The sequence below is a fragment of the Candidatus Spyradosoma sp. SGI.093 genome, from assembly GCF_050314555.1.
In the GTDB taxonomy this organism is placed as follows: domain Bacteria; phylum Verrucomicrobiota; class Verrucomicrobiia; order Opitutales; family UBA953; genus Spyradosoma.
Genome location: NZ_JBNPNH010000009.1, coordinates 1 through 57671, shown reverse-complemented (window position 1 = coordinate 57671; position 57671 = coordinate 1). Strand labels below are relative to the sequence as shown.

Below are 57671 nucleotides of genomic sequence, written 5' to 3'. Positions count from 1 at the left end.
TCGCCGCCGTGCGCGCCTCGATGGCGGAGCAGGGCATCGACGCGGAACACCGCACGGCGGAGGCGTTCTGCGTGCGCCCCGGGCTTGAAGTCTCCGGCGCGCACGGCGTGAAGATCGTCACGCCGGAATACCGCGCGGCGTTCTCTCCGGACCCGACGCCTTCGGGCAGGATCCGCATCGTCGGGAGCGGCGGTCTTTCCGTCGAAAACCGTTCCGACAAGAACCTGTTCGTCGCGGGGCTTTCCGTTTCCGACGCGCAGCCGGGCCTTACGTCCGTCGGCGCTCCGTTCCGCGGCGACGTGCAGGCGGACGCCGCCGCACCGGAAATCTCGATCGTCGCGCGCAAGCCCGCGAGCGGACGCGCGACCGCGATTTCGCTCGGCGGCGAAATCGTCAACACTTACGGGAGCGTGCTCGTCCGCAACGAAAGCGGCGGCGCCGTCGAGACTTCGGCGACGATTCTCGCCGATTCCGTGACGATCGACGCGGGGCGCGGCAATTTCTACCTGAACGTGCCGTCCTACTACGACGGTTCGGGAAGATTCTCGGCGTACGCGTTCGGCAACTTCGCCTACGACCAGGCGACGGGCGGCTTTTCGCAGGGCGGCGCGGAGCTGCACGCGAACAACGTCACGCTGATCGCCGACGTGATCGACGTCAACGGCGACATCGTCGCGGGAACGGAGCGCTACACGCTCGTCGTGCCGGAAACGCTCGCGCTCCACGGCGCGGCGTCCGTCGAAGAGGCGCGCGCGTCCTACGCGGCGGGAGGCGAGGAGCGCTACCGCATCACGAACGCGACGGGCAACGTCGAGGCGTGGTACAACGCGAGGCTCGACGCCGTGGAGGTCGAGGAGATCGACGCGCGCGGCGGCACGGTCGAGCTCGTCGGCAAAGTCGTTTCCACGGGAACGGGCAAGCTGACGCCGCGTTCCTTCATCGGCGGCGCCGTTTCCGCGACGAAGCTCGTCGCGGAGGACAAGCGCGCGACGATTTCCGTCTTCGACGGTCACGCGCGGATTTCCGTGGACAACAAAAGCGCCTACGGCCTTTACCTGAACGAGCTCGGAACCGGCTCCGACGTCGAGGGCAAGCTCATCATCCGCGACAGGGTCGTCGGCTACGATTCCGTGGGCAACCCCGCGCTTCTCCCCGGCGACGTCACGGTGTTCTCGCGCCTGAACGGCGTCGTGACGAAGACGGTGAACGGCGTCGCGCAGACGGACGACGTCTCGACGTTCACGCCGAACACGGGCGCGGACTTCGGCGGCTTCGGCGGCGTGCTCGCCTTCGACACGATGCTCGGCGGGCAGTACTACATGAGCTCGGGCGCCTGGCAGACGGCGTTCATGTACAAGAACGTCAATCCGAACGTTCCCGTGAACGTCGCGTTCGTCGGCGCGGCGACCGGAAGCGTCTCGGTGACTTCGCGCGGCGCGGGCATCCGCGTCGCGGGAGTGCTCGGCGGCGACGGGAACGTCGACGTCTCGCTTTCTTCGACTTCGGGCTCGATCGAATCGCTCGGCGAATCGGCTCTCCTGCGCGGAAAGAACATCGGCGTGAGCGCCTCCGCCGGCGACGTGAACGTCTTCGTGAACCAGACGCCGGGCGGCAGGCTCGACGCGCGCGGGAACGCCGTTTCGATCGCCGCGCCCGCGAGCGGCGTCGCCTACGGCAGCGTCGTCGCGTACGGCGACCTTTCGATCGACGCGCGCGGCGACGTCGCGCGGAGTTCCGACGGCGGCGCGCTCGCCATGCGGAGGGACGGCGCGGCGATTTCGCTCGTCTCGCGCGAGGGCGGCGTCTCCGCGCTCGTGGACGGCGGCTACGGCACGTATAAGCTCTCCGTCCGGGCGTACGGCGACATTGCGGTTTCCGGCATGTCGGCGCCGGGCGCGTGGGAGCCCGATCCTTACGTCTCGTTCCTCGTCGATTCCGTGAAGAGCGAGACGGGAGACGTTTCGTTCGGCAGCGTTTACGGCGTGTACGACGGGAACGACGAAAGCGTTTCCGCCTGGGAAGCCGACGAAGAGGCGCTTTCCGCGTGGCGCGCGCTCGGGCTCACCCGGCTCGACGAAACGCAGCTCGCCGAGGCCGAGTCGGACTACGAGACCGCGCGCACGGGCGAGTATTTCCTCTACTGGACCGCGCACGAGAACGGAAGGAAGGTCGAGGGCGACGCGATCGCGTTCTCGCCGGAAATGCGCATTGCGCTGCGGGAACGCGGCTACGATGACGCGGCGATCGACGCGCTCGAAAAGACCGATCTCGACACGCAGTTCGGCGCGCTCTACGGCGGCGGCGAGTTCGACAAGGATTTCGTCTATTCCGCGAGCGACGCCGAGCGCGCCGAGCTCCGCAGGGGCGCGGGCTGCACCGAGGCGCAGCTCAAGACCGTGCTCGTCGGCGTCTCGAAGACGGACGAGACCGTCAACACGCGCTTCGACTGGGAGGCGCCGAACGTCGTCGGCAAAAACGTTTCGATTTCCGCCAATAAAATCGGAAAAGTCGCGAAAGAACGCGTGGAAATCGATCTGCGCGACCCGGAAATCCTCACCGACGAACAGCGGAAGATTCTCGCGTCCGCCTCGCGCGAGGACATGGAATACCGCTTCGACGACGCGGGAAATCTCCTGAGCGTCTCCGTGCGCATCGCGGAAGACCTGAACGTCGAGGCGAGCGGCGTGCTCGACGCGTCGGCGTCCTACGACCTGCGGATCGGCTCCGAAAGCGACATCACGGTCGGGAACGTCGGCTCGTACGCGTACGGAGGCGTCGTTCAGCTGAAGACTTCGGGCAGCATTCTCGCGGCGAACGCGGATTCGAAGATCGTCGGGGGAATCGGCTCGGTTTCGCTCGAAGCCGCCTACGGTCAAATCGGGAGCGCGGAAACGCCGCTGACGGTCGAGTTCGAAGAATACCGCTTCACGGACGCGCTCTTCGGCGCGCGCACGGCGGGCGACGTCTTCGTGAACATCGCGGGCTCGCGCGAGGTCGTCGGAATCGATTACGTGCTCGGCGGGAACGTCCGCATCGCGGCGGAGGGCAAGACGCTCGCGAACTACCGCACGGACGGCACGACGAACGTGCGCGCGACCGCGCTCGAGATCCGCGCCGGGCAGCTCGGCGCCGCCGACGCAGACTTCAACATCCACATGCGCGCGGGAACGGAAGGCGAGGCGAACGGCGTGAAGATCTTCACCGAAGGCGACGTCTTCATCGACAACCGCTCGGCGAAGCTCGTCGTGGACACGATTTCGAGCGCGCACGGGAACGTGACGATCTCCGCCGGCGACGTCGTCGGCGGGAACGGCAGCGATCCGAGCATTTCCGCGGAGACGATCACGATCCGCGCGACGGGCGACGTCGGCGAGCTCCGCGCGGACAGTGACGTTCCCGGCATGGAGATCGACGTGCGCGGCGTGCTCAACGCGACCGGGCGCAACGTGTACGTCGGCGCCGTCGGCGACGGGCCGCTCACGCTCGGCACGGTCGCCGCGCTCGGAACCGCGTGCCTGTATTCGGAGAACGGCGACGTCGTGCTCGCCGGCGCGGACGCGAGCGTTTCCGCGGGCGGGCTGCTCATCGTCGATTCTGACAAGGGCGGCATCGGGCGCGCGGACAACTATTTCCGCTTCGCCGCGGGCGAGACGGATTTCTACGCGGGCGGCGGGGACATCTTCCTCGCGACGCAGGACAACTACGTCTCCTCGGCGACGGCGCTGAAGGGCTCGATCGCGATCCGTTCGGACGGCATGCTCGTCGCGGAAAATCTCTACGCGAAGAACGATCTGCGCCTGGACGCGCGGGGCCTCGTCGAGCTCGAAAACGCGATCGCGGAGACGGGCGACGTGCGCGTCGTTTCTTCCGGCGACTACGCCCGGCTGGCGAACGTGCGCGCGGGGCGCGACCTCGCGGTCGTCGGCTACGGCGCGATCGATCTGGACGGCTTCGGCTTCGGGCGCAACGTCGCGCTGGTGTACATGGGCACGGACAGCAACGTGGTCTGGGTCGTCAACGGCGAGACGATCGACCTGAGCACGCTGGATCTCAGCGACGACATTTACGAGGAATGGGAGCGGCGCACGCGCCGTCGCGCGATCGACTCCGTTCCCGCGCCCGCGGCGGATCTCCTCGGCGCCCCGCGCGTGAACCGCGATTCCGCCGCCGCCTCCGCCCCGCTTCCCGCTTCCCCGATCGCGCTCGACTGAGCGCGGGCGCGGCGCGCGCGGGAACGCGTTTCCCCTCAATTCCGCGCCAAAAAAATGTTGGATAATCGGGCGGGAGGAACAATAATCGCGGCATGGAATCCCCCCTCGAACGAAATCCGAAACTGTTCCCGAGCCTGGAAGCCGCCGTCGCGCGCCGCGAAGCGCTGGCGCGGGAAGGCAAAAAACTCGTGCTGACGAACGGCTGCTTCGATCTGCTTCACTGCGGGCACGTCTTTTATCTGCGGGACGCCGCCGCGCTCGGCGACGAACTTTGGATCGGGCTCAACGGCGCCGATTCTGTCCGCGCGCTCAAAGGCCCGACGCGCCCCGTGCAGGGCGATCTCGAGCGCGCGTTCGTGCTCGGCGCGCTCGGCTTCGTCTCCGGAATCTTCTTTTTCCACACGCCGCGGCTGGACGCGGAAATCCGCGCGCTGCGCCCGGACGTGTACGCGAAGGCGGGCGACTACACGCTGGAGACGCTCAATCCCGACGAACGCGCCGCGCTCGAATCCTGCGGCGCGCGCATCGAATTTCTGCCGTTCCTGCCCGGCTTCTCGACGACCTCGCTGATCGGGAAGATTTCCGCCGCCGCCGCCGCGGGAACGCTCTGACGCAAGGCTCAAAGGTCCGGATCGATGAAATTCCTTCCGAGAAAAATTCTCTTCGCGGCGACGGCGCTTTTCGCCGTCTTCCGCCTTCCCGCGCCCGCCGCCGAAAACGACGACGCCGCGCTGCGGGAACGCGTTTACGTCGTCGCGAACGCCGCCGACGCGGAATCGCTCGACGTCGCCCGCCACTACGTCGCCGCGCGCGGCGTTCCCGAGAAGAATCTGATCGCGCTGACGCTCCCGCGCGAGGAGACGATTTCCTGGCGCGTCTTCGCCGACGAGGTGCATTTCCCGCTGCTGCACGAACTGTGCGCGCGCGGGCTCGTGGACGGCACGCCGACGGAAAAGCGCGACGCCGCGGGGCGCGTCCTGCTCGCGCTTCCGGCGAATTTCGATCCGACGAAGGCGCGCGCTGGCGAGTGCATCGCCTATCTCGTGCTCTGCCGCGGCGTGCCGCTGCGCATCGCGAACGATCCGGAAAAGCTGGCGCCGCTCGCGGAAGGCGCGACGCGCGCGCCGCTGGACAAAAACGAGGCGTCCGTCGATTCCGAGCTCGCGCTCGTCGCTGTCCCCGACGCGCCGATCAACGGCGCCGTGCCCAATCCGTTTTTCCGCGACGCGAAGAACCGCGTGCTGAGCAGGCTTCTTCTGAAGGTCGCGCGGCTCGACGGCCCGACCGCCGAAGACGCGAAGGCGCTGACGGAGAGCGCGCTGCGCGCCGAAGCGAAGGGGCTGATGGGGCGCGCCTGCGTCGATCGCGGCGGCCCGCACAAGGAAGGCGACGCCTGGCTCGAGGCGACGGAAAAGACGCTGCGCGGACTCGGCTTCGAAACGAGCGCCGAAACGACGCGCGCGCTGATGCCCGCGACGTCGCGCTACGACGCGCCCGCGTTTTATTTCGGCTGGTATTCGGCGCGCGTCGGCGGATGTTTTCTCGATCCGAAATTCCGCTTTCCCGCGGGCGCGTGCGCGATGCACATCCACAGTTTTTCAGCGGAGACGCTGCGTTCCCGCAGCGCGTGGACGGCGGGGCTCGTCGCGCGCGGCGCGGCGGCGACCGTCGGCAACGTCTTCGAGCCCTATCTCGGGCTCTCGCACCACCCGCATTACTTCGCGGAAGCGCTCGCCTCGGGCATGACGGCGGGCGACGCCGCGGCGTTCTCGATTCCCGCGTTCAGCTGGCAGGGCGTTTTCGTCGGCGACCCGCTTTATCGCCCGTTCAAAAAGAGCCTCGACGCGCAGCTGAACGACGCGCGGGAAGGGCGTCCGACGCGCCTTCACCAATACGCGTATCTGCGCGCCGCTCAGCTCGCGCGCGCCGAAGGACTCGACGGCGACGCCAAAAAGCTGCTCGACGAGGCGCGGCTCTACGCGCCCGGTCTCGCGCTCGAATACGCGATCGCACGTTCCCGCGACGGGAAGAATCCGCGCGCGGCGTGGACGTATTTCCCGCGGAATTTCGCGGCGGAAAATCCGGGCCTTGCGCTTGAGGTCGCGCGTTTTCTCGCCGAACACGGGAACGCCGACCGCGCGGCGGAATTTTACCGCGCTACGCTGGACGGGCGCCTCGTGCCCGAATTCGCGCGCGCGGACGCGCTGGCGGAGGCGGTCGCCTGCGCCGAAAGGCACCGCGTCGCCTCCGCTCCTGTGGCGGAGTGGAAGCGCGAACTGCAGCGGCTGCGCGCCAAAAAGAAATGACCGCGAAACGGAGGAGAATCATGGATTCCGAAAATCAGAAAAAAACTTCCGCGGGCGCGTTCCCGCCTTTCCGCGTCGGGCTCGGCTACGACGTGCATCGTCTCGCGCCCGGGCTGCGCTGCGTGCTCGGCGGCGTCGAAATTCCGGCGGACGTCGGCTGCGTCGCGCATTCCGACGGCGACGTCGTCGCGCACGCGCTCGCGGACGCCGTGCTGGGCGCGCTCGCGCTCCCGGACATCGGGCATTTCTTCCCGCCGGACGATCCCGCGTGCGCCGGCATGGATTCGCTGAAGATCGTCGAACGCGCGGCGGCGGAGGCGCGCGCTCGCGGCTACATCGTCGGGAACGCGGACGTCGCCGTGATCGCCGAACACCCGAAGATCGGGAAGCACGTTCCCGCGATGCGCGAAAAGCTCGGCGCGGCGCTCGGCGTTCCCGCGGACCGCGTCGGCGTGAAGGCGACGACGAACGAAAAGCTCGGCGCGATCGGCGCGGGCGAGGGAATCGCCGTGCACGCCGTCTGTCTGCTGATCGCGCGCTGAAGTCGGTGTGCCGTTCCCGCGATCGACCCGCTCATTACTCGTTCACCTGCAAGCAAGCATTCAATCATGGAACTCAAAGATTCGATTCTCGAACTGATGCGGCGCAAGGACTACGTGCCGCTGCGCCTCGACGAGCTCTACAAGGCTCTCGGCGGCGGCGGAAAAATCTTTTCACGCCTCAAGAAGGTCGTGCCGCGCATGGTGCGCGACGGCGAAATCGCGCAGGTGAAGCGCGACCGCTACTGCCTGCCCGCGGACGCGAATCTCGTCAGCGGGAAAATCGTCTTCCGCTCCGGCGGCTCGGCGAAAGTGCTTCCCGACGCGCCCGCCGACGGCTCCGAGCCGCATCCGCCCGTGCACGTCCGCGCGGAGGACACGGGCGTCGCGCTCCCGGGCGACCGCGTCGTCGTGCGCATCGAAAAGAAGCGGCGCAAGGGCGGTTTCCGCGAAGCCTACGCGGCGGACGACGACTACGAGTTCGGCGCCGTCGTGAAGATTCTCGAACGCGCCTTCGCGACGACCACGGGAACGCTGCGGCGCACGCGCTACGCGTGGAGCGTCGTTCCCGACGATCCGAAGATGAGCATGGAGATTCTCGTGCAGGATCCGGCGCGCTCGCCGCTGTTCCCGCGCCCGAAGGACGGCGAGAAAGTCGTCGTGCGCCTCGACGAATGGACGCGCCGCAGCGAGAATCCGACCGGCGAAATCGAAAAGGTGCTCGGCGTCTCGCACACGCCGCTCGCGGAATACCGCGCGATTCTCTACCGCTACGGGCTTTCGCCGAAATTCCCCGACGCCGTCTGTCGCGAGACCGCGGCGCTGCCGCAGAGCGTTCCCGCGCGCGACATGAAGGGGCGCCTCGACGTGCGGAAGATCTTCACGATCACGATCGATCCCGACGACGCCAAGGATTTCGACGACGCGCTCTCGATCGAATTTCTTCCGGGCGGCGCGACGCGCGTCGGCGTGCACATCGCGGACGTCTCGCACTACGTGCGCCCGGGAACGGCGCTCGACGCCGAGGCGCGCGCGCGCGGCAATTCCACCTATCTCGTCGGCACCGTGATTCCGATGCTCCCGCACGCGCTTTCGAGCGGGCTGTGCTCGCTCATCGAAAACGAAAACCGCCTGACGAAGTCCGTCTTCTTCACGTTCTCGGACAAACAGGAAATCCTCCGCACGGAGTTCGCCGGCACCGTCATCGCTTCGCGCAAGCGGCTGACCTACGGGCAGGCGTTCGCGCTGATGAACGAGGACGACAACGCCGCGCTGCGCCGCATTCCGCCCGTTCCCGAGCATCAGTCGGGCTATCCCGGCCGCGCGCTCGCGGATCTGAACGACGGCGAGCTCGACGAGCTGCGCCGCGGCGTGCGCGCGCTCTGGCGCATCGCCGCCGTCCTGCGGGAACGCCGCATGAAGGCGGGCGCGCTCGATCTCGACATGCCCGAAGTGAAGATCTACGTGGACGCCGACGGCTTCGCCGACCGCATCGCGCGCGTCGAGCACGACGCCTCTCACCAGCTCGTCGAGGAATTCATGCTGCTCGCGAACGAGAGCGTCGCGCGCGAATTTTCGCGGGATCATCTGCCGTACGTCTCGCGCGTGCACGACGCGCCCGAGCCCGAAAAGCTCGCCGACCTGCGCGAAGAGCTGCTCGATTCCGGCATCAAGACGGGCGACCTGACGAAGCGCGCGGAAGTCGTCCGCCTGCTCAAGATTCTCGACGGGCGCGAGGACGCCTACCCGCTGCGCATCCGCTTCCTGCGCGCGCTGAAGCAGGCGTGCTACCGCCCGAAGGCGGACGGGCACTACGGTCTGGCGAAGACGTACTACGCGCACTTCACTTCGCCGATCCGGCGCTACGCCGACCTGACGGTCCACCGCGTTTTCGATTTCTACCTGCAGAAAAACCGCCTTCCCGGCGCGCCCGCGAAGAAGCTGCCCTCAATTTCGCTTTCAGAGCTCAAGGGCGTCTCCGAACACATCTCCGAGACCGAGCGCTCGTCCATGGAGGCGGAGCGCGAATCGACGAAAATCAAGCTGCTCGAATTCTTCGAGCGCGAGGCGCTGCGCCCGAAGAAGAACGTCTTCGACGCCGTGATCACGGACGTGCGTTCCCGCGGGCTCTTCGTCGAGCTGAAGATTTCTCAGGCGTTCGGGCTGATTCCGCTTTCGTCGATGACGGACGACTTCTACCAGATCACGGGCGACGGGAGCGCCGTCGTCGGGCGGCGCACGCGCCGGACGCTGCGGCTCGGGCAGACCGTTCCCGTGGAGATCGCGAGGGTGGACCGTTTCCGCCGCACGATGGATTTCCGCTTCGTTCCCGAGGCGCTCGGCAAAGACGAGGAAAAGGGGAAGCCCGCCGGCGGGAAGACGCCGCGTTTCCGAGTCGAGCGCGCCGCCCTCCGCGGAAAGAAGAAGCGATGAGGAACGTTTAGGAGTTGAGGAGTTTAGAAGTTTAGGAGTTGAAAAGTTTAAGAGCCGAAAAGCTTAACCGTTAAACTTTTAAGCTCTTCAGCTGTTAAGCTCTTTACTCTTCAACTCCTCGACCTTTTAAACTCCTCCACTTTCCAAAGGCAGTTCGAGCTGGCTCGGGTCGCGGCGCGCGGGCGCGGGAGCGGCGCGGGAAATCGTCACGCCGAGCAGACGCACGGGCTTGCGCGGCGGCAGGTGCTCGCGGAGCAGGGCGAGCGCCGTTCCCTCGACGTCCGCCCTGCCGTCGAAGACGCGTTCCCGCGTCCGCGAGCGCGTGATCTGCGAAAAATCGGAAAATTTGATCTTCAGCGTCAGCGTGCTTCCGAGAAAGGCGGCGTTTTCGAGGCGGAGGAGCAGCTCCGCGACGATCGGCCCGAGCGCTTCCGCGCAGGCGTCGAAGCCGACGAAATCCTGCGGGAACGTGTCCTCGACGCCGACGGATTTCCGTTCGCGGTCCGGACGCACGGGACGTTCGTCGCGCCCGCGCACGATTTCGTAAAGCCATTCGCCGACCTTCCCGAAATGCGTTTCGAGCTCCTCGCGGGAACGCGCCTTCAGCGTCGCGCCGTCCGTGACGCCGAGCTCGCGCATGCGCCGCGCGGTCGCGGGGCCGACGCCGTAAAACGCCTCGATCGGCAGCCGTTCCAGGAACGCTTCCGCGTCCTTGGGCAGAATGCGCGAGAGCCCGTCGGGCTTGCGCAGGTCGGACGCGATCTTCGCGAGAAACTTGTTGTAGGAGACGCCCGCGGACGCCGTCAGCCCGAGCTCGTTTCTTATCGCCGCCCTGATTTCCTTCGCGATCCGCGTGGCGGTCTTGCCCTCGGGATTGTCCGTGACGTCGAGAAACGCCTCGTCGATCGAGAGCGGCTCGACGAGCTCCGTGTAGCGCCCGAAGATTTCGCGGATGCGCGCGGAGATCTTTTTGTACACGCCCATGCGCGGCGGCACGAGCACGAGGCGCGGACAGAGCCGTTTCGCCTTCGCGACGGAAAGCGCGGAACGGACGCCGTAGCGGCGCGCTTCGTAGCTCGCGGTCGTGACGACGCTGCGCGGCGCGTCGCGCGCGACGGCGACGGGAAGACCGCGCAGCTCGGGGGCGTCGCGCTGTTCCACCGACGCGAAGAACGCGTCCATGTCGATGTGGATGATTTTGCGCATCGCGTTTTTCGGCGCGCGTTCCCGCGGGAGCGCGCTCAGACCCAACGGAGCTTCGTCCGAAGAATCTCGAATTCCGAGAGCGTCGGCGGCTGGAGAATTTCCACGCGCGCGTCGGACATGCGGATCGTCAGCGGGAACGCGCCTTTGCCGGAAAGCGGGGCGTTCCCGTCGATGGAAATGCCCGTCGGGACGCCGGCGGAAACGTCGTCCACGCGGATCGTCATGCCGCGCGGGAGCACGACCGCGCGGTTGGAGAGCGTGTGCGGGCACAGCGGCGTGAGCGCGAAGACGTCCGCGTCGGTGTGGATCAGCGGACCGCCGGCGCCGAGGCTGTAGGCGGTCGAGCCCGTCGCGGTGGAAAAGATCAGCCCGTCCGCGCGGAAGGTGTTGATCGTGCCGTGCTCCACGGAATCGACGCGCAGCGCCGTCATCTGGAAGTTTTCGCTCGCCTTGATGACGACGTCGTTGAGCGCGAGGCGGCGCGTTCCCGCGGGATCGTTCGCGAGCGCGCATTCGAGCAGCGAGCGCGAGACTCTGCGGCAGCGCCCCGCGAGCGCGTCCTCGAGATCGCGCTCGATGTCCTTCGCCGAATAATTCGCGAGATAGCCGAGCTTGCCCAGATTGATGCCGAAGATCGGCACGCGGTTCAGCACGGCGCTCTCGACGACGCCGAGAATCGTGCCGTCGCCGCCGATCACGCAGCACAGCTGCGTTCCCGCGAGCACGTCCCGGTCGATCGGATGGTTCTTGGAGATCTGCGTCGCGATTCCGTGCTTTTCGGCGACGGCGACGACGGCGTCCAGGCACGCTTCGGCGCCGGGCTTCGCGCAGTTCCAGATGATCGCGATTCGGGAAATTTTCATGTCCGCGAGGATAGAACCTGCCGCCCGAATCTTAAAGCTTAAAGAAAGGCGTCCGGGAAAACGGGAGACGGTTCCCGCGAAATCTGGATTGCGTCGCGCGCCGAAGCCTAAAAAATCGTCCGGAAAAACGATGAAGATTTTCGGCGAGAAAAATGCCAGGTGGAAGATCGTCGCGCGGCCGGTGCTGTGCGGCGTCGCGGCAGGGCTGGCGGCGGTCGCGTTCCAGAACTCGATTCACTGGCTTTACGAAAACGGCGTCGCGCGCTTCGCGCGGCTGAGCGCGCCGGAATTTCTGCTGTATTCGCTGCTCGCGCTCGCGGGAACGGCGACGACGGCGGCGCTGCTCGTCACGCGCTTCTGTCCGGACGCCGCCGGGAGCGGCAGCCCGCAGCTCAAGCTCGCGTTCTGGAAGGATTTCGGCGTCGTGCGCTGGCGCACGACGTGGACGAAGTTTCTCGGGAGCGCGCTGACGGTCGGCGGCGGCTGTTCGCTCGGGAACGAGGGGCCGATGGTGCAGATCGGCGGCGGCGCGGCGTCGAATCTCGCGGGCGCGCTCGGCGTTCCCGCGCACATGCGGCGCGAGGCGGCGGCGGCGGGCGCGGCGGCGGGGCTGGCGGCGATCTTCAACGCGCCGATGGCGGCGGTCGCGTTCGTGCTCGAGGAGGTCGTCGAAAATCTGAACAGCCGCCTGATCGGCGCGATTCTGATCGCCGCTGTCACGGGCGCGCTGACGGCGCATTTCTTCATGGGCGACGCGTCGGTCTTCACGATTCCGGCGACGGTGCGCGCGAATTGGGCGGTGTACGTCTTCACGCCGCCGATCGCGGCGCTCGCCTCTCTCGCGGGCGCGGCGTTTCAGAAGCTCGCGCTGGGCGTGCGCGCGCGCGGGCGGACGGCGTTCCCGCGCGTTCCCGCGGCGGCGAAGATCGTCGTCGGCGCGCTCTGCGTCTGGGCGATCGGGAGCGCGGTCTTTCTCGCGACGGGGCGGCTGGGCGTCTTTTCGCTCGGCTACGGCGACCTGAGCGCGGCGCTGAACGCGGAGCTCGCGTGGGGCGTCGCGGCGCTGCTTCTGGGCGCGAAGCTGCTGGCGACGGCGCTCTGCTACGGGCTGGGCGGCTGCGGCGGCATCTTCGCTCCGGCGCTGTTCTTCGGCGGCACCTGCGGCGCGGCGCTCGCGGGCGCGCTCGCGCTCTGCGTTCCCGCGGTCGGCGCGGAGGAGGTTTCCGCGCTCGCTGTCGTGGGCATGTGCGCGTGCTTCGGCTCGGTCGTGCGCGCGCCGGTGACGGGCGTGCTGCTCGTCTTCGAGATGACGCACCATTTTTCGCTCGTTCCCGCGCTGATGCTCGGCGGAATCGTCAGCGTCGCCGTCTCGAAATTTTTCTCGAAAAACGGTTTTTACGACGAAGTGCTCGCGCAGGACGGCAAGGAGATTTCGCGCGTCATTCCGCCGCGCGACCTGCGCGCGTGGCAGGATTCCCCGGTGTCGCGCATCGCCAATTTCGCGCCGCGCACGCTGCGCGAGGACGCTTCCGCCGCCGACGCCGCCGCGCTGCTCGCAGAGTACGGCTTCGCGCGCTTCCCGGTCGCGGACGGCGCGGGGCGCGCGCGCGGGCTCGTCCTGCGCGAGACGCTGGAGGCGGCTCTCGCCCGCGGCGGCGACTTCTCCGTCGGCGCGCTTCCGCTGCGGGGCGTTCCCGCGTGTTCCCGCGAGACGCGGATCCGTGAAGTCGAGCGTCTGCTGATCGAGGCGGCGGACGGGCTCGTCGTCGTCGAGGACGGGGCGGGGCGCCTCGTCGGCGTCGTCACGCTGCACGACGTCCTCCGCGCGGAAATGCACTTCAACGAGATGTGACGCCGCGCGTTTCCTCGTCGGGCGGAGAAAAAGAAGTTTGCGCGGGCGGGGCAGGGCGGGTTTCATTGTCGGCATCATGAAAAAGTCACTCGACGCAATGTCCGGCATGGCGCACCGCCTCGCCTGGGAAAACATCGATCCCGCCTACATCGAAAAAATCGTGAGTCTCGCGCGCGACGAGGACGTCGCCGGCGAGGGGCTCGTCTCCGCGATGCGTCCCGCCCGCGCGGGCGATCCGACGACGGAGATTTCCGCGCCGCGCGGCAAGACCGCCGCCGCGGATCTGGTCGCGCGCAAGCCCTGCACGCTTTCGGGGCTGAGCATGATTCCCGCGATCCTGAAGATTTACGGCGGGAACGCGTCCGCCGAATTTTTCGCGAAGGACGGCGACGCCGTTCCCGCGGGCACGGTCGTCGCGACGATCCGCGGGGACGCCGCGGAAATGCTGACGGCGGAGCGCGTCATGCTGAATTTTCTGCAGCGCATGAGCGGCATCGCGACGCAGACCGCGCGTCACGTCGCCGCGCTCGGAGACGTGAAGACGCGTCTGCTCGACACGCGCAAGACGACGCCCGGCCACCGCGTGCTCGACAAGTACGCGGTCGCGTGCGGCGGCGGCTGGAACCATCGCCTCGGGCTCTTCGACCAGCTCATGCTCAAGGACAACCATCTCGCGGCGGACGAGGCGACGGCGGGCTCGGCGCTCGCGGAGCTCGTGCGGCGCGCGCGGGAACGCCGTCCGGACATTCCCAGCGAGGTCGAGGTCGATCGGCTCGAACAGATTCCGCCCGTACTCGAGGCGGGCGCGGACGTCATTCTGCTGGACAATTTTTCCGTGGAGAACCTGAAGCGCGCGGTCGCGCTGATCGGCGACGCGGCGTGGACGGAAATCAGCGGCGGCGTTTCGCTGGAAAGCCTGCCGACGCTCGGCGCGGTCGGCGCGGACTTCGTTTCGTGCGGCGCGCTCACTCACAACGTTCCCTGGATCGACGTCGGTCTGGACTGGGAATGAGACGCGAAAAGCTCAGGCGGTCCGGGGCGGATTTCGGGAACGCGCTTCGGTTCACGAAAAACGCCCTTGGCGCCGCTTGATTCTTCAGATTCTTTAACCTTTTGATTCTCCCCGTAATCCCCTTTCAATCCCCTTAAAAACCATGAAGAAAATCTCCAAACTTGTCATTGCACTGCTCGCCGGAACGCTCGCGCTGTCTTCCGGCGTTCCCGCCGCGTTCGCGCAGCAGAAGAAGGCGCCGAAGGCCGTGAAGTTCGAGTTCGCGGAAAATCCGGCGAACAAAAACGACGGCATCTTCCTGCTCGACGGGAAGCCGTTCCAGATCCGCGGCGGCGAGATGCACCCGCAGCGCATTCCGCGCGAATACTGGGATCACCGCATCAAGATGTGCAAGGCGATGGGGCTGAACACGATCGCGTTCTACACCATGTGGAACGACTTCGAGCAGCCCGACGGCTCCTTCGACTTCAAGACGGGCAACCGCGACATCGCCGCGTTTCTCCGCCTCTGCCAGGAAAACGGCATGTGGGTGCTTTTCCGCCCCGGTCCGTACATCTGCGGCGAGTGGGACTTCGGCGGGCTGCCCTCGTATCTGCTCAAGGAAAAGGGCGCGAAGATCCGCACCGTCTCCGACAAGAACTTCATGAAGGCGCAGACGCGCTACCTGAAGGAGATGGCGAAGATCGCCAGGCCGTTCCTCGCGAAGAACGGCGGCCCGATTCTGATGACGCAGATCGAGAACGAATACGGGAGCTGGCCGCGCAAGGAGGTCTCGTATCTGAAATGGCTCAAGGAATTTTGGGAAAAGGAGGGCTTCGGGCCGTTCTACATGTCCGACGGCGCGTCGCACTACCACCTCGGCGGGCTGATTTATCCGGACAAGGACGTCGCCGTCGGGCTCGACCCGGGAACGAGCGACAACCACTGGAAAACCGCCAACGAAAAGAATCCCGGCGTTCCCGTGTTTTCCTCCGAGACGTATCCGGGCTGGCTGCGCCGCTGGGGCGAGGGCAACTGGAACCCGACCAACCTTTCCGGCAACATCCGCTGGTACATGGAGACGGGGCGCTCGTTCAGCGTCTTCCCCGTGCACGGCGGCACGAACTTCGGCTTCACCGCAGGAGCGAACAACGACCCGCGCAAGGAGTTCGGCGGCGACTACCACACCGACCTGACGAGCTACGACTACGGCTCGCCCATCGACGAGCAGGGGCGCCCGACGAAGGAATATCACCAGTACCGCGAAATCATCGCGAACGCGCTCAAGGGCAAGGAAAAGCTCCCCGCGCTCCCGAAGCCGATTCCCGTCACGGAGGTCAAGGAGTTCACGCCCAAGTTCTTCGCCAATCTGCGCGACAACCTTCAGCCGCTCAAGAACGGCGGCAAGTTCAACGACGCGCCGTACTTCGAGGCGTTCGGCCAGAACCAGGGGCTCGCGTTCTACCGCACGACCGTTCCCGCGGGCGCGGCGGGAACGCTCAGCTACGACGGCATTCACGACTACGCGCACGTCTATCTCGACGGCAAGCTCATCGCGACCGTCGACCGCCGCCTGAAGAAGACGGACATCGCCGTTCCCGCGCGCGCGAAGCCCGCGCAGCTCGAAATCATGGTCGAGGGCATGGGACACATCAACTACGGCGGCACGATGGAGAGCGACCGCAAGGGCATCGTCGGCGAAGTGAAGCTCGACGGCGCCCCGCTCAAGAAATGGACCGTCGTGCCCAAGACGCTTTCGGAGGAATCCGTCGTGAACGCGCAGAAGGCGAAGGCGCAGGAGAAGGACATGCCCGGCGCGCACTTCCGCGGCACGTTCACGCTGAACAAGCCCGCCGACACGTTCCTGGACATGGCGCAGTGGGGCAAGGGCGTGCTCTACGTCAACGGGCACAATCTCGGCCGCTACTGGAGCCGCACGCCCGACGGCAAGCCCGTCGGCCCGCAGCTGCGTCTCTACTGCCCGGCGCCGTTCCTCAAGAAGGGCGCGAACGTCGTGGACGTCGTCGAGTTCGAGCGCACGTCTCCCGCTCCGATCCGCGGCTGCGAGACGCGCAACTTCGACATGAACGACGTCAAGACCAAGAACCTGAACAATCAGTGGTGAGGCGCGCGCGGCGCTTCGGAAACGTTTCGGGACACGGCGACGGCCGCGTCCCGTTTTTTTCGCGTCCGCGGGAACGCCGCGCCGGCGGAGAGCGTCATTTTCTCTTTGTCGCGGCACGCGAATTGCAGTACCATTCTTCCCTTAAAAATTTTTTCCCGAATCATGAGCTACATCATTCCCAGCGTCGTCGAACGCGACGCCCGCGGCGAGAGGTCGTGGGACATTTACAGCCGTCTGCTCAAGGACCGCATCATCTTTCTCGGTTCGCCCATTTACGACGAAGTGGCGAACGCCGTCATCGCGCAGATGCTTTTTCTGCAGATGGAGGACCCGAAGAAGGACATCCACGTGTACATCAATTCGCCGGGCGGGAGCGTCACCGCGGGCATGGCGATTTACGACACGATGCAGTTTCTGAAGTGCGACGTCGTCACGTACTGCGTCGGCATGGCGGCGTCGATGGGCACGGTGCTGCTCGCCGGGGGCACGAAGGGCAAGCGCTACGCGCTCCCGAACTCGAGCGTGATGATTCACCAGCCCAGCGGCGGCGCGGGCGGACAGGCGGCGGACATTTCCATCGCCGCGAAAGAGATTCTGCGCTGGCGCGAGACGCTCAACCACGTGCTCGCCAAGCACACGGGCAAGTCTGTCGAGCAGATCGCCAAGGACTCCGACCGCGACCACTACATGACCGCGCAGGAAGCTCTCGACTACGGCATCGTCGATACAGTAATCACTCCGAAGCAATGATTTTGAGAAACCACGAATTGCACGAATTTTCACGAATGAACGAAATGCATCCGAAAAATTCGCGTGAATTCGTGTTCATTTGCGGTTAAAAATCTTCTTTCCCAATGGCCAAAGACGAACCCAAATGCGCGTTCTGTGGGCGTTCCCGCAGCGAAGTCGGAATCCTCATCATCGGTCCCGACGGCGCCAACATCTGCGACGAGTGCGCCAAGCTCTGCGTCGAAATGACCGAAGGGCAGGGCGCGCGCAGGAACGCCGCCGCCGAGCCCATGACGCCCGCCAAGGTCGCCGCGACCGCCGCGAAGATGCGCACCGAACAGAAGCCCGAGCCCCGGCCGCTCAAGCCCATCGCGCTCAAAAAACCGGCGGAGATCCGCGCCGTGCTCGACGACTACGTCATCGGTCAGTCGCAGGCGAAGAAGGTTCTTTCCGTCGCCGTCTACAACCACTACAAGCGTCTGAACGACAAGCTCTTCGGGAACGCCGCCGAAGCCGAGTCCGTTCCCGCGGGAACGCCCGTCGGCGACGAGCTCCGCGGCGTCGAAGTCGAAAAGAGCAACATTCTCGTCATCGGTCCTACGGGCTGCGGCAAGACGCTGCTCGCCAAGACGCTCGCGCGCGTGCTCGACGTGCCTTTCGCCATCGCGGACGCGACGACGCTCACCCAGGCGGGCTACGTCGGCGACGACGTGGAGAACATTCTCGTGCGCCTGCTCCAAGCGGCGGACGGCGACGTGAAGCGCGCCGAGACCGGCATCGTCTATGTTGACGAAATCGACAAAATCGGCCGCAAGGGCGATTCCGCCTCGCTCACGCGCGACGTCTCCGGCGAAGGCGTGCAGCAGGCGCTGCTCAAGATCATCGAAGGCACGCTCAGCAACGTGCCGCCGAACGGCGGGCGCAAGCACCCCGACCAGAAATACGTGCAGATCGACACGTCGAACATCCTCTTCATCTGCGGCGGCGCCTTCGTCGGGCTCGACCGCATCATCGGCTCGCGCATCGGCAACAAGTTCCTCGGTTTCGACGTCTCGGAAAAGACCGGCGCGACGCTTTCCGCCGAGCAGATCATGGCGGAGCTTCAGCCGGAAGACCTCTTCGAGTTCGGCATGATTCCCGAGTTCATCGGCCGTCTGCCCGTCGTTTCCGCGCTCTCGCAGCTCACGCAGAAGGACCTGGAGCACATTCTCACGCGCCCGAAGAACGCGCTCGTGAAGCAGTTCCGCAAGCTCTTCGCGATGGAGGGCGTCGAGCTCGTCTTCGAGGACGAGGCCGTCGCCGCCGTCGCGAAGAAGGCGATCGCGCTCGGCACGGGCGCGCGCGGGCTGCGCTCGATTCTGGAAAAGTTCATGCTCGACACGATGTACGAGCTCCCGAACCGCGGGAACGTCCGCCGCGTCGTCGTCACCGCCGACGTCGTGAACGGCCTCGCCTCCCCGACGATCGAGTGAACCGGCGCCCGCGCGCGGGCAAAAAATCTCTCGCCAAGGGCGAGGCGGCTTCTTAGGCTTCGACGCAGGAATTTCTTTCGTGAAGACCTCGAAAAAACAGTCCTGCGCGCGGCCGCCCGTTCCCGTTTCGGCGAAGGAGACGGACGCGCGCGGCGTCGTGCTCGAAGCCCGGATCGCCGGCGCATGGGCGCTCGCCGACGGGCTTTCCGACACGCGCACGCTCGAAAGCGCCCTGGCGGGGCTCGCTCCGGGAACGCGCGCGGGAACGCTCCGCTTCGACTGTTCCGCGCTCGAACGCTTCGATTCGAGCCTGGTCTGCTACGTCATCCGCTGCGCGGCGCTGTGCGCCGAACGCGGGATTGTCTTCGCCCGCGAGACCTTGCCCGCGGATGTCGCGAAGCTGATCGACCTCACGCTCGCGAACCGGCGTCCGCCGGAAGCCGAGCGCGGGGAGGATCCGGCGTTCACGGCGCGCGTCGGACGCTGGGGCGAAAAAGTCTTCCGCGACGCCGACCGCGCGCTGAGCTTTCTCGGCGAGACCGCGATCGCCGTCGCGCGCCTCTTCGGCGGCAAGGCGCGTTTCCGCTGGCGCGACGTGGTTTATTTCATAGAGGAATGCGGCGTGAACGCGCTACCGATCATCACGCTGATCTCCTTCATCACGGGCATGATTCTCGCCTACATCGGCTCGATGCAGCTGCAGCAGTTCGGCGCGGTGATCTACGTCGCGAGCCTGATCGCGCTCGCGATGACGCGCGAAATGGGCGTGATCATGACGAGCGTCATCATGTGCGGGCGCACGGGCTCGGCGTTCGCGGCGCAGATCGGGAGCATGCAGGCGAGCGAGGAGATTTCCGCGCTGCGCGTCCTCGGCGTCAATCCGGTGGAATATCTCGTGCTCCCGCGGCTGATCGCGCTGACGCTGATGCTGCCGCTGCTCACGCTTTATTCGGACTGCGTCGGCATGCTCGGCGGGCTTTTCGTGATGGGCTCGATGGACATCACGCCGGAGCAGTACTGGCGGCAGATCGTCGTCACGCTGAACATGAATCACGTGCTTTCCGGCGTGCTCAAGAGCTTCTTCTTCGGCTTCATGGTCGCCTGGGCGGGCTGCCACCGCGGAATGGCGGCGGGCAAGAGCTCTCTCGACGTGGGCGGCGCGGCGACTTCCGCCGCGGTGCTGGGCATGGTGCTCATCGTCATCGGCGACGGCGTCTTCGCCGTGATCTTCAACGCGATCGGATTCTGAGCGATGAACGTTCCCGCGCCCATATCCGTCCGGAATCTGAAGATGGCCTACGGCTCCCACGTCGTGATGGAGCGGCTGAACTTCGACGTCCGCGCGGGCGAAATCTTCATCATCATGGGCGGGAGCGGCTGCGGGAAATCGACGCTGCTGCGCCATCTCATCGGCCTGAAAAGCCCGGCGGAAGGCGAAATCCGGCTTTTCGGCGAAAACGTCGGCGCGGCCGCCCCGCGGGAACGCGACGCGCTGCTGCGCCGCGTCGGCGTGATGTACCAGGGCGGGGCGCTGTGGTCGTCCATGACGCTGTTGGAAAACGTCGCGCTCCCGATCGAGGAGTACACGACGCTGAATCCGCGGGAACGCGACGAGCTCGCGCGCTACAAGCTCGCGCTCGTCGGGCTTTCCGGCTTCGAAAATTACTATCCGTCAGAGATTTCCGGCGGCATGGCGAAGCGCGCCTCCATCGCGCGCGCGATCGCGCTCGATCCCGAGATTCTCTTTTTCGACGAACCCGGCGCGGGCCTAGATCCGCTCAGCTCCAAGCTGCTCGACGATCTGACGCTGAACATCCGCGATTCGCTCGGCACGACGATCGTCATCGTCACGCACGAGCTGGACAGCATCTTCGCGATCGGCGACCGCTGCCTTTTTCTGGACACGGCGACGAAGACCGTCGGCGCCGTCGGCGATCCGCGGAAGCTCCGCGACGATCCGCCTTCGCCCGCGATACGCGAATTTCTCACGCGCGCGGGAACGCTTCCGGCGCCATCACCCTTTCGAATCCCCGACAACAATGAGTAAACCCGTCAATCATTCGCTCATCGGCGTCTTCGTGCTCGGCGCGCTCGCGCTGCTCGTCGCCGCCGTCGTCGCCTTCAGCTCCTTCACGTTCACGAAGCGTTCGTATCCGTTCATCATATACGTCACGGACTCGCTCAACGGGCTCACGCTCAATTCGGACGTGAAGTTCAAGGGCGTCAAGATCGGCAAGGTGCAGCAGATTCTCGTGCATTTTCAGGAAAAGAGCCGCGGCGTGCGCGCCATTCCGGTGGTCATCGAGATCGACGAGACCTTCGTCCGCGACGGGCGCGCGATTTCCGACGAAGAGGTGCGGCGGCGGCTGCAGGTCGGCGTGGAGCAGGGGCTCCGCGCGCGCATCCAGCAGGCGAATCTCCTCACGGGCATGCTCTACGTCGAGTTGGACTATTTCCCGGGAACGCCCGCCGTCGTGCGCGGGAACGCCGAATACGACTATCCGGAAATCCCGACGATCACCTCCAACATGGCGCAGATGATCGGCTCCGTCGCGCGGATTCTGGAAAACCTTTCGCAGATCGACTTCAAGAGCTTTTCCGGCGCCGTGCAGGAGACCTTCGGCAAGCTGAACGCGAGCATCGAGGCGATCGAGTTCGAGAAGATCAACGCGAACGTCGTCCAGGCGAGCGAGTCCGCGAAGAAGCTCCTCGCCGACCCGCGGCTGCAGTCCGTCCTGGGCAACGCGGAACGGCTGTCGCGCAGCGCGGCGGCGTTCTCCGAAAAGATCGAATCCGGCTTCGACCCGGTCGCGGGCGAATTCCGCTCCGCCGTGAACGAGCTGCGCGCGACGCTCGAGGAGATCGACGCGACCGCGGCGACGCTGCGGGCGTCGCTGACCGGATCGCGCGGCTCGCTGCGCGAGGATTTCGCGGACACGCTCGAACAGCTCGCCGAAGCCGCGCGTTCCGTGCGCGCGTTCGCCGATTATCTGCAGAGCAATCCGACGGCGCTCGTCTTCGGCGCCGCGCCCGAAGAACAGGAAAAGTGAAGAAACCGCACCGCTTTAACCAGATCACGAACATGAAAAACTACGGAAAATTTTTCGCGCTTCCCGCGTTCGCGGCGGTGCTCCTCGCCGCGTCCGGCTGCTGCTTCAACCGGGCGCCGGCGACGCTCTACACGCTCGACGCCGACGTTCCCGCGGATTTCGGTCCGCTTCCTTCGGGGACGTTTTCCGAAATCGCCTTCGCCCGCGTCTCCGTTCCCGACTACGCGGACGTGCCGCAGATCGTCACGCGCACCGGCGAAAACACCGTCGCGCGCGCCGAAACTCGGCTTTGGGCGGAACCGCTCGCGCGCGCCGTCCGCCGCGCCGTTCCCGTGCAGGTCTCGAAGCTCCTCCGCGGCAAGAAGACGCGCGTCGTCGAAAGCGTTTCCGTTTACGTCGATCGGCTCGACGGCGCGCTCGACGGCGAGGTCCGCATCGACGCGCAGATCGTCGTCCGGGCGAAAGGCGCGGACGGAAAGTCCGCGAGTCTCGCCTACGATTTTTCGAAAAGCGTTCCGCTGCCCGCGGCGACGTCCGCCGACGCGCGCTACGCGAATTACGTGAAGGGCGTTTCCGCCGCCGTGTTCGCGCTTTCCGAAGCCGTCGCCGGGCATCTCGAAGAAAAGTGAACGGCCGGCGCGAAGCGAAACATTTTCAGGACTTGAAATCATGATTCAGCCGACACCCACCGACGACCCGAACATGCTCTACAGCACGGCGACGGGCGAAATCTGCCTCGACCTGCCGTCGCCCTACATTCCGCACAAGGCGACGGGGCTGCTGCACCTGCCGCGCTTCATCGCGAAAATCCGCAAGCACCTCGCGGGAACGCTGCCGAAATCCTACCGGCGCAACTTCTGCAAGGGCTTCGACCGCTTTCTGTGCCTGCACCTCGGCGTGGATCCGCAGGCGGTCGTGGACGCCGTGCGCGAATGCGGGAACGACGAGGCGAAGCTCGACGCGAAGCTGCTCGAAATCTTCCCGAAGGATCTGCGCGTCGCGAAATGGAACCGCGAGTGCGTCCAGAAGGGCATGAGCGAAATGGGGCGCGAGGCGCTCGAAGACGCCAAGCGCAAGATGGACGCGCTCGACCGCACGGACATCATCTCCTTCGCCGACATGATCGACTTCGACGAGCAGCGCATTCCGTGAGCGTTCCCGCGGGAACGCCCGCGCGGGCGCGAATTTCGTTTCCAAAAAATTTTTTCCGCGTATAATCGCGTCTGTTTTCGGGGCGTTCACGCGCCGGCGAAAATTCACCCCCAACAGAAAGGTTCCCCATCATGAATAATATCTTGGTTTGCGTTGACGGTTCGAGCTACGGACAAGTCTGCACGGCGTACGCCGTCTGGCTCTCGAAGCAGACGGGAATGCGCGTCTCCGCGCTTTACGTCTCCGAACTCTGGCAATACGAGACGCCGCTCGTCGCGGATTTCGGCGGCGCGCTCGGAACTCAGCCCTACATGGGTCTCACCGCGCAGCTGCGCGAGATTGAGGCCGGCAAGGCTAAGGTGATCGAGAATTACGTCCGCGGCGAATTCGCCAAGGCGGGCATTCCCGACCGCGTCGATTTCTATCATCGATCGGGAATTCTCGTGGACTGCATCGACGAGTTCGAGACCCAGCGCAAGGACATCGGCGTCATCGTGCTCGGCAAACGCGGCGAAAACGCGAATTTCGCCAAGGGGCACCTCGGCTCCAACATGGAGCGCGTGATCCGCTCCACGAAGCGCCCGTGCTTCGTCGTCAACCGGAAGTTCATCGAGCAGAAAAAGATCGTGCTCGCCTACGACGGCAGCCCGAGCGCGACGCGCGCGCTGGAATACCTCGCGACGAACAAGGAATTCATCACGCAGGACGTCCACATCGTCACCGTCGCGAAGCCGGGCGCGGAAGCCGACGCGACGCGCCTCCTCTTTTCCGCGGAGGCGCGCCTCAAGGGCGGGCCGATCACGCCCGTCACCCAGGTGCTTTCCGGCGCGCCCGGCGAAGCGTTGGAAAAATACGTCGAGGAAAACGGCATCACCTGCCTGATCATGGGCGCCTACGGGCATTCCCGCGTGCGTCAGTTCATCATCGGGAGCACGACGACCGAGCTCGTCCGCCGCTGCCTCGTTCCCGTCATCATGTTCCGCTGATTCAGCGCTCGCGGAAAAATTTCACGAACGGGCGGACGAGGTCTTCGCCGCACCGGACGGAAATCAGCCCCGCGCCCGCGCGCGCCGCCTCCCGCGCGAAAGCGTCGCGTTCCCGCGCCGCCGTCTCCGCCCAAAGTCCGCGCGCGCGGGCGTTCCCGTGAATCACGCCGCGCGCGGACGTTTCCGCGTCGGCGAGATTCCACGTTCCCGCGAACGGCGGCGCGAGTTCCGCCGGGTCCTCCGTGCGCACGAGCACGACGTCGTGCCGCCGCGCGAGCATACCCAGCGCGTCCGCCCGGCCTTCCGAGGAATCGAGAAAATCCGAAATCACGAAAATCACGCTGCGCCGCTTCAGCGAACGCCGCAGCCGAGTCAGCGCTTCCGCGAGATTCGTCCCGCGTCCCCGCGGTTCGGTCGCGACGAGTTCGCGCAGCATCCGCAGCACGTGAGCGCGCCCGCCGCGCACGGGCAGGTGCTTTTCGACGCGGTCCGAAAACGTGATCATGCCGACTTTGTCGCGGTTGCGCACGGCGCTCAGCGAGAGCAGGGCGGCGATTTCCGCCTGCGTGCGCAGCTTCGTCTTCGCGCCGGAGCCGAAGAGCCCCGACGCCGAGACGTCCGCCGCGAGCACGACCTGCAGCTCGCGCTCTTCGACGTATTTTTTGACGAACGGCGCACCCATGCGCGCGGAAACGTTCCAGTCGATGTCGCGCACGTCGTCGCCGAAGGCGTATTCGCGCACTTCCTCGAACTCGATGCCACGCCCCTTGAAGCGGGAACGGTAGGCGCCGCCGACGAGATCGTCCACGACGCGGCGCGTGCGGATCTCCAGCCGCCGCACCTCCGAAATCAGCTCTCCGACGTCCATCATCTTCGTCCGCGGGAACGCGCGCTCACGGCGTCTTCAGATTTTCGAGAATGAAGTTCACGACGTCGAGCGCCGAGACGTTTTCCGCCTCCGCCTCGTAGGTGAGCGAGACGCGGTGCGCGAGCACGTCGGGCGCGACGGCCTTCACGTCCTGCGGCACGACGTAGGCGCGCCCTTCGAGGAACGCGTGCGCCCGCGCCGCGAGCGTCAGCGCGATCGGCGCGCGCGGCGAAGCGCCGACGGCGACCCACTCGGGAATGCGCGAAAGGTCCGTCTCGCTCTGCCGAGACGAAAGCGAATCCCGCCGGCCGGGACGCGTCGCGACGACGAGGTCGAGAACGTAGTCCAGCACCTTTTCGTCCATGTAGATCTTGTCGAGCAGGGCGCGGGCTTCGAGAATTTCGTCGAGCGAGCAGACGCGGTTCGCGGCGAGCTTCGTTTCCGGGTGCGCCATGCGTTCGACGATGCGGCGCTCGTCGTCGCGCGAGGGATAATCCACGCGTACCTTGAAGAGAAAACGGTCGATTTGCGCTTCGGGCAGCGGATACGTGCCTTCCTGCTCGATCGGATTCTGCGTCGCCATCACGAGGAACGGATGCGGGAGCGCATGCGTCTCGCCGCCGATCGTCACCTGCCGCTCCTGCATCGCTTCGAGCAGCGCCGCCTGCACCTTCGCGGGAGCGCGGTTGATTTCGTCGGCGAGCACGACGTTCGCGAAGATCGGTCCGCGGCGCACGGAAAATTCTCCCTTCGCGGCGTTGTAGATCGTCGTTCCCGTCACGTCGGCGGGAAGCAGATCCGGCGTGAACTGCACGCGCGAGAACGTGCCGCCGACCGCCTGCGCGAGCGTCTTCACAGCGAGCGTCTTCGCCAGTCCCGGCAGCCCTTCGACGAGCAGATGTCCGTTCGTCAGCAAGCCGATGATCATGCGCGAGACGAGCTTTTCCTGCCCGGCGACGACGCGTCCGATTTCGACGCGAAGCCGTCCCGCGAACGCCGAAGCCGCCAGGACGCGCTGTTGAAGTTCGTTGAGTTCCTGCTGTTCCATGATTTTTTGAGCGGATTATAGAGCCGCTTTCGTTTGTTTGAAAATAATTTTCAGGCGGAAAACGCTTGTCGAAGCCGGGAGAAAAGTTCATCTTGGAAATCCTATGAAAACTCTCTTCTCCGTCATACTCGGTCTTCTCGTCGCGTCGTCGGCGCTCGCGGGAAATTCGTTCGAATCGTTCTGCGATTTCAAATTCGGCTCCGCCTATCATAAAGACAACGGCAAGCACACTCTTTTTCAGGAAATGATCGGGCGACCGATTTCCAAATTCAATCAGTGCCAGATTCGTCTGAACGGCAAACGCGAAATCTGCGAAGTCGAGCTGAGGGCGCGGCGTCCCGCCGTTCTCGAAAAACAGTCCCGCGCGTTCCCGGCGATGAACGAAGTGCGCAAATTCGAGGAATACGCGCTGCGCAAAGAGCTCGTGGAGACGTTTTCGAGCATTTTCCCCGGAGTCTCCTTCGACCAGAAGTGTCCCGACGTTCTTCACGCCGGTTTCACGGGAACAATAGTCCGGGATTATCGACCGAACCAGCGCCTCTATTGGAAATACGTTCCCTCGAAGCTGTTTCCGACGCGCAGAGACCGCGGAAACGACGTTTATTGGCTCGGAAAGATCATCGAACGCGGCGAAGACGGCGGAGAGAAGAAGACGAAGCTCGTCCGTCTCGCCGCCAATTCCGCGTACCTGGCGGTCACCGTCACGGACATGAAGCTCGCCGCGGAAACGGCGAAGAAAAAGCGCTGACGGCGCCCGGCGCGCCGCGGGAACGCGTTTTCCCTTAAAATTTCCGGGCGTTTGCGGTAGCATCGCGGGCATGAGAATTTTGGCTCTGGAAAGCTCCTGCGACGAATCGGCGGTCGCGCTCTTCGATTCCGCGCGCGGCGTCGTTTTCGAGCGCGTCAACACGCAGATCGCGCTTCACGCGCAGTACGGCGGCGTCGTGCCGGATCTCGCGGCGCGGGAGCACCTGCGCAATTTTCCGTTTCTGCTCGCGGAGGCCGCCGCGGAGATCGATCCGGCGGGCGTGGACGCCGTCGCCGTCACGCGCGGCCCCGGGCTCGCGGCCTGTCTCGCGCTCGGCATCGCGTCCGCGCGGACGGTCGCGCTCGCGTGGAACAAGCCGCTCGTCGGCGTGAATCACCTGCGCGGACACCTGTTTTCGCCGTTCCTGCCGCTTCACCGCGACGATCCCGCGAATTTCGAAAAGGCGGGCAGGGCGCTTTTCCCGCATCTCGGCCTCGTCGCCTCCGGAGGCAATTCGCTGCTGGTCGAAGTCGACGCCGAGCGCCGCGTCCGCGTTCTCGCGGGAACGGTGGACGACGCCGCCGGCGAAGCCTTCGACAAAGGCGCGAAGCTGCTCGGAATGCCGTATCCGGGCGGCGCGCTCATCGAAAAGCGCGCCCGCGAAGCGCGGGAACGCGGCAGATTTCCGTTCCCGCACGGCGACGCCATCAAGCGCGAGCCGCGCTTCAGCTTTTCCGGGCTCAAGACGAGCCTGCGCTACCGTCTCGAAAAAATGTCCGACGCGGAGCTCGCCGACGCGCTCCCGGAAATCTGCGCCGACTACCAGGAGGCGATCGTCCGCCAGCTCGTCGATAAGGCCGCCGTGCAGTTCGAGAAAAAACGCTACGCGAGCCTCGGGCTTTCCGGGGGCGTCTCCAACAACGGCGCCTTGCGCGCGGCGTTCGGCGAACTCGCGCGGCGAAAAAAAATCCCGCTGCTGCTCGCCGAGCCGAAACACACCGGCGACAACGCCGCGATGATCGCCTTCGCCGCATGGTTCGACGCGCAGCTGCCGCCGCCGAAATTCTCCGAAGCGCTGACTTTCGAGCCGACGCTGACCATCGACCGAGCCTGAAGCGAAAACGCCGTAAAAGGCGTCCGAACGCGCCGTGAAGCCCGAATTTTACTGCATTTCCGCCCTTGCCTGTTTTATGCACAATAAATGTTATGTCTAATTTTTAGGGAGGGAAATCAGGGCGAAAGAAGAAAGCTTACCCTGCCCGCAGGAATCGCTCGGACGCGTCCGCGGACACGCCCGTCTCAAGTGTTTTCTCTTTCTTGAATTTCATGGGGTTGAAGATTAAATTGAACGCATGATGAAACTTTTCGCCGTGCCGTTCGCCTGCGCCGCGCTGCTCGCCGTTCCCGCTCCGGAAGCGAAAAAGAGCGCGGACGTCGGGAGCATCTACGGGCGCATTCAGTTCGTGGAGGCTTTCGCCGACTACGACGTGCAGGTCGTGGACCGCCACGAGGATCTGCGCGTGCAGCTCGTGGAGCGCTTTCCGGACGCTCCCGGAAAGTGGCAGCCCGTCGATCGCTTTCCCGATTACAAGATCCGTCTCGTCGATTCTCATCCCGATTTCAAAATCCGCTACGTGGACAGGTTTCCCGGCGTCAACTGAACACGCCGGAGAAGCTCATTTTCAGCCCGCCAGCGTCGAGCGTGAACGTCACGCTCTTCACGCGCCAGTCTCCGGAGGCGAGCGGGTCGCGCGTTCCCGCGACGCGCACGAATCCCTCCGCGAGGGCGGCGCTCAATTTTAGAACGACTGATGAACTGTACATTGTTTTGTTGTCTTTTTCGCTTCGTTCGGAAAGAATTCCCTCTGTGGAAGAACAGCCGAAAGATTTTTGCGAATTGAAAAAGTATCTTTACGAGAACAAGGCGGTATTCATTAAGCCTTTGGTTTTCGCGGTCTGTTGCGTCGTGTTTTATTGGGTGATTCCGCCGTTGGCGGCGTTTATAAAAGCCGGATACGCGTTTGTGTTCGCGGCCGGTGACTCCACGCGGTGGGTGGACGCCGGGTTGTGGCTGACTTGGTGCGGCTTGACGCTTCGCGAGCTCTGGAACTGGAAGCTCTGATTTTCCCGCTCATGCCCGTTCCCGCGCTTCTTTGATGAGAAGCAGGTAGTTGACGAAGTCTGAGACGTCGAGCGCGTCGAGCTCGCTCGGCTGCCATCCCGTGGCGTCCGCGAGGATATTACTTTTGGACGGCCGAACCTTTTCAATTCCTCAACTTTAACTCTTTTAAGGTTTGCGTTCCCGCGCGCGGCGGAATTTCCTTTTGCGTCATGTTCATCGATGAAGCGAGAGTCTTTTTGCGCGCCGGCAACGGCGGGAACGGCTGTCTGAGTTTCCGCCGCGAAAAATACCTGCCCAAAGGCGGACCGGACGGCGGCGACGGCGGCAAGGGCGGCGACGTCGTGCTGCTCTGCAACGAAAATCTGAACGACCTGCGCGAATACAAATTCCAGCCGCACCGCAACGCCAGGAACGGGCGTCCCGGCGAAGGCCGCAACAAGCACGGCGCGGACGGCGACGACGTCGTGCTCGAAGTGCCTCCGGGAACGCAGGTCTTCGAGGCGGAATCGGAGCTGCTCGTCGCCGAGCTGCTCGACGACGGCGAGCGCGTCGTCCTGCTCAAAGGCGGCCGTGGCGGTCTCGGGAACAACCAGTTCAAGAACTCCGTCAACCAGGCTCCGCGCAAGACGACTCCCGGCAAGGAAGGCGCTTCGGGCGAATACGTCTTCAAGCTGAAGACGATCGCGGACGTCGGCCTCGTCGGTTTTCCCAACGCGGGAAAATCGTCGCTGACCAACGCGTTCACGAACGCGCGGCCGAAATGCGCGCCCTACCCGTTCACGACGAAGACGCCGAGCGTCGGCGTGATCGAATACGACGACTTCGCGCGGATTTCGATGGCGGACGTTCCCGGCCTCATCGAAGGCGCGAGCGAAAACCGCGGCCTCGGGCACCGGTTTCTCAAGCACATCGAGCGCTGCAAGCTGCTCGTCTTCATCATCGACATGGCGGGAACGGACAACCGCAAGCCCGCGGACGACTACGCGCAGCTGCTCGTCGAGCTCAAAAATTTCGATCCCGCGCTCGCGGCGAAACCGCGGCTCGTCGTCGCCAACAAAATGGACTGCGAGGCTTCGGCGAAGAATCTGACCGCGTTCCGTCGCAAGTGGAAAGGCGTCGAGATCGCGAAAGTCTCCTGCCTGACGGGCGAAGGGCTCGACGCGCTGAAGGCGCTCGTGCGGGAACGCGTCGAAGCCGCCGAACGCGCCGCCGACGCGGATTCCGAGAACGCCGCCTGAAATCGCCCTGCTCCGTTTTTCGACCGCGCAGTTTTCCTTTTTCTTCCCATGAAAAAAATCCCGACCGACGGAAAAGCCTCCGCCGAAACCTCCATCAACAACGCGTTCGACGCGCTCCACATCGCGGATCTGCCGCAATACGCGGAACCCGCCGCGACGAAGCGCAAGTCCGCGGACTCCAAGCCCGAGCGCGCCGAGCGCCTCGGCCGCGTCCACATGAACATCGAGAAGTCCGGACGTTCCGGCAAGACGGTGACGGTGCTCGGCGGCCCCGGCATCCGGGCGCTGACGGCGGAGCGCCGCGACGACCTGCTCGCCTCGCTGAAGCGGAAATTCGCCGCCGGCGGCGCGATCGTCGAAGACACGATCGAAATCCAGGGCGACGTCCGCGACCGCGCGAAGTTCTTTCTGCAGATGCTCGGCTTCGACGCGTGAAGCGCGCGCGTTTCGCGGGAACGCGGGGCGGGCGGCGTTCCGTCCGCTTTTTTCGGCGCGTTTTTCCGGGCGCTTGGCACGGAATCCGCAGGAAACGCGTCAGCGCGTTTTTTCCGGCGTTCCCGCGGCGGCTTTACGCTTGCGGGGAGCCGCGATTAAGGCGATGCTTGAGCCTTTAAATTTTCAGCAGACACAGACCATGGGCATTTCCTCCATCTTCAAGATTTTCGCGGGCCGCAGCCACCGGAAGTTCGTCAAAAAGTGCAGACCGATCGTCGCCAGGATCAACAAGCTCGAAGAGAGCTACCGGACGCTGAGCGACGACGCGCTGAAGGCGAAGACTCAGGAGTTCATGGAGCGCGTCAAAAACGGGGAGTCGCTCGACAAGATTCTGCCGGAGGCGTTCGCGGTCGTGAAGAACGCGGCGCGGCGGCTCTGCGGCAGCAAGGTCGTCGTCTGCGACCACGAGCTGACTTGGGACATGGTGCATTTCGACGTGCAGCTCATCGGCGGGATCGCGCTTCACCAGAACAAGATCGCGGAAATGGCGACGGGCGAAGGCAAGACGCTCGTCGCGACGCTCCCGCTCTACCTGAACGCGCTGACGGGGCGCAACTGCCAGCTCGTGACGGTCAACGACTACCTCGCGCGGCGCGACTCGGAATGGATGGGGCACCTTTACAACTATCTCGGGCTCACGGTCGGCTGCATCCAGAATTCCATGCCGCCGCACGAACGGCGCGCCGCCTACGCGTGCAACATCACCTACGGCACGGCGTCGGAATTCGGCTTCGACTACCTGCGCGACAACGGCATGGCGGGCTCGAAGCAGGACCAGGTGCAGAGCGACTACTATTACTGCATCGTGGACGAGATCGACTCGATTCTCATCGACGAGGCGCGCACGCCGCTGATCATTTCCGGTCCTGTGAACGACGACCACGAGCCGCCCTTCATGCAGTTCAAGCCGGGCGTCGCCGCGCTCGTGGAAAAGCAGACGAAGCTCTGCGACCGCCTCGTCGAGCGCGCGCGCAAGATGCTCGAAAAGGCGAAGCCGGGCTCAGAGGAAGAGCTCGACGCGATGGTGCCGCTGCTCCAGGTGAAGCTGGGCGCGCCGCGCAACAGGCAGTTCCTGCGCATGATGGAGAACGGCCATTGGCGCAAGGCGCTCGACGCCTTCGACGCGGAGATGATGAACGCCTTCAACCGCCAGCGCCGCTTCGAAATCAAGGAGGCGCTCTATTACGCGATCGACGAAAAGCGCCGCGAGTCCGATCTGACGCAGCTCGGCCGCGACACGCTCCGCCCGGACAATCCGGACGCGTTCGTGCTCCCGGACCTGCCGACGAAGTTCATCGAAATCGACGCGCGGGAAGACCTCGACGCCGAACAGCGCGCCGCGCTCAAGTCCGCCGCCGAAAACGAGTTCATCGCCACGAGCGAGACGATCCACAGCATCTCCCAGCTGCTCCGCGCCTACGCGCTCTTCGAAAAGGACGTGCAGTACGTCGTCAAGGACGGCAAGGTGCTGATCGTGGACGAGAACACCGGCCGCATCATGCCCGGCCGCCGCTGGAGCGACGGTCTCCACCAGGCAATCGAGGCGAAGGAAGGCGTCGAAATCGAAAAGGAGACGAAGACCTACGCGACGATCACGATCCAGAATTATTTCCGCATGTACGAAAAGCTCGCGGGCATGACGGGAACGGCGGAGACGGAAGCCGGCGAATTTTACGACATCTACCGCCTCGGTGTCGTCGCGATCCCGACGAACAAGCCGTGCATCCGCATCGACGAGGACGACATGATCTTCAAGACCGCGCGCGAAAAATACGCCGAGGCGGTGAGGGAGATTGAGGCGGCGCACGCGAAGGGGCAGCCGGTGCTCGTCGGCACGGCGAGCGTCGAAGCCTCCGAATACCTTTCCAACCTGCTCAAGCGCGAAGGCATTCCGCACAACGTCCTCAACGCGAAGGAGCACGAGCGCGAAGCCGAAATCGTCGCCAACGCCGGTCAGCGCGGCGCCGTGACGATCGCCACGAACATGGCGGGGCGCGGCACCGACATCAAGCTCGGCGAGGGCGTGCGCGAGCTCGGCGGTCTCTTCGTGCTCGGCACGGAGCGCCACGAATCCCGCCGCGTTGACCGCCAGCTGCGCGGCCGCTGTTCCCGCCAGGGCGACCCCGGCCGCTCGAAATTCCTCGTCTCGCTCGAGGACAATCTGATGCGCCTTTTCACGAACGCGGGCATGATCTCCAAAGTTCTCCAGCGCTCCTTCGTCGAAGGCCAGCCGCTCCAGCACCCGCTGCTGAACCGCTCCGTCGAGACCGCGCAGCGCCGCGTCGAGGCGGTGCACTTCATGTACCGCAAGAACACGCTGCAGTACGACGACGTCTTCAACAAGCAGCGCGAAATCATCTACGGCATCCGCAATCAGGCGCTGACGACCGACGCGCCGCGCGAGCTCCTCTTCGCGCTCGTCGAAGAGGAAATCACCGACCGTGTGGACGCCGCGCTCCCGCCGGACGAAAAGGGCGAGATCAACCGCGTCGCCGTCGAGGACTTCGTCCGCTGGCTGAACACGACGTTCCCGCTCACGTTCACGGAAGAGGAAATCCTCGCCGCGGGCGACGAAGGCACGGCGGGGCTCGTCGTGAAGCGCGTCCGCAAAGCCTACGAAAAGCGCGACGCCGTCGAAGGCGCCGAAGCGCTCAAGGGCATGGAGCGCCACATCATTCTCCGCGCCATCGACGCGAACTGGCAGGACCACCTCGCCGAAATGAACGATCTGCGCCAGAGCATCGGCCTGCGCAGCTACGGCCAGCGCAACCCGCTCGTCGAATACAAGAACGAGGCGTTCGTCTGCTTCAAGACGATGCTCGGGCGCTGCCGCTCGGCGGTTTGCTCCGGGCTCTTCCGCACGGCGACGAGCCGCGAGGGCTTCGAGGAGCTCATCCGCCGCCTGCAGGAAATGCGCGGCGTGCTCAAGGATTCCTCCGAAAACAACACGGGCGAATCCGTCGCCGACGTCGATCCCGACGCGCTGCGCATCGCCGTGCGCCAGGCGGACGCCGAGCTCGAGGAAGCGCGGAACCCGGGCGTCGTTCCCGAAAACATCGGGCGCAACGAAGTCGTCGTGCTCCGCCGCGGCGACGAGGAAATTTCCGTGAAGTGGAAAAAGGCGAAGGAGCTGCTCGAAACCGGCGAAGGCTGGACGTATTTCGGGCGCGCCAAAATCGGCTGAACTCCGCCGCGGGAACGCCGCCATGAAGAACGCCTGCGCCGGAACCGCCCTGCTCTGCGCCGCCCTGCTTTTCGGCGCGTGCGCGGGAACGCCGGGCGCGCCCGCCGCCGACCCGCTCTTCGGAGCCTGGACGGCGAGCGGACCGAACGGCGCCCTGCCGGCGGGCGCGGAAGCGCTCTTCGCCTTCTGGGCGGACGGCTCCTACGAGCTCTCGACGCGCTTCGGCGGGAACGATTCCCGCGCGCGCGGCGCCTTCCGGCGCGGACGCGACGAGATCGTCTTCGACGGGAAGACGGCGTATAAGTATTTTTTGGATGCGGACGCGGGAACGCTCGACCTGATCGCGCCCGACGGTTCGCGCACGCGCTACGGGCGCGTCCGCTTCGAGGCCGAACCCGCGGACTGAACGCCCGCGCTTCCGCGCCTCCGCGCGAGAGATTTGCGTTTCCATCCGCGGGTTTTGCGGCTAAGCTTGTGCACATCTTATGAAAACGCCCATTCTCCCCTCTTTGTTCGCGAGTCTCGCGCTCGCCGCCTTCGTCAACGCCGCGCCGACGGACAAGATTCCGGCGTCGAACGTCATCTGGTTCGATTCGGAGGCGCAGACCTTCAAGTCCGAAAACGGCGCGTGGACGGTGCTTCAGGATTCCTCCCGCGCGCAGGGCAAGGGCTGGGAGTTCGAAGGACTGCCCGTCGGCAACGGCCGCATCGGCGCGATGGTGCTCGAAAGCGCCGCGCGGGAACGCGTCGCGCTGAACGAATCCACGTTCTGGACGGGCGGCGAAAACCCCGGCGGCAACTGCTCGGGCTACGAATACGGCCCGCTTGCGGGGCGCGACAAGTTCGGCAGCTTTCAGCCGTTCGGCGAGCTGCTCGCCGAATTCCCCGGTCTGGAAAATCCGCAGGACTTCGTCCGCAAGCTCAATCTCGAAACCGGCGTCGCCGAAACGAGCTTCCGCGCCAAGGGCGTGAAGTATTCCCGCAAAGTCTTCGCGAGCCAGGCGCACAACGTGATCGCCGTCGTCTATACGGCGGACAAGAAGGGCGCGCTCTCGGGCACGTTCTCGCTGGCGCCGAATCACACCGCCAAGTTCTTCGCGCAGAACAACCGCATGGGCATGACGGGCAAGCTCGTCAACGACCTGAGCTTCGCCGCGCGCGCGGCGGTCGTCGCCAAGGGCGGCAAGACCGTTCCCGTCGGCTCCTCTCCCGCCGAAATCAAGGTCTCCTACTCCGGCAAGGGCGACAATCAGTACGCGACCTACGCCGCCGGCTCGATTCCCAAGATCCGGGTCGAAGGCGCCGACCAGATCGTCGTCCTCGTCGCGATGGCGACGGACTACGCCATGGACCACAAGAAGAACTGGAAGGGCGGCGATCCCGCGCAGAAGGCGGAAAAGACGCTGAAGGAGGCGCTCTCGCACGCCGACAAGCCGACCGAGCTGCTCGCCGCGCACGTCCGCATTCACAAAGGCATGTTCTCGCGCGTGGAGATCGACCTCGGCAAGACCGACGCCGAGACCGCCAAACTGCCGACGCCCGCCCGCGTGAAGAAATACGCGAGCACGAAGGACGACCCCGATCTCGAAGAGACGCTCTTCCAGTTCGGCCGCTACTGCCTCATCGGTTCGTCGCGCGGCTCCGCTCCCGCGACGCTGCAGGGCATCTGGAATCACAAGGTGCACGCGCCCTGGGCGTGCGACTATCACAACAACATCAACATCCAGGAAGCCTATTGGCCGGCGGAAGTGACCAACCTTTCCGAGTGCCACATGCCCCTGCTCGACTACATCACCGAAAGCGCTCCCGCCTCCCGCGCGATGACGAAGAAGCAGTTCGGCGACAATCACCGCGGCTGGACGACGCGCATCTCGCAGAATCCCTGGGGCGCGGGCGGATGGACGATGTGGAACGTGCCGATCAACGCCTGGTACGCGCTCCACATGTGGGAGCATTTCCAGTTCACGCAGGACAAGAAATTCCTCAAGGAACAGGGCTATCCGATGATGAAGGAAGCCTGCCAGTTCTGGGAAGACCACCTGAAGGAGCTCGGCAAGGACGGCAAGGGCTTCGAGTCCAGCGACAAAAGCGTCGACGCCGGCCAGCTGAAGGGCATTCCCGCGGGAACGCTCGTCGCGCCGAAGGGCTGGTCGCACGAATGGGGCCCGACGGAAGACGGCGTCGCGCACGACCAGCAGCTCGTCCGCGACCTGTTCACGAACACGATCGAGGCGGCGAAGATTCTCGGCACGGACAAAAAATGGGCGGACTCGCTCGCGAAGAAGCGCGACCGCCTCGCGCCCGACAAGATCGCGCCCGGCGGCTACCTGCAGGAATGGCTCGTCGATCGCCCGAACATGGTTTCCGGGCACCGCCACACCTCGCACCTTTTCGCGGTCTATCCCGGCAGCGGCATTTCCTACGCGAAAACGCCGAAGCTCGCCGACGCGGCGAAGAAATCGCTCGAACTGCGCGGCACCGCCGGCGACTCCCGCCGCTCGTGGTCGTGGCCGTGGCGCACCGCGCTCTGGGCGCGCCTGCGCGAAGGCGAAAAGGCGCACGAGATGGTCGAAGGCCTGCTCACGCACAACACGCTTCCGAATCTGCTCACGACGCACGAGCCCTTCCAGATGGACGGCAACTTCGCGTTCCCGGCGGCGGTTTCCGAAATGCTCCTGCAGTCGCACGCGGGCGAAATCGAGCTGCTCCCCGCGCCCTGCAAGGCGTGGAAGAAAGGCAAGGTCTCCGGACTGAAGGCGCGCGGGAACGTCACCGTATCCTTCGAATGGGACAACGGCAAAGTGAAGAACGTGAAGCTCGTCTCGCCGACGCCGCAGAAGGTCAACCTCACCATTCACGGCAAGACGAAGGTCGTCGAGACCTCGACGCCGAAAAAGTGAGCCTCCGCGAAAACGAACCCGCTCGCGCCATGCTTCCGGAAAACTTCGTTCCCGTTCCGCTCCCGAAAGCCTATCGGCTGCTGAACCTCGGCGGCGTCGTCATCGTCTCCGCGCAGGACGGCGAGACCGCCGACGCCATGCCCGCCGCGTGGTCGTGCCCGCTGGACGTCGCCCCCTTCAAGGCCGCCGTCGTCGTGGACGCGTCGCACTTCACGCGCGGGCTGATCGAGCGCGGCGGGCTTTTCGCGCTGCAGCTGCCCACCGTCGGCGTGCTGCGGGAGACGCTCGCGCTCGGCGAAGTCAGCAGGAACGACGTTCCCGACAAGCTCGAAAAAAGCGGCGCGAAGTTCTTCCGCGCGGACGGCTTCGCGCTCCCGCTCGTCGAAGGCTGCGCGGCGTGGATGATTTTCCGCCTCGTTCCCGAGGCGCGCATGCAGCGGGATTACGACCTGATCGTCGGCGAATGCGTCGCCGCCTGGGCGGATCCGCGCGTGTTCCGCGACGGGCATTGGATTTTCGAAGACGCCCCGCCCGCCCTGCGCACGATCCACTACGTCGCCGGCGGCAAATTCTACGCGATCGGCGAAGGCTTCGCCCTCCCCTCGACCCGAGCCTGAAAGATTTTTTTCAAACGCAAAGAAAGACCGCGAAGTCAAAGAAAGTTAAAGAAAAGTTTTAGTGGAGAGGCGACATGGCTCCACGCTTCGCTTACCTGCCGCTTCATTGAAATCCGCAGACACAAATTTCTTCCCGCGGATCTCGCAGATTCCCGCAGATTTTTAGAATCCACGAATTGCACGAATTTCACGAAAAGGAGGGTAAGCGTCCCCGCTTGCCCTCGAAAATCCGTTTCCGCAAACTTCTCTTTAACCTTTAACCTTTAAGCTTTAAGCTCTTCTTTTGACACAGAGGAACAGAAAAACAGAGGAACGGAAAACCGCGGGAACGAAAAGGAGGGCGAGCGTCCCGCTTGCCCGCGAAAAACCCTCGCGGATTTCTCCGCGAGGGCACCCTATAACACACACTATGAAAAAAGTTCAAAGCCGGACGCGCGCGCCGAAATGATGGTTGTCCGCCTTCGCCGCGGACGCCCGACCTTGAACCCAAAATGCCTCACGCCTTTTTGCGGCGGCGACGGCTCGACATCGAGAACCCGAGCGCCGTCACGCCCGCCAGCAACCCGAACAGCGACGGCTCCGGAATCGCCATCGTCAGCGTCAGCGTCTCGTTCGCATACGTCAGCGACGAAGTCCAGCCCGACTTGTTCCAGCCTTTCAGCTCGAGATAGTCGGTCAAGTCCATCGCGCCGCCTTCGCTGTACGCGAGCGCCGCTTCCGCCGCGAGCGAAATCGCCGTGTTCGTCGCGAGCGTCACCTCAAAGGTTGCCGTTTCGCTCAGTCGATCCGAAAGGTCCACGACGATTTTCGCGCCGTTCGCGAGCTCGATGCCGCCGGAAACCTCCGTAATCGTTACGCCCGCCGCGATGCCGAGCTTGCCGTCCGCGCCGACCGTCACCTTCCCCTTGCCGAGCGCGTTCGCCTGCGCCGCGAGAACCGTGCCTTCCTCAACGGAAATGGTTCCACGAGAAAACCATTCATTGTTTCCCGAAAGCGTCAACGTTCCTGCGCCGACCTTCCTGACGATATTTGAGTTATCAATCGGTATAAACGCACCGGAAAATTCCGTGTCCACTGCGGCGTTGACGGTGAGAGTCACGGCATTCTCCGCCATGAAGATAATCGAGTTCGTCACGTTCAACCCGCTCCCGAGCTTCAGTTCCGAATCGCCGGTGACGTTCAGCGTGCTGGTGCTGCTGCCGAGCGCATTGCTGTGCCCGATTTCCAGCGTTCCCGCGGAGAGCTTCACGTTGCCTGTGAAGGCGGAATTGTCGCCCGTCAGCTTCAGCGTTCCCGCGCCGACCTTCGTCAGCGTGCCGCTTCCGGAAAGCGCGCCGGCAAGCGTGATCGTCGTTCCCGCCGTGTCCGTCGTGGACGCCGTCGCCGACTCCGAAGTCGACGCGACCATCTTCGTCGTGTCGAAAATCACGGCGCCGGTAAGCGAAATTCCAAGACCCGCCGCGCTGCTCCACGAATCAAGCGCGCCGATGGTCGCGTCAGAGAAGGAAATCGTTTTCGTGCCGCTTCCTCCTCCCGATGTAATGCCGCTTTCGCCGACGTTCAAGCGTCCGCCGCTCACTTTCAGAGTCCCGGCGGAGTTCACTCCGCTAAGGCCGAATACAACGCCCTTCAGATTCGCTTCGCCGCCGGCGACCGCAAGCGTTCCCGCAGAGCTGTAGCCCAAGGTCGTCGTTCCCGCCGTCGCGTTCAAAACGCCGCCGGAAATCGTGAGCGTATGGCTGTGCGTGCTCGCGCCCGAGCCGATGGAAATCGCCCCGTCTTGGCTGCTGCTCGTGACGTTCACGATGCCGCCGGAGACTTCCGCGAGCGCGCTCGCCGTGCTCGGAATGGCGTTTCCAGAAGAATCACCATACCAAGTGTTCAAAAGGATTCGGGACACGGTCGCCGTTTCCGAGCTGAACACCAGTTTGCCGCCGCCGTCCACGAGAGCGCCGTCCTTGCTGTCCACAATGGAAGTCGTCTCTCCACTGAACTTAAGCACTGCGCCATCGCCCACTTTCACAAGCTTCAGCGAAGACGCTCCCGCGATTTCCAGCGTTCCCGACGCGAGCTTCAGCGCGCCGTTCTCGCCCGAGATGGTTCCCATCAGCTTGTTGTCGGCATTCGTGGATTCCAAAATCAGCGTCTTGCCCGACGAAACGGAAATGTCGTTCTCAATCGTCAGCGCCGCATCCGCGCTTGCGCCGACCTTCAGCGTCACTTCGTCCACGCCGGTGCTTCCCGCCGCCGTCACCGGTCCCGAGCCGAGCGCGCTCGCGCTGCCCGCGACGAGCGTGCCGTTCTCGATCGTCGTGCCGCCCGTGTAGGAGTTCGCTCCCGAAAGCGTCAGCTTGCCTGTGCCCTTCACCGTCAGCGTTCCCGCGCCGGAAAGCTCGCCGGAAAGCTCAATCGCCGAACCAACGTTCCCGTCGGCATTCGCCGAGATTCCCTCCGCACGAACGACCTGTTTCGTCGTGTCTATCGTCACGGCGCCGGTGACTCTCATATTCATCGCCGAAGTCCAGTTGGCCAATGCGCCGAGCGTACCTCCCGAAAGCGTGACGGTCTCGTTGAGAGCGGTTCCGACGATCAACCCGCCTTGCCCAAGATTCAAACGCCCGCCCGAAAGCGTGACGGTCGCCGCGTTGGCGCGCTGGCTGTTCAGAGAAATCGCGTAAAGATTCGCCGTGCCGTCGGAGATTTCCAATTCCCCCTTGCCGTCCCACGAAACCAAGGTGTAGCCGGAAAGCGCGTTCAGCGTGCCGCCGGAAACCGTCAGTTTGCTCGTGTTATTCGGGGTGTTGGTGTCAGGCCAGTGCCCGATAAGAATCGCGTTCTCCGTCGTGCTGTCGGTTTTCCCTGTGCCCGTGATGTTGAGCACGCCGCCCTGCAACGTGTACGAGCTCGCTTTCGTGGCGTTGCTGTCGTTTAGGAGAAGGCGTACAGCGGAAACCGTTCCCGCGGTCTGCGTCACGGTCGCCGCATTGCAGACGGAGATATTGCTGGAAACGGCAAGATTGCCGGAAATGTTCGTCCGGGTGCCGGCAAGAGTCAAATTCGTGATGTTCTTCGCCTCGGTTCCACTGATGTCCAGCGTTCCCGCGGTTTGATTCAGCGTGCCGACGGTCGCCGCGCCGGCGAAAGTGAGTGTGTTCCCGCCTTTGACAGTCAGCGTCTTCCCGGCAGCGTCCACGGCGCCTTCCAACCTCAGACTTCCGCCGCCGACATTGATGTCGTAGTCCGTTCCGAATATAAAATCATTTTTGAACGTGCGATCGGAACCGCCCCAAAAACCGGCGGACGTCTGTCCCTCTGACTTTGACAGGCGAATCGTCACGGAATCCGAAAAAGAAATCGGAGAGCCTCCTTCATACTGACTCCAATTAAGATTTCCGTAGTAATCAAGCGTTCCCGTGAAAGAATCGGCTATGAAAACCCCGCTATCGGTGCCATTGTTCCCCGTATAGACGTATTTGACTGTCCCCGATCCGGAAAGATTCAGTTTCGCGTTGCTCGAACCGATCGCATCGGAATCCGAGCCCAAATCCAACGTGACGCCTTTTTGAATTTCGAGCGTCGCGCCTCCGGAAATCGTCAGAGAATTCTTCGCGACGTTCACCGTCGCGCCCGTGCCCTTGAACGTCGTGTTCGCGGAAACCGCAATCGCCTCAGGATTGACCGTGCCATCGACGCTCACCTGCGCTCCCGCGATCGAGAACGTCACGGAGTCGCCGTCCTGGAAATTCTCGGCGGTGGAGCCTTCGTCCTTCGTCCAGCCGCTGCCGTTCACCTTCCACACGTCGGCGTCACCGCCGGTCCAAGTAAGGGAGTAATTAACGCCCGCCGTGTAAGAATCAAGCGTAAGCACGCCAGCGTCCGAAACCGAGAACCTCGCGATCCCGCGCTGGTTGACGAGCTTGCCGCCGACGTAGATGTTCGCGATGCCCAGTCCGTCCGCAACGACGCTCGACCCGGCAACGAGCTTCAGGCTCGCGCTCGCTTCCGTCATGTCGATCGCGTCCGTCATGTCGAAAATCGTTCCGCCCGAAATCGTCACAGCCCCCGTCGCCAAAATCGCCGCCGTGTCCGCGCTGAGCGTGCCCAGCACAAGCTTTGCCGAGCCTTCCGTCGTGAACGCGCCGCCGAACGTGACGTTCCCGCCGGAAACGTCGAGCGTGCCACCGGAGCCGACGGTCGTCGTTCCCGCGATGTTCACCGTGCCGGAAAGGTCGAGCGTCGCGCCGGCGCCGACGGAAACCGTCGAGAAGTAGCTCGTTCCCGTGAAGGCCTGCGTGCCCGAGCCGCTGACGGAAAGTCCCACCGCGGACGAACTCGTGCCCACCGTGCCCCAAAAAGTGTTGGTCGCTCCGGTTTCGGTCGCAATCGCGAGCGTGTTGCCCGCTGTCGCGGCGACGACGCGACCAGCCGACGTCCCCGTCAGTCCTTTGATGTTGACCGTCGCCGCGTCAAGCGAAAGCGTAGCAGTCTTTTCACTAACGGCGGACGTCAGATTGACGGTCGCGTTTTTCAAGGCATTTTCCGTCAGCAGGTGCAGTTCTGCTCCTGCGCTACTGCCACCGCTCTTATAATTGAAATTGACCGTACCGTTGAATCCTCCGTCGCCGGCGATAGAAAAAATAGCCGCACGGTCGTCGTTTCCCGCCTGTTCGTTGATCGTGAACGTTCCTGCTCCGCTCAACGAGCCGATGACGTGTCCTTTCCTCCAATTCGCCGTGAACGTACCGGTTCCGGCGTTCGTGCCGTCGCCGACCTGAATTCCTCCGGAGAAATAGTAGGACCCGTCCATTGTCTCCAAAGTGGAAGTTCCGTTCAGGATGATTTTCGAAGTTACCGCGACTTTATCGGTGGTACTTGTGGTCAGTCTCGTTTGGGTCCAAAGATGGATTTTCAAGTTGGCACCGGAAGAGACCGAAATCGTTTCCCCCAACGCCTTCATCTGATTCGCAATCGCCGGGTTGGTGTCGCCCTGTCCCCACTGCAGTGTCCCGGAGCCCACGACGAGGTTTCCGGCCGTCCAACGCGTGTCACCGGTCCCGCCGAATCCGGTGGCGAGCTTCAGCGTTCCCGCGCCCTGCTTCGTCAGCGTTCCCGAGCCGGAAACCGCGCCGGAGAGCGTCAGCGTGTTTCCCTGCGTATCGATAATGCTCGCCGCCGCAACGTTCACGGCGTTCGCGAGCGTTCCCGTGGCGCTCGCCGCCAACAATGTGCCTCCGGAAAGCGTAATCGTGTTCGTCCCGAGAGCCGTGTTGTTCGCGCCGACCGAAAGCGTTCCGCCCGTGACGGACACGCCGCCGAGAGCCGTGATCGTGCCGCCCGTGAACGAGACCGTTCCCGCGGTGATGTTCACCGTTCCCGCGGTAACGCCGCCCGCAGCGACAGTCACGGTCGCATCGCCGGAGAACGTCACGGAGTCGCCGTTATAAAACGCCTCAGCGGTGCTGGAGCTGTTGTCCTGCCACGGCGTCGCCGGCGATGTTTCGGCAATCGTGACAGCCTTCCAGACTGAGGAACCGGCTCCGGTCCAAGTCAGTGTTTTCGCCGTCGCAGACGCATCGTAGCTCACGACGCCCGCCTCGGAAGAAGTCAGCTGGCGGCCAACCGTAATCGCCGCGCCGTTGTAGGTGAAGTTGTTGGAGCTCGTGAGCGAATCCCAACCGTTGATCGTCCCGCCGGAGATGAGCCTCGTCGTGCCCGTCTGTGTCAGGTTGAACACCGTCGCGGCGGAAACCGTCACCGTGCCCAAGTTCTGAATCGCGCTCCCGAGCGAGACGCGCGCGCCGGAGAGGTCGAGCGAGCCGTCGGTGGCGATCGAAACCGTTCCGTTCGACGCGTTGAGAGTCGAGGACGACAAGTCCAACGCCCCCGTCGAAGCGATGTTCATCGCGGCGCCGCTCGCAAGAACAATGTTGCCGGAATTCAAGTCCGTCGTCTTGACGAAAGACGTAGCGCCGCCGATGTTCACGGTGGAGACCGAAATCGCCGAGTTGTTGACCGTCGCTCCGGTCAGATTCAGAACACTCGAAGCGTTCGTCGCCGTAATCGTTCCCGTGCCGGTTTTGTTGGTGAACGTCAGCGTTGCATATTTGCCGCTGGCAATCGTGACGGCCCCAGAATATCCGCTCACGTCTCCGTTGAACGTATATTTCTGATTATTGGCGCCCGTGGTTCCTCCAAAAGAGAAAGCTCCCGTCCCCGTAACAGTGTTATTGAAGACATACGTGCAACCGGAATACCCGTCCGTGATATTCAACCGATCGATTCGCACTGCTGCCGCGACGGTGCGAGTCGCGTTTCTGTCGCCATTGAGGTGCCCTGACGCCAAATTGAAGATAATCGTATCGTCAGCCGTCGCGCTCGTAAGACGCGGATCTCCGCTGGTGCTTATGGTGTACTCCGCGCCGGACGCGTTAGCGCTCATCGCGGCGGCGGCGACGGGGGAAGAGCTTGCGAGAGAGTAGGAGGCAGTCGCCGCGGGAACGGCGGCGAAAACGCCGCGCGTGCTGAAGAAGGCGGCGGGAAGAATCGCGCTCGCGCCGGAAGAGGAAGACGTCGTCGCGACGGCGGCGGGCGTTCCCGCGTCGGAGGCGCTCGACGAGCCGAGGGAGACGTCCGCGGCGATGGAAGCGCGCGTGAGCGTGTCCGCGAGCGAGACCGTTCCCGCGGCGGGAACGGAGACGGAAGGCGTCGGCGTCGCGGCGGGAACGGCGAGCTCGGCGCCCGCGGTCGCGAGCGCGCCGCCGGAGGAGAGCCCTCCGCCCGTGCCCTTGACGGCGCGGATTCCCGCGAAGCGCGCGGCGGCGGCGTAGCGCGCGATCCACTCGCGCATCATGGTTTCGGTGGAAAGTTCGTCCGGCGCCGCGGCTTCGTCGAGCTCGACGAGGGCGTCGTCGGCGAGGAGGAGTTCGAGCGCGTCGGCTTCGTCCTGCGCTTCCTCGGCGGCGGGCGCGTCGGCGTCTTCTGCGGCGGGCGCGTCGGCGAGCGGGAGGATTTGGTCGGCGCCTTCGGGGGCGTCGGTTTCGGCGATGATGTGTGTCGTCTGCGTCGCCGCCTCGTTCGCGTAGGCGGAGAGTCCCATCGCCGCGGCGGCGATAAGCGTAGAGATGAACAGGCGTTTCGTCTTCATGGTGAACTGTTAAAGGTGTTTTAAATGAAAATTTGGTTGATTATGGGCGGTTAAAAATACCGAGGGGGAACGCCCTGCAAGCCGCATGAATAAAGGGAATTGTAAAACTATAAAATATAAGTCTGATTTTAACGCAAAGAACGCGAAGATTTTCGACCGCGAAGTCAAAGGAAGTTAAGGAAAGTTTTTAACCGCGAATTGACACGAATTTTCACGAATTTCGGGCGGCGTTCCCGTGAAAATCGCGTCATTTCTCCAAAAATCTTTGCGTCTTGGCGTCTTTGCGGGGAAACTTCGCGTTCCCGAGAGCGTCCGCCCAAAAAATTTCCGTGCTTTTCCGTGTTTTCCGTGGTCAAAATTTCGGTATTGCCTCGGTATTTTTAACCGGAAGAATGGTGACGGCGGAGGAAGGGAAGGAAGCTTAAAGGGGAGTTTCTGCGGGGGAGATTTTCGGGCAAGTTGGGGGCGAAGACGTCCACGTCTTCGTCATGGGGCGAGGAAACGCCGCGCGGCGAAAATACGTCTGCGGGAAATCGAATACCGCACGGACGAAGGCAGGAATGCCTTCGCCCCCAAAAAGAAATCCCTCAAAATCCCCGCAATCCCTGTTGAAAAAGAAAAGTTTGCGCATGCGGATTCCAAGGAAGCGACAAGAATGCCGCCTCTCCACTAAAACTTTTCTTTAACTTTCCTTGACTTTTCGGTTTTTGGGCGGGCAAGCGGGGACGCTCACCCTCCTGTAGGAATTCGCGTTCATTCGCGGGAATTCGCGGTTTCAAAGATCTTGAATCGCAACTGCGCGCTTGCGCCGGGAGCGTCGGGGCGCGTATTTTTTCGCCATGGAAAACGAAAAAGACAGCGTTCCCGCCGTTCCCGAAATGCCCTACGCCCGCTGCGGCGCTTCCGGGCTGCGCCTGCCGAAAATCTCGCTCGGGCTCTGGCACAACTTCGGCGGGATCGACGATTTCGCGAACGCGGAGAAAATCCTGCTCACGGCGTTCGAGCGCGGCGTCACGCACTTCGATCTGGCGAACAACTACGGTCCGCCTCCCGGGTCCGCCGAAGAGAATTTCGGGAAGATGCTGCGGCGCAATCTCGCGGGGCACCGCGACGAGATCGTCGTTTCGTCCAAGGCGGGGCACCGCATGTGGCAGGGACCCTACGGCGACGGCACGTCGCGCAAGAGCCTGATCGCGAGCTGCGACCAGAGCCTGCGCCGCACGGGGCTGGATTATTTCGACATTTTTTACGCGCACCGCTACGACGCGGAGACGCCCGTGGAAGAGACCGTCGGCGCCCTTTCCGACCTTGTCCGCGCGGGCAAGGCGCTCTACGTCGGGCTGTCGAAATTTCCCGCCGACGTCGCGGCGCGCGCCTGCGCCCTGCTCCGCGGGAACGGCACGCCCTGCCTGATTTTTCAGGATCGGTACAATCTTTTCGAGCGTTCGCCCGAAGCGGAGAAGCTGGAGACGGCTCGGCGCGAGGGCGCGGGCTTCATCGCGTTTTCGCCGCTCGCGCAGGGCCTGCTCAGCGACAAATATCTGAACGGCGTTCCCGAAAATTCCCGCGCCGCGAAACCGAGCGGTTTTCTCAGGCGCGAGCAGGTCACGCCGGAGAAAATCGCCGAGGCTCGCCGTCTCGACGCGATCGCGCGGGAACGCGGGCAGACGCTCGCGCAGTACGCGATCGCGTGGCTGCTGGGAAACCCGCTCGTGACGAGCGTTCTCGTGGGCGCGAGCACGCCCGCGCAGCTCGTCGATTCGCTCGGCGCGCTGCGGGGCGGGAACGCCTGAGGCGTTTTTTCGGAACACGAAAAAAAAGAACGTTCCCGCGCGGTGAGGCGCGGGAACGTTCCTGTTTTTTCCGGAGAGCGCTTATTTCGCGGCGGAAATGGACCACTCGACGTCGTTCTGTTCGACCTTGAGCGGGGCGAGCCGCCAGATGTCCTTCGCGTATTCCGCGATCGTGCGGTCGGAAGAGAACTTGCCGACGCGCGCGGTGTTGAGAATCGCCATCTTCGCCCAGCGATCCTTGTCGCGGAAGGCTTCGCCGACGCGCTCCTGGCATTCGACGTAGGAGCGGTAGTCCGCGAGGACGAGGAACGGGTCGCCGCCTTCGAGGAGGCTGCGGACGACGGGCGCGAGGGAGCCCGGCTGCTGGGGCGTGAAGTAGTCGCTCGTGAGCCAGCCGAGGATCGCCTTGAGCTCTTCGTCACGGTTGTAGTAATCCCAGGGATTGTAGCCGCGGCGGCGGAGTTCCTTCACTTCATCGACGGTGAGGCCGAAGATGAAGATGTTGTCGTCGCCGACTTCCTCGCCGATTTCGACGTTGGCGCCGTCGAGCGTGCCGATCGTGAGGGCGCCGTTGAGGGCGAGCTTCATGTTGCCCGTTCCCGAGGCTTCCTTGCCGGCGGTGGAAATCTGTTCGGAGAGGTCCGCCGCGGGAATGATCTTTTCCGCGAGGGAGACGCGGTAGTCCGGCAGGAACGCCACCTTGATCTTGCCGTTCACGCGCGGATCGTTGTTGATCTTTTCGGCGACGGCGTTGATCGCGTGGATGATGTGCTTGGCGAGATCGTAGCCCGGAGCCGCCTTCGCGCCGAAGACGAACACGCGCGGCGTGACGTCGAGCGACGGATTGTTCAGGATGCGGTGGTAAAGCGTGAGGATGTGCAGCAGGTTGAGGTGCTGACGCTTGTACTCGTGCAGGCGCTTGATCTGAACGTCGAAGAGCGCGTCGGGCGAGACTTCGATGCCGCAGAGTTTTTTGATGATGCGGGCGAGCTCGACCTTGTTCTCGTGCTTGACCGCCATGTAGCGCTTGCGGAAGTCCGCGTCGTCGGCGAATTTTTCGAGCCCGCGCAGCAGATCGAGATCCTTCGGCCAGTCGCCGGAGATCTTTTCGTCGATGAGGGCGGAAAGACCCTTGTTGCAGGCGAGCAGCCAGCGGCGCGGCGTGATGCCGTTGGTCTTGTTGTTGAAGCGGTCCGGATAGAGCTCGTGCAGGTCGTGGAAGAGGGTCTGCTTGAGCAGTTCCGTGTGGAGCGCGGCGACGCCGTTGGTCGAGTGGCTGGTGATGACGGCGAGATACGCCATGCGCACCTGCTTGACGGCGCCTTCCTCGATGATCGAGAGCTCGCGCTTCTTGCCTTCGTCGCCCGGCCACTTCTTTTCGACTTCGAGGAGGAAGCGGCGGTTGATTTCGTAAATGATCTGGAGATGGCGCGGGAGCACCTTTTCGAACAGCGGCACGCTCCACTTTTCGAGCGCTTCGGGGAGCAGCGTGTGGTTCGTGTAGGCGAACACCTTGGTCGCCGTGGACCACGCCTTGTCCCAGGAGAAGCCTTCGACGTCCATGAGCAGGCGCATCAGTTCCGGGATCGCGATCGTCGGGTGCGTGTCGTTGAGCTGGATCGCGGCCTTTTCCGCGAGCGTGTCGAGCGAGCCGTTTTCCTTCTTGTGGCGGCGGATGATGTCCTGCAGCGAGCAGGAGACGAAGAAGATCTGCTGCACGAGGCGGAGCTGGCGGCCGACGGCGGTCTTGTCGTTCGGGTAGAGCACCTTGGAGACGGTCTCGCTGTTCGCCTTTTCGCGGATGGCGTCGATGTAGCCGCCTTCGTTGAACTTGTGGAAGTCGAATTCGCGCGTCGCCTTGGCTTCCCAGAGGCGGAGGAAGTTGATCGTCTTCGCCTTGTAGCCGACGATCGGAATGTCCCAGGGCACGCCGATGATGGGCGTGGTGTTCACCCAGCGCGGCTTGAGATTGCCGTTTTCGTCGTAGGAAAGCTCGACGTTCCCGTAGAGCGGGACTTCGACGCGGCGCGTGGCGCGGCGGACGTGCCAAGGATTGCCGGAGAAGAGCCAGTTGTCGGCGTTTTCGACCTGGTAGCCGTTCGAGAAGGTCTGGCGGAAGAGGCCGAATTCATAGTGGATGCCGTAGCCGACGGCGGGAAGGTCGAGCGTCGCGAGCGAATCGAGGAAGCACGCGGCGAGGCGGCCGAGACCGCCGTTCCCGAGCCCCATGTCCTTTTCTTCTTCGAAAATCGTTTCCGGATCGAGTCCGAGTTCGCGCATCGCGGCTTCCGCGGTTTCGAGCAGACCGGCGCTCGAGAGATTGTTGCGCAGGAGGCGCCCCATCAGGTATTCGACGGAGAGATAGTAGCAGCGGCGCGTCTTCGCGGAAACGTGCGCCGCCTGCGTGTTGATGAAGCGGTGATGAATGAGGTCGCGGACCGCGCAGCTCACGGCAAAGAGCCAGTCGTGCGTCGTCGCCGTGTTCTTGTTGCAGGCGAGCGTGCAGCGCAGATGGTAGAGAATCCATTGCTTGAACGAATCGACGTCCGCCTGAGAGGCGATCGTCGGAAGTTCGGGTTTCGCCGGAATCGCCGGCGTCGCCGTTTTCTTGGTCTTAGATACTTTTGCCATTATGTTCTGTTTACGTTTACGGTGTTACTGAAATTCAAATGAAGAAGTGAGCATAGCAGAAAGCGGGCGGCGCGCAAATCCAAATTTCGCGGGAACGCCTTCGCCGCGGGGCGCGAAAGGGAGGAGCTTGAACGGCAGGCGGACGGTCGCCTCCTGCAAAAATTCGCGGTTCCGAAAAATCCGCGGGGAGTTGCGCCTTTCAGGCGCGTGTTTTTTTCGACCTCGCCCCCAAGCGGCGTCGCCGCATGGGGTTATTTTTGTTCCGCATTTCATGCGAAGCGAAAAGCCTTCGAGAAACCCCGCTCCTCAAAAGAAATTCCTCAAAATCCCCGCAATTCCGTTGAAAAAAGAGAAGAGTCCGCGCGGGCGGATTCCGGGAAAGCGGCAGGAAAGCTGCCTCGCCTTTAAAAAGCTTTCTTTGACCTTCCTTGATTCGGCGGTCTTCGGAAAATCTTAAAGGGCGTTTGTGAAGGAGAGATTTCCGAAAGCGAGCGGGACGCTTGCCCTCCTGTGAAATTCGCGCTCATTCGCGAAAATTCGCGGTTCCCCCGTTTCCCGAAAAAAACGTTCCCGCGAGCGATTCGCGGGAACGTCCCTTTTTTGAAATTCGCTTGTTTTCGGTCAGGCGAGCGCGGCTTTCGCTTTTTCGACAATCGCGGCGAACGCGGCGGCGTCGTTGATGGCGAGCTCGCTGAGGTTCTTGCGGTCGATGACGATTTCCGCCTTCTTCAGGCCCGCGACGAGGCGGCTGTAGGTGATGCCGAGAGGACGGCAGGCGGCGTTGATGCGCACAATCCAGAGCTGACGGAAGTCATGCTTCTTCAGGCGGCGATGCACATACGCGTACTTCTGAGCGCGGTTGACCGCGTCGTTCGCGTGCGTGTAAGCGCGGGATTTGAGCCCGAAGTAGCCTTTCGCCTGTTTCAGGACGCGTTTGCGGCGCGCGCGCGTTGCGGGAGAGTTGGTGACACGTGACATGTTGCTTTAACTTTCTTTCTTTTTGTGACCGCCGGGTCGTCAATTTCACCCGGCAAGTGCGGTTTTCGGTTGCGGTCCGTAATTCCTTTTGCGAGAGATTACGCGAACGGCATCGCGGACTTGAAGGTCTTTTCGAAGCCCTCGTCGACACGCTTGTCCGCACCGGAGCGACGACGAGACTTCGTGCTCTTGTTGCGGAGAAGGTGACGCGTGTTGGGCGAGCGACGCATCAGTTTGCCGCTGCCGGTCACTTTGAACCGTTTTGCGATGGATTTCTTAGTTTTTTGCATAAGAAGGTGCTTAGAAAAACGTTTTTCGCGGGAATTGTAAAGGGAAAAACGGAGGAAAAAGGAGAATTTTTTGCAGGGAAAGGTGAGGAGGTTATGGAGGTTATAGGAAGTTGATTGCTTTTCGCTTCGCCGAGCGCAATGAACTTCATAACCACCATAACTTCATAACCTCATCACTTTCTTCGCAATCACGCTCTTCCGGAGATTTCGACGAGCTCGCGCAGGCGCGGCACGACGTCGGCGCGGAAGCGTGCGAAATCGGCGTCGGAGAGGCGCCAGCGCCAGTTCTTCAGTTCCGTTCCCGGCTCGTTGAAGCGCGCTTCGGCGCCGAGTCCGAGCAGGTCCTGCACGGAAATCACGGCGAGGCGCGCGTGCGACTTCAGCGCGGCGTTGACGAGCGCCCAGTGCGGCTCGTTCCCGTCCGTCCACAGGTAGCGGCGGAAGAAATCGCGCTCGTGTTCGGCGGCGGACGCGTACCAGCCGACGACGGTGTTGTTGTCGTGAGTTCCCGGATACACGATCGTGTTCGCGCCGATGTTGTGCGGCAGGTAAAGATTTTTCGGATCGCCGCCGAAGGCGAACTGCAGCACCGCCATGCCGGGCAGCCCGGTGTCCGCGAGCAGCTTGCGCACGCCGTCGTTCATGTCGCCGAGGTCTTCCGCGATCAACTGCGCGTTTCCGAGCGCGCGGCGCACGCGGTCGAAGAACTCCAGCCCGGGACCGAGCACCCACTCGCCCGTGCGGGCGTCCGGCGCTCCCGCGGGAATGCGCCAGTAATCGTAGAAGGCGCGGAAATGGTCGATGCGCACGACGTCGTAGAGCGCGAAGCAGGCCCGCAGGCGCGCGATCCACCACGCGTAGCCGGTCTTCTTGAGCGCCGCCCAGTCGTAGAGCGGATTGCCCCAGAGCTGGCCGGTCGCCGAAAAATAGTCCGGAGGCACGCCCGCGACGGCGAGGGGCTCGGCGGTCTTTTTGTCGATCTGAAAAATGCCCGGATTCTGCCAGACGTCCGCGCTGTCGAGCGCCGTGAAGATCGGCACGTCGCCGACGATCTTCACGCCGCGGGAACGCGCGTGGCCGCGCAGTTCGCGCCACTGCGCGAAGAAGATGAACTGCACGATCTCCGTCTTTTCCTTTTCCGCGAGCACGCCCGCGCCCCACTTCGCCTTCGCGGCGGATTCGAAGCGGCGCGCGTTCGCCGGCCACGCGTACCACGGGGCGCCGTCGAAATGCTTTTTCAGCGCCGTGTAGAGCGCGTATCCTTCGAGCCAATACGCGTTGTCGCGGCGGAAGGTCGCGAAGTCTCCGAGCCGCGTCAGCAGCGCGGGATCTTTTTTGACGTTCCCGTAGAGCTTGTCGGCGCAGGCGTGAAAGACGCTCCAAAGCGCGCCGTATTCCACGTGGTCGCGCGGGAGCGCCGCGAAGGGCTCCAGATCCGCGGCGTCGAGAAAGCCCTGCTCCGCCAGACTCTCGAAATCGACGAGAAAGGGATTTCCCGCGAACGAGGAAAAGCACTGATACGGCGAATCGCCGAAGCCCGTCGGCCCGAGCGGGCAGACCTGCCAATAGCCGACGCGCGCGTCCGCCAGCGCGTCCGCGAACTGACGCGCGGAAGCGCCGAGCGTGCCGATGCCCTGGCGGGAAGGCAGCATGGTCGGATGAAGAAGAACGCCGCTCGAGCGGCTTTTGAGCCAATTGAACATGGGAATAAAGCTTAAAGGTTAAGGGTTAAAGATTAAAGGAAAGAGGAGAGATGAGAGTTGAGAGCTTAGAGAAAATTTTCTTTAAGCTTTAAGCCCTCAACTTTTCCCTTAACCTTTTCTTCAAATTTCGTCCGGGGTGAGCCAGCGGAACGACACGATCTTGAAACGGCGGCCGAAGAGGCGGTTCACGGCCTTCAGCTGCGTGTTGCGTTCGAACTTCTCGAAGAAATGCTCGTCGTTGCCGAGCGACTGCGAGCGGTAGTTCTTGCGCACCTGCAGCGAGTCGAAGATCGTCTTGTCCGCGCTTTCCAGCACTGCGTCCTCCTCGTCGGCGACCCAATCCGGCAGGCGCTGCACGACGGCCTCGCAGTAGGCGCGCGCCTCGGCGTTCCCGCTCAGCCCGAAGACGTCGCCGTAGGCGCGGATCGTGAACGTGTCGGAGCGCACCGTCATGCCCGCGCCGAGGCTCGAGAGCACGTCACCCTGCGTCAGGTAGCCCGTCGCGCCCGCCTTTTTCGAGGCTTTGCCCGTCGAGGGAATCAGGTTCGGGAACTGCGTCGAGTCCGGCGTGTTCTTCGCTTCGCCCATGCTCTTGTTGATCGAGCTCGTCTTGTCGATAGCCGCCTGCAGCGTTCCCGAGCGCGCCGTGTCGTCGCTCGCGTTGTAGCGGCGGTTCACGAAGTCCGCCATCGACATGAAGGGGCCGCGCAGACGCACTTCTTCGACGATTTTTTCGGCGAGCGACTGCAGGTCGCTGTCCTTCAGCGCGCGGTACCAGCGCCAGCCGGAACCTTCGTCGCCGTCGCTGTCGCCGACGCCGGAGTTGTTCTTGCCTTCGCCGCCGGCGTCCTTGCCGATGAGCTTCATGAAGCGCACGATCGGGAAATCTTCCGCCTCGGAATAATCGCCGTCGATCTTCAGATACTGCTTGTGCAGACTCGCGAGCTGCGCCTTCCAAGCCTCCACGGACGTGGAATTGACGTTGAACGCGCCTTCGTAGAGGAAATTGCGCGCGACCTTGTTCGGGTCCTTCAGCTCTTCGGTCACGACGTCGTCCGTGCGGTCCGGGTCGGAGCGGTCGCGGATCAGCGACACGCGCGGGTTCGCGAGCGGGTTCGCAGCCTCGTCGTCGAGCAGCTTGCGCGCGAACGCGGAGACGTTTTTCTGCTGTCCGTCGAGATCGCCGAAATTGACGCCGGAGAAGAAATAGCGGTCGAAGAGCGCGAGATTCGCCGCGAAGGGCGTGTCCGCGCGCGGCTGCTGCGGCGGCGTTCCCGCCTTGTGTTCCGGCCAATCGAAGAGCGTCGAAAGATCCTTGTTGCCGATCGGCGGATACGAATTCGCCACGACGTAGCTCGGCTCGTAGTCCAGGACCGAGCAGTCGACGCTCTGGAACTGCCCGAGCGACGTCATCGGGCGCGTCGGCACTTCGTAAAGCACGACGTTCGTCTGCCCGTCGGCGCCCGTGCTGTCGCCCCAATACGCCTGACCGTCGCCGGTGTGCTCGATCGCGTCCATTTCGTCGATGCCGTCCGTGCGGATCTGCGCGATCCAGCCCGGACCGGCGTTCACGAAGTTCCCGCGCGGCTTTTCGCCAATCTGGCTCGGCGCGTTGTCGTCGACCAGCTTCTCGGAGTTCCACGAGCGCGGATCGACGACCCACGGGCGCGAGTTCGAAAGCAGCGGGCCGGCGAAGGGAGTGTCTTCCGCGCCTCCCTTATAGACTTCATAGACGCAGAGCGCCTGCTTGCGCGCGCCGTCCCAGCCCGTGCCCGATTCGCGGTAGAAGGACTTGCCGAGCTTCACCCATTCGGACGACTGGTTGCCGATGCGCTGGCTGTTGTATCTGTAAAGCGAGATGCGGCTGACGGAGATGTTCTGGAGCAGCGTTTCGTCCGCCTGGTCCGACCAGCCGGAAGAGCTGCTCGGGTCGTTCCAAGTGCGCGTCAGCATGTCTTTGTCCTTCATGTTTTCTCCGATCGCGCTCTGCGGGTAGAACAGGTAAAAGAGGAGCATGTCGGATTCGAGCTGCGCCACCGCCGCGGTGCCGGAAGCGCCCCAAAGGTCGGGAGCGGCATGCCCCAGGGAAATCGAGAAATCGCAGTTCAGGTCCGCCGGATTCTTCATCTTGGCGAACGCCATCGGAATTTCGAAGCCGGGCAGACCGCCTTCGGGGTCGGGCTCGAAATTGCCGAGCGAATTCGCGAGACCGTAAATTTCGTCGCCGGCGTTGTTGTTCGTTCCGCCGCCGCCGACCTTGAGCTTGACCGGATACTGCTTGGAATAGGCGAAAACGGGCTTCACCTCGCCCGGCTGCATGACGATGGAGCCGTTCGGCGAACCCGTGTAGGAGCTCGTTCCCGCGAAAAGGTAGAGCGAATGAGCGGTCTTTCCGGAATAATTGCCGCTGAAGAACCAGAACGGAATCTGCATGTACTCGCTTTCGATCAGATTGTCCGTGTTTCCGGTGTATTCGCCGTCCGCGCCGACCGTCCGGTTGTAGCCGACGTAAGTGTTTTTCCAATACCAGAATTTCCCGCCGTCCTCGCGATGCAGGAGGAGAGAGAACGGATAGAATTTCGTGACGTTCATGCCGAGACCGAAGAACTCGATCGGCACGTTGTAGGGATTGTGGAGCACAAAGAGCGGCTCCGCGATGAGCGCGGCGGAATCCTGATTGAAGATCAGCGAGAACTTCATCGAAAAGCGCAGCACTTCCGGCGCGAGACGCATCGACTGCGGGATAATCGCGGACCCCTTCTGCACGCCCGTGGAAGTGTTGGCGTAAACGGCGCCCTGCTCGACCTTGTAGTCGGGATCGCCGGAGACTTCCGTCAGGTACGTCGGCGCATCGACGAAGTTGGTGTAGTCGCCGCCGTGTCCGGCGCTGTTGTTGTATTCCATGCCGCCGCGCCAGGACGCTGCCGCGTAGTTCCATTTCGGAGAGAAGACGCCCTTGTAGGTCTGCGTCGTCGCCTGTCCGGAGCCGGTGGAGACGTTGACGGACGTGCTCTCGCGGACGTGGCGCGGGTCGCCCTGCAGGTAGCTGTACGGCGCCATGCCGGTCGCGAGCCACGTGGAATCGTCGGACGCCTTCAGCCCGCGCACGCCCCGCTTTTCGACTTCGCGCTTGTAGAGGCGGTAGTAGTTTCGGAAGACGTCCCAGGTCGGTCCGCGCAGATAGCGGCCGTCGGAGTTCCCGCGCTTGGCGATCTTCGTGTCGAACTCATAGACGTAGCCGAGCCCCTCGGACGGCTGTTCGAGCCACCATTTCGTCGTCTCGTTGTTGTCGACCGAGAAATAGCTGAGCAGGTTGAGCCCGTTCTTTTCGCCGGAGCCGTGGAACTGCGGGTAGTCGCGGAAGCCCTTGTTGAAGCCGTCGTTCCCGCCGAACCAGGGCATTTCGAAGGCGACGGAAAGGTCGGTCTTGAGACCGCCGCTGTACACGTCGGCGAAGACGCCGCGGGACCAGAACGAGACGTCGTGGTAAAGCGCGCGGGCGTTTTTGAGGAAGTCGGCGGAATCTTCGTCGGCGTAGGCGGCGAGATTGCCGAGGGAAAGCACGTAGGGGAGCCTGGCGGCGGAGGCCGTTCCCGCGCTCTTGGCGTCGGCGCTCCACCAGTCGTCGAAGGACTTGATGCCGGTGATGACTTCGGCGCCGACGCGCTGAGGCGTGGCACGGAGCGTGCGCTGGAAGTCGTTGAGCGAGGAATCGAACTCGCGCGCGTAGGCGTCGGAGAGATTCACGCGCGCCTTCACGCCTTCGTCGCCGACCCAGTAGGCGAAGGAACCGGCGCCCTTGGCGGAACGCTGGAAATCGGTGCGCTTTTCGAGCGGAACGCGGCGCACCTTGACGACGTCGTCCTCCCAGCCGGTCTTTTTGCCGAGCGTTCCCGCGCCGACGAGGGTGACGAGCTCGGGGCTGTCGTCGTCCACGTCGTAGGCGTTGACGGCCTCGGAGACGAGCTCCTTGCCCTTGTCCGCGTCGACGGAAGACTTCGAGACGGGCTGGTCGAGCGGGGAGAAATTGCCGGAGTCGGAATCGTAGCCGGAAACGAGCCAGCCGAGGAAGGGCTTGGCGTCGGGATCCTTGTAATCCCAGTCGCGGAGCTTCTGCGAATCGGACTTGTCGAGCCCGCCGGTCGCCCAGACGCCCGTCCAATGGCGCTTGCCCTTGTAGGGCGTTCCCGAGGGGAGCGACTTGTTGGTCCCGCCCTGGTCGAGAATGTCCGCCGTGGCGGTGACGCGCTGGTCGTCGCCGGCGAGGAGCTGGAGCTGCGCGAGCGCGATGCGGAGACCGCAGACGGCGTTCGCCTGAGCCTGGTAGCGCTTGACGCGGTAGCCGCCGATCTGCGATTCGAGATAGACGAACGACACGAGGGAAATCGCGATGAGGAGCATCAGCGCCATCATGACGAGCGCGACGACCAGCGAAAATCCGCGTCGGCGGGAGTTCCGGAACGTTTTTTTGAAGGGTAATGCGAACATGGCTATAGGGACATTCTCCTAAATTTTCGCGGGAAAGGAAAGCCAAAACGCGGACGGCGTCGAAGTGCAGGTCCTCCCGCAAAGACGCGAAGAAAAACCGCGAATGAACGCGAATTTTTATCGGCAGGCAAGCGTCTCGCCTGCCCGCCGAAATTCTTCCCGCGCAAACTTCCCTTTAAGCTTTAAGCCTTAACCTTTAAGCTTTCTCAAGCTTTCTTCTTCCGGCTCGCGTAGGAGCGCGTGCGGGCGTTCTTCGCGTGCGGGCGCTGCTGCGTCTTCCATTCGGACGCGGCGCTCTTCTTCGCGCGGGAGCGCTTCGGCACGAGCGTCGGCGCCTCCGCGGGAACGTCCGCCGCTTCGGCGAGCTTCGCCGCGCGCGTCGCCCGGCGCACGTCGCGCTTGACCTGCAGTTTCTTTTCGATGACGGCGCGGCGTTCCTTCTCCTCTTCGAACCTGCGGTGCGCCTTCTTGAGCGTGCGCGAGGGCTCCGCCGCCTTTTCTCCGCGCAGCGCCGCCTTGTTCTGGCGCTTCACGGCGCTCGGGCGCGAGGGATCGGCGTTCCCGTGCTTGGCGAAGATGAGGTCGATTTCCTTCTTCGTCAGCTTGCGGCAGTCGCCCGGCGGCATTTTCTTCAGAATGAGCCCGCCGATCTGAAAACGGCGCAGCGTCTTCACGAAAAAGCCGAAGACTTCGAGCAGGCGGCGGATCTCCCGCTTGCGTCCCTGGTTCAGGTGAATTTCGAGCTTCTTGCCGTCGGGAAAACGGATCACGTTCGAAAAGCGCAGAAATTCGTCCTCGCCGTCCTCGTTCTTGAGCTTCACGCCCTTGAGCAGGCGCGGCGTCAGCGCGGGGTCGTATTCGCGGTTGAGCGTCACTTCGTAGCGCTTCACGACGTCGCTCGACGGATGGATGATGCGGTTCGCCAGGTCGCCGTCGTTCGTGATGAGCAGCAGCCCCTCGGAATCCTTGTCGAGCCGCCCGACGCAGAAGAGCTTGTGCGCCGCCCACGTCTCGGGAATGAGCTGGAAGACCGTCTGCCCGTCGTTCGGATCGAGATTCGTGCACAGGTAGCCGCGCGGCTTGTTCATCATCAGCACGATGCTTTCGCGTTTGCCGAGGGAAATGACCTGCCTGCCGATCTTCACGACGTCCTCGCCGGGAACGACGCACTGGCCGAGCTCGGCGACTTTGCCGTTCACGCGGACCTGCCCGTCGGCGATCAGCTCTTCCGCCTTGCGGCGGGAACACACTTCCGCCTGCGAAAGATATTTTTGGAGACGCATCTGTTCTTCGTTCATAATGGCGCGCGAGCATAGCGCGGGGACGCCCGCCGCTCAACAAAGAAAAACCTTCGGATAGGTAAAAGTTTAAAAGGTTAAGGGTTAAAGCTTAAAGAAGGTTTCGGAAAACAGGCGAAGGCGCCGAGCCTCCTTTGTCTTCGCGGTTTTCCTAAAAATTCCGCGCGCGGTCGCGATGCCTCAATAAAAAAGTGCACCGAAGGCAAAAGAT

Annotated in this window: 39 protein-coding genes (1 of these 39 running past the window's edge); 27 read left to right on the top strand and 12 right to left on the bottom strand. The window is 63.8% G+C overall.

The window, feature by feature from the left end; genetic code table 11:
* The 5 genes from ACQREB_RS08060 to ACQREB_RS08040 form a co-directional block, all read left to right on the top strand.
* Nucleotides 1-4211: the final stretch of a leukotoxin LktA family filamentous adhesin gene (locus ACQREB_RS08060; RefSeq protein WP_427767491.1), read on the top strand. The gene continues 9283 nt to the left of window position 1, outside the view; 4211 of the gene's 13494 nt are visible here — the last part of the coding sequence; its start codon lies beyond the left edge, outside the window; its stop codon occupies nt 4209-4211.
* 92 nt (nt 4212-4303) lie between these two features.
* Nucleotides 4304-4822, top strand: coding sequence for an adenylyltransferase/cytidyltransferase family protein (locus ACQREB_RS08055; RefSeq protein ID WP_427767488.1), 519 nt, complete (start codon nt 4304-4306; stop codon nt 4820-4822).
* Nucleotides 4823-4846: 24 nt separating this feature from the next.
* The gene (locus tag ACQREB_RS08050) at nt 4847-6517 is read left to right on the top strand and encodes a TIGR03790 family protein (RefSeq protein ID WP_427767486.1); all 1671 of its coding nucleotides are present in this window, start codon (nt 4847-4849) and stop codon (nt 6515-6517) included.
* Nucleotides 6518-6537: 20 nt separating this feature from the next.
* Nucleotides 6538-7059: a 2-C-methyl-D-erythritol 2,4-cyclodiphosphate synthase gene (ispF, locus tag ACQREB_RS08045; protein ID WP_427767484.1), complete on the top strand. Its 522-nt coding sequence runs from the start codon at nt 6538-6540 to the stop codon at nt 7057-7059.
* A 66-nt stretch (nt 7060-7125) separates the two neighbouring features.
* The gene (locus ACQREB_RS08040) at nt 7126-9489 is read left to right on the top strand and encodes a ribonuclease R family protein (RefSeq protein WP_427767481.1); all 2364 of its coding nucleotides are present in this window, start codon (nt 7126-7128) and stop codon (nt 9487-9489) included.
* A 126-nt stretch (nt 9490-9615) separates the two neighbouring features.
* Here the strand turns inward: ACQREB_RS08040 and dinB are convergent, their stop codons facing one another.
* Both dinB and ACQREB_RS08030 read right to left on the bottom strand, forming a co-directional pair.
* Nucleotides 9616-10695, bottom strand: coding sequence for a DNA polymerase IV (gene dinB / locus ACQREB_RS08035; protein WP_427767478.1), 1080 nt, complete (start codon nt 10693-10695; stop codon nt 9616-9618).
* 35 nt (nt 10696-10730) lie between these two features.
* Nucleotides 10731-11558, bottom strand: a complete 828-nt coding sequence (locus tag ACQREB_RS08030) for an NAD(+)/NADH kinase (protein ID WP_427767476.1) — start codon at nt 11556-11558, stop codon at nt 10731-10733.
* Nucleotides 11559-11688: 130 nt separating this feature from the next.
* On the opposite strand from ACQREB_RS08030, the gene ACQREB_RS08025 reads away from it, so the two are divergent.
* From ACQREB_RS08025 to ACQREB_RS07975, 11 genes are all read left to right on the top strand, one after another.
* Nucleotides 11689-13410 (top strand): chloride channel protein, encoded by a 1722-nt coding sequence (locus tag ACQREB_RS08025; protein ID WP_427767473.1) that lies wholly within the window; start codon nt 11689-11691, stop codon nt 13408-13410.
* A 76-nt stretch (nt 13411-13486) separates the two neighbouring features.
* On the top strand, nt 13487-14422 hold the full coding sequence (gene nadC / locus ACQREB_RS08020; RefSeq protein ID WP_427767471.1) for a carboxylating nicotinate-nucleotide diphosphorylase: 936 nt from the start codon (nt 13487-13489) through the stop codon (nt 14420-14422).
* Nucleotides 14423-14564: 142 nt separating this feature from the next.
* Nucleotides 14565-16526 (top strand): beta-galactosidase, encoded by a 1962-nt coding sequence (locus ACQREB_RS08015; RefSeq protein WP_427767468.1) that lies wholly within the window; start codon nt 14565-14567, stop codon nt 16524-16526.
* A gap of 162 nt (nt 16527-16688) precedes the next feature.
* Nucleotides 16689-17276, top strand: coding sequence for an ATP-dependent Clp endopeptidase proteolytic subunit ClpP (gene clpP / locus ACQREB_RS08010; protein ID WP_427767465.1), 588 nt, complete (start codon nt 16689-16691; stop codon nt 17274-17276).
* Nucleotides 17277-17380: 104 nt separating this feature from the next.
* Nucleotides 17381-18727, top strand: a complete 1347-nt coding sequence (gene clpX / locus ACQREB_RS08005; protein WP_427767463.1) for an ATP-dependent Clp protease ATP-binding subunit ClpX — start codon at nt 17381-17383, stop codon at nt 18725-18727.
* 79 nt (nt 18728-18806) lie between these two features.
* Nucleotides 18807-19976, top strand: coding sequence for an ABC transporter permease (locus ACQREB_RS08000; protein ID WP_427767460.1), 1170 nt, complete (start codon nt 18807-18809; stop codon nt 19974-19976).
* A gap of 3 nt (nt 19977-19979) precedes the next feature.
* Nucleotides 19980-20774, top strand: coding sequence for an ABC transporter ATP-binding protein (locus ACQREB_RS07995; protein ID WP_427767457.1), 795 nt, complete (start codon nt 19980-19982; stop codon nt 20772-20774).
* Nucleotides 20767-21777 (top strand): MlaD family protein, encoded by a 1011-nt coding sequence (locus tag ACQREB_RS07990; RefSeq protein ID WP_427767454.1) that lies wholly within the window; start codon nt 20767-20769, stop codon nt 21775-21777. The genes ACQREB_RS07995 and ACQREB_RS07990 overlap by 8 nt, the downstream gene beginning before the upstream one ends.
* 32 nt (nt 21778-21809) lie before the next feature.
* On the top strand, nt 21810-22406 hold the full coding sequence (locus tag ACQREB_RS07985) for a PqiC family protein (RefSeq protein WP_427767452.1): 597 nt from the start codon (nt 21810-21812) through the stop codon (nt 22404-22406).
* A gap of 40 nt (nt 22407-22446) precedes the next feature.
* On the top strand, nt 22447-22929 hold the full coding sequence (locus tag ACQREB_RS07980; RefSeq protein ID WP_427767450.1) for a DUF5069 domain-containing protein: 483 nt from the start codon (nt 22447-22449) through the stop codon (nt 22927-22929).
* Nucleotides 22930-23060: 131 nt separating this feature from the next.
* Entirely contained in the window at nt 23061-23915 is an 855-nt protein-coding gene (locus tag ACQREB_RS07975) for a universal stress protein (protein WP_427767448.1), read from the top strand.
* 1 nt (nt 23916) lies between these two features.
* Here the strand turns inward: ACQREB_RS07975 and ACQREB_RS07970 are convergent, their stop codons facing one another.
* Nucleotides 23917-24786 carry a DUF58 domain-containing protein gene (locus ACQREB_RS07970; protein WP_427767445.1) on the bottom strand — a complete coding sequence of 290 codons (870 nt, stop codon included), beginning with the start codon at nt 24784-24786 and terminating at the stop codon, nt 23917-23919.
* A gap of 22 nt (nt 24787-24808) precedes the next feature.
* Nucleotides 24809-25831, bottom strand: a complete 1023-nt coding sequence (locus ACQREB_RS07965) for an AAA family ATPase (protein ID WP_427767442.1) — start codon at nt 25829-25831, stop codon at nt 24809-24811.
* 103 nt (nt 25832-25934) lie between these two features.
* On the opposite strand from ACQREB_RS07965, the gene ACQREB_RS07960 reads away from it, so the two are divergent.
* The 3 genes from ACQREB_RS07960 (at nt 25935) to ACQREB_RS07950 (ending at nt 28240) form a co-directional block, all read left to right on the top strand.
* On the top strand, nt 25935-26579 hold the full coding sequence (locus ACQREB_RS07960) for a hypothetical protein (RefSeq protein WP_427767440.1): 645 nt from the start codon (nt 25935-25937) through the stop codon (nt 26577-26579).
* A 70-nt stretch (nt 26580-26649) separates the two neighbouring features.
* On the top strand, nt 26650-27693 hold the full coding sequence (tsaD, locus tag ACQREB_RS07955; protein WP_427767438.1) for a tRNA (adenosine(37)-N6)-threonylcarbamoyltransferase complex transferase subunit TsaD: 1044 nt from the start codon (nt 26650-26652) through the stop codon (nt 27691-27693).
* Nucleotides 27694-27931: 238 nt separating this feature from the next.
* On the top strand, nt 27932-28240 hold the full coding sequence (locus ACQREB_RS07950; protein WP_427767436.1) for a hypothetical protein: 309 nt from the start codon (nt 27932-27934) through the stop codon (nt 28238-28240).
* Here ACQREB_RS07950 and ACQREB_RS07945 read toward each other — a convergent pair.
* The gene (locus ACQREB_RS07945) at nt 28233-28376 is read right to left on the bottom strand and encodes a hypothetical protein (protein ID WP_427767433.1); all 144 of its coding nucleotides are present in this window, start codon (nt 28374-28376) and stop codon (nt 28233-28235) included. The two genes, ACQREB_RS07950 and ACQREB_RS07945, sit on opposite strands and share 8 nt — an antisense overlap.
* Nucleotides 28377-28446: 70 nt before the next feature.
* Between ACQREB_RS07945 and ACQREB_RS07940 the strand changes: the two genes are divergently transcribed.
* The 7 genes from ACQREB_RS07940 to ACQREB_RS07910 all read left to right on the top strand — a co-directional run bounded on the left by ACQREB_RS07940 (nt 28447) and on the right by ACQREB_RS07910 (nt 37135).
* Nucleotides 28447-28701, top strand: coding sequence for a hypothetical protein (locus ACQREB_RS07940; protein WP_427767431.1), 255 nt, complete (start codon nt 28447-28449; stop codon nt 28699-28701).
* Between the two features lie 209 nt (nt 28702-28910).
* A complete protein-coding gene (gene obgE, locus ACQREB_RS07935) occupies nt 28911-29939 on the top strand; it encodes a GTPase ObgE (protein WP_427767428.1) in 1029 nt (342 codons plus the stop codon).
* Between the two features lie 48 nt (nt 29940-29987).
* Nucleotides 29988-30374, top strand: coding sequence for a translation initiation factor (locus tag ACQREB_RS07930; RefSeq protein ID WP_427767425.1), 387 nt, complete (start codon nt 29988-29990; stop codon nt 30372-30374).
* Nucleotides 30375-30573: 199 nt separating this feature from the next.
* Nucleotides 30574-33618: a preprotein translocase subunit SecA gene (gene secA, locus ACQREB_RS07925; RefSeq protein WP_427767423.1), complete on the top strand. Its 3045-nt coding sequence runs from the start codon at nt 30574-30576 to the stop codon at nt 33616-33618.
* Between the two features lie 22 nt (nt 33619-33640).
* The gene (locus ACQREB_RS07920; protein WP_427767421.1) at nt 33641-34024 is read left to right on the top strand and encodes a hypothetical protein; all 384 of its coding nucleotides are present in this window, start codon (nt 33641-33643) and stop codon (nt 34022-34024) included.
* A gap of 79 nt (nt 34025-34103) precedes the next feature.
* On the top strand, nt 34104-36518 hold the full coding sequence (locus ACQREB_RS07915; protein WP_427767419.1) for a glycosyl hydrolase family 95 catalytic domain-containing protein: 2415 nt from the start codon (nt 34104-34106) through the stop codon (nt 36516-36518).
* A gap of 29 nt (nt 36519-36547) precedes the next feature.
* Nucleotides 36548-37135 carry a flavin reductase family protein gene (locus ACQREB_RS07910; protein WP_427767417.1) on the top strand — a complete coding sequence of 196 codons (588 nt, stop codon included), beginning with the start codon at nt 36548-36550 and terminating at the stop codon, nt 37133-37135.
* A gap of 496 nt (nt 37136-37631) precedes the next feature.
* On the opposite strand, the gene ACQREB_RS07905 is transcribed toward ACQREB_RS07910, so the two are convergent.
* Nucleotides 37632-44279 (bottom strand): beta strand repeat-containing protein, encoded by a 6648-nt coding sequence (locus ACQREB_RS07905; protein WP_427767414.1) that lies wholly within the window; start codon nt 44277-44279, stop codon nt 37632-37634.
* 839 nt (nt 44280-45118) lie between these two features.
* Here ACQREB_RS07905 and ACQREB_RS07900 point away from each other — a divergent pair.
* Nucleotides 45119-46072 carry an aldo/keto reductase gene (locus ACQREB_RS07900; protein ID WP_427767411.1) on the top strand — a complete coding sequence of 318 codons (954 nt, stop codon included), beginning with the start codon at nt 45119-45121 and terminating at the stop codon, nt 46070-46072.
* 81 nt (nt 46073-46153) lie between these two features.
* Here ACQREB_RS07900 and ACQREB_RS07895 read toward each other — a convergent pair whose 3' ends face one another.
* From ACQREB_RS07895 to ACQREB_RS07870, 6 genes are all read right to left on the bottom strand, one after another.
* Nucleotides 46154-48703, bottom strand: a complete 2550-nt coding sequence (locus ACQREB_RS07895) for a glycogen/starch/alpha-glucan phosphorylase (RefSeq protein ID WP_427767409.1) — start codon at nt 48701-48703, stop codon at nt 46154-46156.
* A gap of 621 nt (nt 48704-49324) precedes the next feature.
* Complete coding sequence (gene rplT, locus ACQREB_RS07890) at nt 49325-49681, bottom strand: 50S ribosomal protein L20 (RefSeq protein ID WP_427767406.1); 357 nt, start codon at nt 49679-49681, stop codon at nt 49325-49327.
* Nucleotides 49682-49779: 98 nt separating this feature from the next.
* Nucleotides 49780-49971 (bottom strand): 50S ribosomal protein L35, encoded by a 192-nt coding sequence (rpmI, locus tag ACQREB_RS07885; RefSeq protein WP_427767403.1) that lies wholly within the window; start codon nt 49969-49971, stop codon nt 49780-49782.
* Nucleotides 49972-50159: 188 nt separating this feature from the next.
* Entirely contained in the window at nt 50160-51674 is a 1515-nt protein-coding gene (malQ, locus tag ACQREB_RS07880; protein WP_427767401.1) for a 4-alpha-glucanotransferase, read from the bottom strand.
* Between the two features lie 120 nt (nt 51675-51794).
* Nucleotides 51795-56162, bottom strand: coding sequence for a hypothetical protein (locus ACQREB_RS07875; protein WP_427767399.1), 4368 nt, complete (start codon nt 56160-56162; stop codon nt 51795-51797).
* A 206-nt stretch (nt 56163-56368) separates the two neighbouring features.
* The gene (locus tag ACQREB_RS07870) at nt 56369-57460 is read right to left on the bottom strand and encodes a pseudouridine synthase (RefSeq protein WP_427767396.1); all 1092 of its coding nucleotides are present in this window, start codon (nt 57458-57460) and stop codon (nt 56369-56371) included.
* Nucleotides 57461-57671 lie beyond the last annotated feature (211 nt).

Excerpts from the sequence above, each read along its gene's own strand:
- ACQREB_RS07970 (WP_427767445.1), bottom strand. The coding sequence starts at position 24,786 with ATGATGGACGTCGGAGAGCTGATTTCGGAGGTGCGGCGGCTGGAGATC.
- ACQREB_RS07895 (WP_427767409.1), bottom strand. The coding sequence starts at position 48,703 with ATGGCAAAAGTATCTAAGACCAAGAAAACGGCGACGCCGGCGATTCCG.
- rpmI (WP_427767403.1), bottom strand. The coding sequence starts at position 49,971 with ATGCAAAAAACTAAGAAATCCATCGCAAAACGGTTCAAAGTGACCGGC.
- ACQREB_RS07915 (WP_427767419.1), top strand. The coding sequence starts at position 34,104 with ATGAAAACGCCCATTCTCCCCTCTTTGTTCGCGAGTCTCGCGCTCGCC.
- secA (WP_427767423.1), top strand. The coding sequence starts at position 30,574 with ATGGGCATTTCCTCCATCTTCAAGATTTTCGCGGGCCGCAGCCACCGG.
- nadC (WP_427767471.1), top strand. The coding sequence starts at position 13,487 with ATGAAAAAGTCACTCGACGCAATGTCCGGCATGGCGCACCGCCTCGCC.
- ACQREB_RS07870 (WP_427767396.1), bottom strand. The coding sequence starts at position 57,460 with ATGAACGAAGAACAGATGCGTCTCCAAAAATATCTTTCGCAGGCGGAA.
- rplT (WP_427767406.1), bottom strand. The coding sequence starts at position 49,681 with ATGTCACGTGTCACCAACTCTCCCGCAACGCGCGCGCGCCGCAAACGC.
- ACQREB_RS07990 (WP_427767454.1), top strand. The coding sequence starts at position 20,767 with ATGAGTAAACCCGTCAATCATTCGCTCATCGGCGTCTTCGTGCTCGGC.
- ACQREB_RS07985 (WP_427767452.1), top strand. The coding sequence starts at position 21,810 with ATGAAAAACTACGGAAAATTTTTCGCGCTTCCCGCGTTCGCGGCGGTG.
- clpX (WP_427767463.1), top strand. The coding sequence starts at position 17,381 with ATGGCCAAAGACGAACCCAAATGCGCGTTCTGTGGGCGTTCCCGCAGC.
- ispF (WP_427767484.1), top strand. The coding sequence starts at position 6,538 with ATGGATTCCGAAAATCAGAAAAAAACTTCCGCGGGCGCGTTCCCGCCT.
- tsaD (WP_427767438.1), top strand. The coding sequence starts at position 26,650 with ATGAGAATTTTGGCTCTGGAAAGCTCCTGCGACGAATCGGCGGTCGCG.
- malQ (WP_427767401.1), bottom strand. The coding sequence starts at position 51,674 with ATGTTCAATTGGCTCAAAAGCCGCTCGAGCGGCGTTCTTCTTCATCCG.
- ACQREB_RS07975 (WP_427767448.1), top strand. The coding sequence starts at position 23,061 with ATGAATAATATCTTGGTTTGCGTTGACGGTTCGAGCTACGGACAAGTC.
- obgE (WP_427767428.1), top strand. The coding sequence starts at position 28,911 with ATGTTCATCGATGAAGCGAGAGTCTTTTTGCGCGCCGGCAACGGCGGG.
- ACQREB_RS08015 (WP_427767468.1), top strand. The coding sequence starts at position 14,565 with ATGAAGAAAATCTCCAAACTTGTCATTGCACTGCTCGCCGGAACGCTC.
- ACQREB_RS08025 (WP_427767473.1), top strand. The coding sequence starts at position 11,689 with ATGAAGATTTTCGGCGAGAAAAATGCCAGGTGGAAGATCGTCGCGCGG.
- ACQREB_RS07950 (WP_427767436.1), top strand. The coding sequence starts at position 27,932 with ATGATGAAACTTTTCGCCGTGCCGTTCGCCTGCGCCGCGCTGCTCGCC.
- ACQREB_RS07980 (WP_427767450.1), top strand. The coding sequence starts at position 22,447 with ATGATTCAGCCGACACCCACCGACGACCCGAACATGCTCTACAGCACG.
- ACQREB_RS07995 (WP_427767457.1), top strand. The coding sequence starts at position 19,980 with ATGAACGTTCCCGCGCCCATATCCGTCCGGAATCTGAAGATGGCCTAC.
- ACQREB_RS07905 (WP_427767414.1), bottom strand. The coding sequence starts at position 44,279 with ATGAAGACGAAACGCCTGTTCATCTCTACGCTTATCGCCGCCGCGGCG.
- ACQREB_RS08030 (WP_427767476.1), bottom strand. The coding sequence starts at position 11,558 with ATGAAAATTTCCCGAATCGCGATCATCTGGAACTGCGCGAAGCCCGGC.
- ACQREB_RS07910 (WP_427767417.1), top strand. The coding sequence starts at position 36,548 with ATGCTTCCGGAAAACTTCGTTCCCGTTCCGCTCCCGAAAGCCTATCGG.
- ACQREB_RS08055 (WP_427767488.1), top strand. The coding sequence starts at position 4,304 with ATGGAATCCCCCCTCGAACGAAATCCGAAACTGTTCCCGAGCCTGGAA.
- ACQREB_RS07930 (WP_427767425.1), top strand. The coding sequence starts at position 29,988 with ATGAAAAAAATCCCGACCGACGGAAAAGCCTCCGCCGAAACCTCCATC.
- ACQREB_RS07900 (WP_427767411.1), top strand. The coding sequence starts at position 45,119 with ATGGAAAACGAAAAAGACAGCGTTCCCGCCGTTCCCGAAATGCCCTAC.
- ACQREB_RS08040 (WP_427767481.1), top strand. The coding sequence starts at position 7,126 with ATGGAACTCAAAGATTCGATTCTCGAACTGATGCGGCGCAAGGACTAC.
- ACQREB_RS08050 (WP_427767486.1), top strand. The coding sequence starts at position 4,847 with ATGAAATTCCTTCCGAGAAAAATTCTCTTCGCGGCGACGGCGCTTTTC.
- ACQREB_RS07875 (WP_427767399.1), bottom strand. The coding sequence starts at position 56,162 with ATGTTCGCATTACCCTTCAAAAAAACGTTCCGGAACTCCCGCCGACGC.
- ACQREB_RS07960 (WP_427767440.1), top strand. The coding sequence starts at position 25,935 with ATGAAAACTCTCTTCTCCGTCATACTCGGTCTTCTCGTCGCGTCGTCG.
- dinB (WP_427767478.1), bottom strand. The coding sequence starts at position 10,695 with ATGCGCAAAATCATCCACATCGACATGGACGCGTTCTTCGCGTCGGTG.
- ACQREB_RS07965 (WP_427767442.1), bottom strand. The coding sequence starts at position 25,831 with ATGGAACAGCAGGAACTCAACGAACTTCAACAGCGCGTCCTGGCGGCT.
- ACQREB_RS07920 (WP_427767421.1), top strand. The coding sequence starts at position 33,641 with ATGAAGAACGCCTGCGCCGGAACCGCCCTGCTCTGCGCCGCCCTGCTT.
- clpP (WP_427767465.1), top strand. The coding sequence starts at position 16,689 with ATGAGCTACATCATTCCCAGCGTCGTCGAACGCGACGCCCGCGGCGAG.